At 57.6% G+C, this 57,671-nt stretch carries 48 protein-coding genes and 1 other annotated feature (1 of these 49 running past the window's edge); of the genes, 36 read left to right on the forward strand and 12 right to left on the reverse strand.

Annotation, left to right across the window (positions count from 1 at the left end):
* From B2W96_RS07170 to B2W96_RS07185, 4 genes are all read right to left on the reverse strand, one after another.
* A partial coding sequence (locus tag B2W96_RS07170; RefSeq protein WP_293009602.1) for an acetyl-CoA hydrolase/transferase family protein occupies window positions 1–1,182 on the reverse strand: 1,182 nt, incomplete at its 3' end.
* Between the two features lie 64 nt (window positions 1,183–1,246).
* Window positions 1,247–2,041: an acyl-CoA dehydratase activase gene (locus B2W96_RS07175; protein WP_293009603.1), complete on the reverse strand. Its 795-nt coding sequence runs from the start codon at window positions 2,039–2,041 to the stop codon at window positions 1,247–1,249.
* 14 nt (window positions 2,042–2,055) lie between these two features.
* Entirely contained in the window at window positions 2,056–3,180 is a 1,125-nt protein-coding gene (locus B2W96_RS07180; protein ID WP_293009604.1) for a 2-hydroxyacyl-CoA dehydratase subunit D, read from the reverse strand.
* Window positions 3,177–4,409 (reverse strand): 2-hydroxyacyl-CoA dehydratase subunit D, encoded by a 1,233-nt coding sequence (locus B2W96_RS07185; RefSeq protein WP_293009605.1) that lies wholly within the window; start codon window positions 4,407–4,409, stop codon window positions 3,177–3,179. The genes B2W96_RS07180 and B2W96_RS07185 overlap by 4 nt, the downstream gene beginning before the upstream one ends.
* A gap of 452 nt (window positions 4,410–4,861) precedes the next feature.
* On the opposite strand from B2W96_RS07185, the gene B2W96_RS07190 reads away from it, so the two are divergent.
* The 15 genes from B2W96_RS07190 to B2W96_RS07260 all read left to right on the forward strand — a co-directional run bounded on the left by B2W96_RS07190 (window position 4,862) and on the right by B2W96_RS07260 (window position 24,478).
* Entirely contained in the window at window positions 4,862–5,893 is a 1,032-nt protein-coding gene (locus tag B2W96_RS07190; protein ID WP_293009606.1) for a zinc-dependent alcohol dehydrogenase, read from the forward strand.
* A gap of 324 nt (window positions 5,894–6,217) precedes the next feature.
* Window positions 6,218–6,484: a 30S ribosomal protein S15 gene (gene rpsO / locus B2W96_RS07195; protein ID WP_293009607.1), complete on the forward strand. Its 267-nt coding sequence runs from the start codon at window positions 6,218–6,220 to the stop codon at window positions 6,482–6,484.
* A gap of 180 nt (window positions 6,485–6,664) precedes the next feature.
* Complete coding sequence (locus B2W96_RS07200; RefSeq protein WP_293009608.1) at window positions 6,665–8,815, forward strand: polyribonucleotide nucleotidyltransferase; 2,151 nt, start codon at window positions 6,665–6,667, stop codon at window positions 8,813–8,815.
* Window positions 8,816–8,895: 80 nt separating this feature from the next.
* Window positions 8,896–10,275, forward strand: coding sequence for a tRNA uridine-5-carboxymethylaminomethyl(34) synthesis GTPase MnmE (gene mnmE, locus B2W96_RS07205; RefSeq protein ID WP_293009609.1), 1,380 nt, complete (start codon window positions 8,896–8,898; stop codon window positions 10,273–10,275).
* A gap of 160 nt (window positions 10,276–10,435) precedes the next feature.
* Window positions 10,436–11,008, forward strand: coding sequence for a DUF1836 domain-containing protein (locus B2W96_RS07210; protein ID WP_293009610.1), 573 nt, complete (start codon window positions 10,436–10,438; stop codon window positions 11,006–11,008).
* Entirely contained in the window at window positions 11,008–11,886 is an 879-nt protein-coding gene (locus B2W96_RS07215) for a DegV family protein (RefSeq protein WP_293009657.1), read from the forward strand. Before B2W96_RS07210 ends, B2W96_RS07215 begins: the two co-directional genes overlap by 1 nt.
* Window positions 11,887–11,968: 82 nt before the next feature.
* On the forward strand, window positions 11,969–12,928 hold the full coding sequence (gene prmA, locus B2W96_RS07220; protein ID WP_293009611.1) for a 50S ribosomal protein L11 methyltransferase: 960 nt from the start codon (window positions 11,969–11,971) through the stop codon (window positions 12,926–12,928).
* A 9-nt stretch (window positions 12,929–12,937) separates the two neighbouring features.
* Complete coding sequence (locus B2W96_RS07225; protein WP_293009612.1) at window positions 12,938–13,933, forward strand: bile acid:sodium symporter family protein; 996 nt, start codon at window positions 12,938–12,940, stop codon at window positions 13,931–13,933.
* A 204-nt stretch (window positions 13,934–14,137) separates the two neighbouring features.
* A complete protein-coding gene (locus tag B2W96_RS07230) occupies window positions 14,138–14,386 on the forward strand; it encodes a hypothetical protein (RefSeq protein ID WP_293009613.1) in 249 nt (82 codons plus the stop codon).
* A gap of 81 nt (window positions 14,387–14,467) precedes the next feature.
* Complete coding sequence (locus B2W96_RS07235) at window positions 14,468–16,195, forward strand: S8 family peptidase (RefSeq protein WP_293009614.1); 1,728 nt, start codon at window positions 14,468–14,470, stop codon at window positions 16,193–16,195.
* The gene (locus tag B2W96_RS07240; RefSeq protein WP_293009615.1) at window positions 16,192–17,898 is read left to right on the forward strand and encodes a S8 family peptidase; all 1,707 of its coding nucleotides are present in this window, start codon (window positions 16,192–16,194) and stop codon (window positions 17,896–17,898) included. Before B2W96_RS07235 ends, B2W96_RS07240 begins: the two co-directional genes overlap by 4 nt.
* Before the next feature lie 36 nt (window positions 17,899–17,934).
* Window positions 17,935–19,641, forward strand: coding sequence for a S8 family peptidase (locus tag B2W96_RS07245; RefSeq protein WP_293009616.1), 1,707 nt, complete (start codon window positions 17,935–17,937; stop codon window positions 19,639–19,641).
* Window positions 19,642–19,762: 121 nt separating this feature from the next.
* A complete protein-coding gene (locus B2W96_RS07250; protein ID WP_293009617.1) occupies window positions 19,763–21,469 on the forward strand; it encodes a S8 family peptidase in 1,707 nt (568 codons plus the stop codon).
* A gap of 296 nt (window positions 21,470–21,765) precedes the next feature.
* A complete protein-coding gene (locus B2W96_RS07255; RefSeq protein ID WP_293009618.1) occupies window positions 21,766–22,626 on the forward strand; it encodes a ParB/RepB/Spo0J family partition protein in 861 nt (286 codons plus the stop codon).
* A 40-nt stretch (window positions 22,627–22,666) separates the two neighbouring features.
* Window positions 22,667–24,478, forward strand: a complete 1,812-nt coding sequence (locus B2W96_RS07260) for a VanW family protein (RefSeq protein ID WP_293009619.1) — start codon at window positions 22,667–22,669, stop codon at window positions 24,476–24,478.
* 254 nt (window positions 24,479–24,732) lie between these two features.
* Here B2W96_RS07260 and B2W96_RS07265 read toward each other — a convergent pair whose 3' ends face one another.
* The gene (locus tag B2W96_RS07265) at window positions 24,733–25,728 is read right to left on the reverse strand and encodes an ATP-binding protein (RefSeq protein ID WP_293009620.1); all 996 of its coding nucleotides are present in this window, start codon (window positions 25,726–25,728) and stop codon (window positions 24,733–24,735) included.
* A gap of 12 nt (window positions 25,729–25,740) precedes the next feature.
* Window positions 25,741–26,670: a DnaD domain-containing protein gene (locus tag B2W96_RS07270; protein ID WP_293009621.1), complete on the reverse strand. Its 930-nt coding sequence runs from the start codon at window positions 26,668–26,670 to the stop codon at window positions 25,741–25,743.
* A 261-nt stretch (window positions 26,671–26,931) separates the two neighbouring features.
* Here B2W96_RS07270 and B2W96_RS07275 point away from each other — a divergent pair, with 261 nt between their 5' ends.
* The 21 genes from B2W96_RS07275 (at window position 26,932) to B2W96_RS07375 (ending at window position 49,401) form a co-directional block, all read left to right on the forward strand.
* Window positions 26,932–27,279, forward strand: a complete 348-nt coding sequence (locus B2W96_RS07275; RefSeq protein ID WP_293009622.1) for a cell division protein ZapA — start codon at window positions 26,932–26,934, stop codon at window positions 27,277–27,279.
* Window positions 27,279–29,405, forward strand: a complete 2,127-nt coding sequence (locus tag B2W96_RS07280; RefSeq protein ID WP_293009623.1) for a U32 family peptidase — start codon at window positions 27,279–27,281, stop codon at window positions 29,403–29,405. Before B2W96_RS07275 ends, B2W96_RS07280 begins: the two co-directional genes overlap by 1 nt.
* 67 nt (window positions 29,406–29,472) lie before the next feature.
* On the forward strand, window positions 29,473–29,901 hold the full coding sequence (locus B2W96_RS07285; RefSeq protein WP_293009624.1) for a dUTP diphosphatase: 429 nt from the start codon (window positions 29,473–29,475) through the stop codon (window positions 29,899–29,901).
* A 63-nt stretch (window positions 29,902–29,964) separates the two neighbouring features.
* Window positions 29,965–30,543: a Maf family protein gene (locus tag B2W96_RS07290; protein WP_293009625.1), complete on the forward strand. Its 579-nt coding sequence runs from the start codon at window positions 29,965–29,967 to the stop codon at window positions 30,541–30,543.
* A 35-nt stretch (window positions 30,544–30,578) separates the two neighbouring features.
* Window positions 30,579–31,421 carry a rod shape-determining protein MreC gene (gene mreC, locus B2W96_RS07295; protein WP_293009626.1) on the forward strand — a complete coding sequence of 281 codons (843 nt, stop codon included), beginning with the start codon at window positions 30,579–30,581 and terminating at the stop codon, window positions 31,419–31,421.
* 12 nt (window positions 31,422–31,433) lie between these two features.
* Window positions 31,434–31,958, forward strand: a complete 525-nt coding sequence (locus B2W96_RS07300; RefSeq protein ID WP_293009627.1) for a hypothetical protein — start codon at window positions 31,434–31,436, stop codon at window positions 31,956–31,958.
* A 112-nt stretch (window positions 31,959–32,070) separates the two neighbouring features.
* Window positions 32,071–34,164, forward strand: a complete 2,094-nt coding sequence (locus tag B2W96_RS07305; RefSeq protein ID WP_293009628.1) for a penicillin-binding transpeptidase domain-containing protein — start codon at window positions 32,071–32,073, stop codon at window positions 34,162–34,164.
* An 87-nt stretch (window positions 34,165–34,251) separates the two neighbouring features.
* Entirely contained in the window at window positions 34,252–36,123 is a 1,872-nt protein-coding gene (locus B2W96_RS07310; protein ID WP_293009629.1) for a glycoside hydrolase family 13 protein, read from the forward strand.
* 538 nt (window positions 36,124–36,661) lie between these two features.
* On the forward strand, window positions 36,662–37,417 hold the full coding sequence (locus tag B2W96_RS07315; RefSeq protein WP_293009630.1) for a ParA family protein: 756 nt from the start codon (window positions 36,662–36,664) through the stop codon (window positions 37,415–37,417).
* Between the two features lie 18 nt (window positions 37,418–37,435).
* Window positions 37,436–38,320: a ParB/RepB/Spo0J family partition protein gene (locus B2W96_RS07320; protein WP_293009631.1), complete on the forward strand. Its 885-nt coding sequence runs from the start codon at window positions 37,436–37,438 to the stop codon at window positions 38,318–38,320.
* Between the two features lie 13 nt (window positions 38,321–38,333).
* A complete protein-coding gene (locus tag B2W96_RS07325; protein ID WP_293009632.1) occupies window positions 38,334–38,870 on the forward strand; it encodes a hypothetical protein in 537 nt (178 codons plus the stop codon).
* Window positions 38,871–38,930: 60 nt separating this feature from the next.
* Window positions 38,931–40,238 (forward strand): serine--tRNA ligase, encoded by a 1,308-nt coding sequence (serS, locus tag B2W96_RS07330; protein ID WP_293009633.1) that lies wholly within the window; start codon window positions 38,931–38,933, stop codon window positions 40,236–40,238.
* Window positions 40,239–40,440: 202 nt separating this feature from the next.
* Window positions 40,441–40,848 (forward strand): large-conductance mechanosensitive channel protein MscL, encoded by a 408-nt coding sequence (mscL, locus tag B2W96_RS07335; RefSeq protein WP_293009634.1) that lies wholly within the window; start codon window positions 40,441–40,443, stop codon window positions 40,846–40,848.
* Window positions 40,848–41,543 carry a 16S rRNA (guanine(527)-N(7))-methyltransferase RsmG gene (rsmG, locus tag B2W96_RS07340; RefSeq protein WP_293009658.1) on the forward strand — a complete coding sequence of 232 codons (696 nt, stop codon included), beginning with the start codon at window positions 40,848–40,850 and terminating at the stop codon, window positions 41,541–41,543. The genes mscL and rsmG overlap by 1 nt, the downstream gene beginning before the upstream one ends.
* 117 nt (window positions 41,544–41,660) lie before the next feature.
* The gene (gene minD, locus B2W96_RS07345; RefSeq protein WP_293009635.1) at window positions 41,661–42,404 is read left to right on the forward strand and encodes a septum site-determining protein MinD; all 744 of its coding nucleotides are present in this window, start codon (window positions 41,661–41,663) and stop codon (window positions 42,402–42,404) included.
* A gap of 16 nt (window positions 42,405–42,420) precedes the next feature.
* On the forward strand, window positions 42,421–42,834 hold the full coding sequence (locus B2W96_RS07350) for a methylglyoxal synthase (RefSeq protein ID WP_293009636.1): 414 nt from the start codon (window positions 42,421–42,423) through the stop codon (window positions 42,832–42,834).
* 183 nt (window positions 42,835–43,017) lie between these two features.
* Window positions 43,018–44,373, forward strand: coding sequence for a histidine--tRNA ligase (gene hisS, locus B2W96_RS07355; protein ID WP_293009637.1), 1,356 nt, complete (start codon window positions 43,018–43,020; stop codon window positions 44,371–44,373).
* Window positions 44,374–44,408: 35 nt separating this feature from the next.
* Window positions 44,409–44,939, forward strand: a complete 531-nt coding sequence (locus tag B2W96_RS07360; protein WP_293009638.1) for a hypothetical protein — start codon at window positions 44,409–44,411, stop codon at window positions 44,937–44,939.
* 82 nt (window positions 44,940–45,021) lie between these two features.
* Window positions 45,022–46,797, forward strand: coding sequence for an aspartate--tRNA ligase (aspS, locus tag B2W96_RS07365; protein ID WP_293009639.1), 1,776 nt, complete (start codon window positions 45,022–45,024; stop codon window positions 46,795–46,797).
* 92 nt (window positions 46,798–46,889) lie between these two features.
* Window positions 46,890–48,074 (forward strand): glycoside hydrolase family 3 N-terminal domain-containing protein, encoded by a 1,185-nt coding sequence (locus B2W96_RS07370; RefSeq protein ID WP_293009640.1) that lies wholly within the window; start codon window positions 46,890–46,892, stop codon window positions 48,072–48,074.
* 172 nt (window positions 48,075–48,246) lie between these two features.
* The gene (locus B2W96_RS07375; protein ID WP_293009641.1) at window positions 48,247–49,401 is read left to right on the forward strand and encodes an alanyl-tRNA editing protein; all 1,155 of its coding nucleotides are present in this window, start codon (window positions 48,247–48,249) and stop codon (window positions 49,399–49,401) included.
* Between the two features lie 174 nt (window positions 49,402–49,575).
* On the opposite strand, the gene B2W96_RS07380 is transcribed toward B2W96_RS07375, so the two are convergent.
* The 6 genes from B2W96_RS07380 to B2W96_RS07405 form a co-directional block, all read right to left on the reverse strand.
* On the reverse strand, window positions 49,576–51,513 hold the full coding sequence (locus B2W96_RS07380; RefSeq protein ID WP_293009642.1) for an LTA synthase family protein: 1,938 nt from the start codon (window positions 51,511–51,513) through the stop codon (window positions 49,576–49,578).
* 100 nt (window positions 51,514–51,613) lie between these two features.
* On the reverse strand, window positions 51,614–53,032 hold the full coding sequence (locus tag B2W96_RS07385; RefSeq protein ID WP_293009643.1) for a glycine--tRNA ligase: 1,419 nt from the start codon (window positions 53,030–53,032) through the stop codon (window positions 51,614–51,616).
* A gap of 60 nt (window positions 53,033–53,092) precedes the next feature.
* Window positions 53,093–53,303, reverse strand: a binding site (T-box leader).
* 191 nt (window positions 53,304–53,494) lie between these two features.
* Window positions 53,495–55,372 (reverse strand): S-layer homology domain-containing protein, encoded by a 1,878-nt coding sequence (locus B2W96_RS07390; RefSeq protein WP_293009644.1) that lies wholly within the window; start codon window positions 55,370–55,372, stop codon window positions 53,495–53,497.
* A 61-nt stretch (window positions 55,373–55,433) separates the two neighbouring features.
* Entirely contained in the window at window positions 55,434–56,633 is a 1,200-nt protein-coding gene (locus tag B2W96_RS07395; RefSeq protein ID WP_293009645.1) for an ABC transporter permease, read from the reverse strand.
* Window positions 56,630–57,367: an ABC transporter ATP-binding protein gene (locus tag B2W96_RS07400; protein ID WP_293009646.1), complete on the reverse strand. Its 738-nt coding sequence runs from the start codon at window positions 57,365–57,367 to the stop codon at window positions 56,630–56,632. Before B2W96_RS07400 ends, B2W96_RS07395 begins: the two co-directional genes overlap by 4 nt.
* Window positions 57,364–57,671, reverse strand: the end of a protein-coding gene (locus B2W96_RS07405; RefSeq protein WP_293009647.1) for an efflux RND transporter periplasmic adaptor subunit. Its footprint extends 1,411 nt past the window's final position; only the last 308 of its 1,719 coding nucleotides appear in the window; the start codon falls outside the window, past its right edge; it ends in the stop codon at window positions 57,364–57,366. The genes B2W96_RS07400 and B2W96_RS07405 overlap by 4 nt, the downstream gene beginning before the upstream one ends.

The raw sequence follows: 57,671 nt of genomic DNA on the forward strand, positions 1-57,671 counted from the left end.
GCCATACTCCGTGACGACGTAGAAAATGTCATTGCGGGGGGTTGCAATGGGGGTGCCTGCCTGCATCCGCGCCACAATGCGGGAGACAGCCCCCTTTTTGGCGGTGGCGGGCAGGGCGATGACGGGCTTTCCGTTTTTGGACAGGGCCGCGCCGCGAATAAAGTCCAACTGCCCGCCGATGCCAGAGAACAGCGTCATGCCCATGGAGTCCGCCGCCACCTGCCCGGTGAGGTCCACCTCGATGGCGGAGTTGATGGCCACCATATTGTCGTTTTGTGAAATGACGCCCACGTGGTTGGTATAGTCCACAGGATGAAGCTGAATCATGTCGTTGCCGTCGGCAAAGTCATACAGCTTCCGGGTTCCCTGAATGAAGGTGGAGATAATTTTGCCTTTGTTAATGCTCTTGCGGGCGCCGTTGATCACGCCGGCCTCAATCAGGGGGAGAAGGTTGTCGGAGAAGACCTCCGTGTGGATGCCAAGGTCCTTCTTGTCAAACAGGCACTTGAGAATCGCGTTGGGAATCTTGCCCTGCCCCATCTGGAGGGTGGAGCCGTCCTCAATCAGTCCCGCGATGTTGGCGCCGATTTTGTCCACAACGGGGTCGCTGCTGTCAATCAGGGGAAGTTCATAGAGGGGGGTATCCGCTTCCACGAAGTAGTCCAGCTCCGTCACGTGCACCTTTGTCTCCCCGCAGGTGCGGGGCATGTTGCGGTTGACCTGCACAATTTTCAGCTTGGCGGACTCCACGCAGGAGCGGGCAAAGTCCACGGACAGGCCGAAGCTGCAATAGCCCTCGTCGTCGGGGGGCGTCACCTGCCCCAGATACACGTCGCAGGGCACCACGCCGGAGCGCACCGCCCGGGGCTGGAGGGAAAACGCCATGGGGGTGAACTCTCCCCGGCCGCTCTGGACGCACTCGCGGTTTTTTGCACCCAGAAACACCGAGCAGACCTTGAAACTTTCAGCGTACTCAGGCTGGGCATATCTGGCGGCGCCGATGTTCAGCCCCTGCCAGATACGCACGTCCTTCAGCTCCCCGCTGCGCCTGAGCAGCACGTCGAACAGGTATTCCGGCTCGGAAGCCGCGTGGGAAGGAATCACAAAATCTCCCGACTTAATGTGGGAAACGGCTTCCTCCGCACTGACGACCCTTTGCTTGTAATAGTCTCTCCAATCCATGCTTGCTTGTTCCTCTCGTTTTATATTTGACGGCCAGCCGCAGGCAATTCCCGCGGGGCATTCATCACGCTGTTTCCACGGGATTCGCTTTGCAGTTAAACTCTCCGGCCAGAAGCGCCGCCCCAATGGCGCCCACCGCCTGACAGTCGGGCGCGGGCGTAACATCGCAGCCCAGCTCCTCCCCCAGGATCCGCACCATGGTGGCATTCAAAGCCACCCCGCCGCTCATGGCCACTTCCGGTTCCATGCCCACGCGGCCGCACAGTCCTGCAACCCGCTTCGCAACAGCCCGCAGCGCGCCGCAGGCCACGTCGTTGGGGTGGGCGCCCTGCGAAAGCTGGGAGATGACCTCGCTTTCTGCAAACACCGTGCACACACTGCTGATGGCAACATCCTCTGTGGCCTGCGCGGCCAGCACCGCCAGCTCCCCGATGGAACAGCCCAGCACTCGGGCCATCACCTCCAAAAAACGCCCGGTCCCGGCGGCGCATTTTTCGTTCATCACGAAGTTGCGGACGGTTCCGTCCCCGTCCAGCCGGATGACCTTGGAGTCCTGTCCGCCGATGTCTACTACTGTGCGCACCTGAGGCATAAGAAAGTGCATTCCCCGGGCGTGGCAGGTAATTTCGGTAATTTGCCGGTCCGCGTCCTTATAAAGCAGCCGTCCATAGCCGGTGACCACCGTGTAGCGCACGTCGGCTCTGGTAATTCCCGCCTCGGTATAGAGATTTTCCAAGGCTTCGTAAACCCCCTTGGTCCCTGTGCCGAGATTGACGATTTTCGTGCCGAGAATTCTCCGCTCATCGTCCAGCAGTGCCGCCTTGGAGGAGGAGGAACCAATATCAATTCCTAAGTACATCCTAATGCCTCTCCTTACAGCAGCATTTCCGCAAGACTTTGAATCCGGGTGCCGATCTGGCCGAAGCTGTCCATCTGCTGCTCCACCTCCAGATACAGCAGGGGGATTCCCGCCGCCTCCAGCTCCGCCTTGTAAATGGGATAGTCAAACTCGTCCGGGTCGCAGAACTTCATTTGCAGGGTAATCACCGCGTCCGCCTTGTTTTCCTTTACCAGGTCAATCAGCTTCTGTCCCCGTGTCTTCTCCGGCTCGTACAGGAAGGGGCAGCCCTTCTGGTCCGCGATGCGCCAGACCATTTTGGAAAGAGCGTCGCCCTCTGCCCGGGCGGGCACGCGGAACTGACGGCTCTCCTGCGCCAAATCGTCGGCCACAATGGCCACGCCGTTTTCCCGCAGGCTGTCCAGAACACCCAAAGGCTCCCCAACAAGGCCCGTGGCCACCGCCCGCACCGCGCAGGTTTCCTCCGGCAGCTCCGCCAAAAGGTGGGTCAGTTCGGTAATTTCCCGTGTGTGCTGGGCCTTATCCATGAAGTATCCGGCCTTGATGATCAGATGCCGGGCCTTGGCGTGAACGGTTTGGGGATGGGTGGAGGCAACCTTTGTAAAGGCGCGCATGGCCTCCCGCCATGTTTCATACACCGCGAAAGCCGCTTCCAGCTCCGCGTCGGAAACGCTTTGGCCCGCCAAATCCTCCATCTCCCGGCGCACTCGGGAAAATTCATCCCGCAGATATTTCTCTCCGGAGGGCAGCGTCCGGTTCTGGGGATAGACCACCGGAATGATAGGTACCTGCGGGACGGCCACCTTCCAGTTTTCACAGATGCATTTCAGGGTGTCGCACACGGTGGGCAGCATCACGGCCCGGAGCCGATTATACGTACCCCGCATCCCATATTCAATGTCCGCCCGCATAATCGAGCAGCAAAAGCCCTGCAAATACCGGTCTGCCAGCTTGATTTCAGTGCTTCCGCCCCAGATGCCCACAGGGAGAAACCCGGCGGCATAGACCAGCTCTTCCGGCGCGTACAGGTAGAAGCCCACGGCTTCCTTCCCGGCCTGCTTGCAGGCTTCCGCCACGGTGCGGTCCGGGTGCAGGGCTTTTTCACACAGAGCGTCGATGATTGACTGCGCGCTGCTCATTTCAAGTCACCTCTCTGCTTCTTAATCTTGTTTTTCTCCATCATTTCAACCAATGCCTGAATCCGCGTCTCATACTGGGCCTGAGAGAACACGCGGGGGTCGGTCTGGTCCCCGTCAAACACCACGGAAGGCACGCCGGTGGCGTCCTCAATCCGGCGCTGCACCTCGTACTGGCGGAAATCCATCAGCTTGCAGCTTCGGTTGGAATGGTATACAATGCCGTCCAGATCAAAGTCCCGCACCAGCTTAATGACGTTTCCGGTGCCGTAGTCCAGATTGCGGTTGGCGTAGTTGGCGCTGTAAGCCCGGGCCATGCCGTCCAGATCATTTTTCTCGTACACGATGGTCCAGGATTCGGGATAGGTGCTGGTCACCATGTTGATTCCGTACTTTTTCAGGGTTTTATAGGTGACGGAGAGGTGGGGCCAGCAGGCGATTCCGTCCCACATGATGCGGTACTTTTCTTCCCCTTCCTTCCACGGGCCGATGCCCAGCCGTACCTTTTCGGCCATCTCGTCGTGCCAGAGCTTAAACAAATCCCGGGTGGATTCCTTGCCCCGGGCGCACACGATCATGGCCATATAGTTGAACATGTCAAAGCCGTTGAGGGGCGAGGGATGATTTCGGCCCAAATCCGTTGCCCGCCGCCACCAGAGGGCCGCGTCGGACGACACCTTCATGACCTCGCCGAATTTGTCATAATCAAATTTCTTCCCGGTGATTTCCACAAGCTGCGCGATGGCGTGCTCAATCTGTCCGCGCATATAGCGGATGCTGTGCTCCGGAATATCAAAGGTGTGGTTAAAGGGCATATCAAACATTACCAGCGGAATGTGCAGCAGCTTGGCCAGATTTTCATACCATTTTACCGCGGTGTTGCAGATATTGCTGCAGCAGAAAATCAAGTCGGGCATGGGAATGTTTTCCGCCTCGGAAAACTGAATATCGGTATAGCCGATGTTCACTCGGGCATAGGAGCAGATGTCTGCGGAATAGCCCTTCCCCTCCGCGTTGGCAATAAACTGCGACGCATCCTTCCGCGCCCCGATGGCGGCGGCGTGGTTTTCGGGATACACAACGTCGATATCCAACGTCTCAAGCAGCTCCTGCGGACAGATCGACGTGGCCCACGCAACCAGCTTTCCTTCCTTCTTGGCCTGCATAGCCCCCGCGTAATGTTCCTCCTGCAGCTTCGCCAATAGCTGCTTTGACGTTAACGCGCTTTCCATGTTGACACTTCCTTATACAAAGATTTGCGGTTGGACTTCGCAAAAACAACCGCGTTTGCTTCCCGCACAAAAACAAGCAAACGGCGCGCCAAAAACTTCACCCGGTTTTCACGAAGTTTTTTTCGTTTTGTTGTGCAGTGTGCCAGATAATGTTGCACTTTTTTAACTTCAGATGTAAAACAGCATCACCCGATGCGCCGCCACCTCAAAATCACCCCTTCCATGCGCCGTTTTTCCATTGCTTATCCTTCAGAAGTTCTTTTCCGCCGCGTAAGGCCGCTTTTCTGGTTGATTCGTTTTAATTAAGGATAAAATTACGAACTTTTCTAAAATATTTCGACAATTGCTCGACGAAAGCCGAATCTGCCATTTAACTGGCATGAGATTTGCTGAAAAAATAGTAGTAATTGCACTTTTTATCCGACGACAATTCTGAAAAGGGGTACCTGTTGATGAAAGCGAATTTGTACGAGGGCAACCATTCCTTTGCCCTGCATGATTACGAGCCCGCTCTCCCCAAGGCCCATGAGGTACAGGTGGACGTGGCCTACTGCGGCATCTGCGGCTCGGACCTGCATGTTTACCATGGCGACTATGACTACCGATTCAAGTCCCTTCCCCGGGCCATCGGCCACGAGTGCGCCGGAATTGTGTCCGGGGTGGGCGAGGACGTTACCGACTGGAAGGTGGGCGACCGGGTGGCGGTCTGCCCGCTGGACTACTGCGAGGACTGCGTTGTATGCAAAGAGGGGGACAACAACTGCTGTGCTAACCTCAACTTTATGGGTCTGGACTCCTGGGGCGCCATGTGCAACCGCTGGACGGTCCACGAGCGCACGCTTCACCGCCTGCCCGAGGGCATCAGCCTGCTCCATGGCGCGCTTGTGGAGCCGCTGGCCGTGTGCTTCCACGCGCTGGAGCGCTCCCAGTCCAAGGGCGGGGATTATGCCGTGGTCATCGGCAGCGGCCCCATCGGACTGATGACGGCGCTGGTGGCCCGGTATCTGGGCCTTCAGGTGGTGATTTCCGAGGTAAATCCCGTCCGCATTGAAAAAGCCCGGCAGCTTGGGTTCACGGTGGTGAACCCCAAGGAAACAGACCTGCGCCAGTACGTCTTTGAAGCCACGGACGGCGTGGGCGCCGACGCGGTGTTTGAGGTTTCTGGCACGCAGGCGGGACTTGACACCATGGTTGAGCTGATTCACCCCCACTCCCGTATCGTGCTGGTGGCGGCTTATCCCAAGCCCATGCAGCTTCAGCTTCAGCGGCTGTTCATGAAGGAGGTCAACCTGATCATCACCCGCAACTACAACCACAAGGATTTTGACGCCGCCATTGAAATGATGGAGGCCGCCCCCATTAACTTTGACGATCTGATCACCAAGGTCCTCCCTTTGGATCAGGTGCAGCAGGGCATGGAGCTGTGCGGCTCCCCCACCGGCGACGTGGTGAAGGTCATGGTGGACTGTCGGAGTCATCTGTAAGCACAGGAATGGGACCACCCTTGCTTCCAGTTGTTACATTTTTTAAAAATGCCCCTAAAAGCCGCAATTGCGGCTTTTAAGGGTTTTTTCTTTTAGCCGGACGGAGATTCGTAAGAAACGGGAATAGAAGTGAAAACGTTTGAATTTCGGCATTTTTGGCGAAAAATGATGAACAGAAATATGAAAATAATCTTTACAACCGGGAATCCTTATGATATAGTAAAAAAGCACGCAAACATGCGGCGCCCCAGCGCTTCGTTTCGTGGCTTTCACCGGCCCGATGCGCAGTTTTGTGGGTAATTTTCAAAAAAGGTGGAAACAATTATGATGCGCAAGGAAGAAAAAACCGCGGTTATCGACGCGAACCGCACCCATGCCACGGACACTGGCTCTCCCGAGGTTCAGGTCGCCATTCTGACGGAGCGGATTAACACCCTCACTCAGCACATGAAGGCGAACCCTCAGGACAAGCACTCCAATCGCGGCCTCATTATGATGGTCGGCAAGCGCCGCAGCCTGCTGGACTACCTCATGAAGAAGGACATCGAGCGTTACCGCGCCCTGATTGCAAAGCTCGGCATTCGTAAGTAAGATGAAGCGTGGGCGGTGTAGTTTGTCTGCACCGCCCCCTTTTCATAGATTTTGCGCCGCCGAAAGCGCCTTTAGCAGTTGAAAATGCGCCCCCGAAAGAACCCCTGCGAGGTCGTGTTTTCAAGTGCTAAATGGCCGGTATGACGCAAAAAATTTAATTTTCCAAAAGGAGAATACAACATGTCAACGATTATCACCAAGCGTCAATACCCCGGCTACCGCAAGTACGAGATGGACTTGGCGGGCCGTCCCCTCACGATGGAGGTCGGCAAGCTGGCGGAACTGGCCAACGCCGCCGTCATGGTGGGCTACGGAGACACCCGCGTGCTGTGCTGCGTCACCGCCGCCGCCCGTCCCCGGGACGGAATTGACTTCTTCCCCCTGAGCGTGGACTTTGAGGAGAAGCTGTACTCCGTGGGCCGCATTCCTGGCTCCTTTAACCGGCGTGAGGGCCGCCCCGGCGAAAAGGGCGTTCTGACCTCCCGTGTCATTGACCGCCCTATCCGCCCCCTGTTCCCCCACGATTTCCGCAACGACGTGTCCGTGATGTGCACAGTCATGAGCGTGGACCGGGACTGCTCTCCCGAAATTGCCGCCCTCATCGGCACCTCCGCCGCCCTTGCCATCTCCGACATTCCGTGGAATGGCCCCGTGTCCGCGCTGAAGGTGGGCCTTGTGGACGGGAAACTGGTGTTCAACCCTAACGCCGAGGATCACAAGGTTTCCGATCTGGACGTGACCGTGGTTTCCACGGGCAAAAAGGTGGTCATGATCGAGGCCGGCGCCAACGAAGTGAGCAATGACACCATGTACGAGGCCATTCGCATGGCCCACGAGGAGAATCAGAAGCAGATTGCCCTGATCAACCAGATGGTGAGCGAAATCGGCAAGGCCAAGTTCGAGTATCCCCACGCCGACTTCAATCAGGAGCTGTTTGACAAAATCGTGGCCGCCACCATGGACGACGCCAAGGCCGCCATGGACACCGACGACAAAAACATCCGGGAGAGCCGCTGGAACCAGCTCATTGAGAAGTGGCACGGTTTGTTCCTTGAGGAATACCCCAATATGGACCAGTATCTGGACGAGATCACCTATAAGTTCCAGAAGAAGATCGTCAAGGCCTGGCTGCTGGAAGGCCACCGGGTCGATGGCCGCAAGAGCAACGAAATTCGCGCGCTGGACGCCGAAGTGGGCATTCTTCCCCGGGTTCACGGCTCCGGCCTGTTCACCCGCGGCCAGACGCAGGTGCTTTCCGCTTGCACGCTGGACACTCTCTCCGCCAACCAGAAGCTGGACACCATTTGGGAGGAGACGGAGAAGCGCTATATGCACCATTACAACTTCCCCGGCTACTCCGTGGGCGAGTCCAAGCCCGCCCGCAGCCCCGGCCGCCGGGAAATCGGCCACGGCGCGCTTGCCGAGCGGGCGCTGGTACCCGTGCTCCCCTCTGTGGAGGAATTCCCCTATGCCATCCGCGTGGTGAGCGAGGTGGTTTCCTCCAACGGTTCCACCTCTCAGGGCTCCATCTGCGGCTCCACTCTGGCGCTGATGGATGCGGGCGTGCCCATCAAGGCCCCCGTGGCAGGCATTTCCTGCGGCCTGATTCAGGACGACAACGGCGGCTTCACCACCTTTATCGACATTCAGGGCGTGGAGGATTTCCACGGCGAAATGGACTTTAAGGTGGCAGGCACCAAGAAGGGCATCACCGCCATTCAGATGGACCTGAAAAACGACGGCCTGACCATGGAGATTATTAAAAACGCGCTGGAAATCACCGGGGACGCACGCATTGAGATTCTGGACCAGGTGATGCTGCCCTGCATCTCCGCTCCTCGGGCCGAGGTTTCCCGTTACGCCCCCAAGATGATCACCATGCACATCGACCCGGACCGCATCCGTGAGGTCATCGGCAAGGGCGGCTCCGTGATTCAGAAAATCGTGGCCGACACCGGCGCGAAAATCGACATCAACGACGACGGCTCCATTTTCATTGCCGCCGCGGATGCCACCTCCGGCGAAGCCGCCAGAAAATGCATCAATGACATCGTGTTTGTTCCCGAGGTCGGCAAGCTGTATTACGGCCGCGTGGTGCGCCTGATGACCTTCGGCGCATTTATCGAGATTGCCCCCGGCAAGGACGGCCTGTGCCACATTTCCAAGCTGGCGGACCGCCGCATCGAGAAGGTGGAGGACGCCTGCAAGGTGGGCGACATGATGTGGGTCAAGTTCATGGAAATTGACGAGAAGGGCCGCTGGAACCTCTCCCACAGAGACGCCATGAAGGAAATCGAGGAGAAGAAGGCCAAGGGCGAGCCCATTCAGTAATTTTCTTTCCTTTTTGAAATACGGGGCGGAGCAGTCGCTCCGCCCCGTCGCTTTTGTGCGTTGCACGGAAAGGAGCCGCCATGGATACCATTGCCGCCATCGCCACGGGGAAAGCCCCCGTGGCAATCGGCGTGATTCGGATTTCCGGCCCGGAGACGGACGCGGTGGTGGGCCGGGTGTTTCACCCGGACTGCCAGAAGGATTTTTCAGTGCTGGAGCCCCGCAAGCTTTTCATGGGCCGGATGCTGGACGCGGAAGGCCGCGTGCTGGACAGCGGCATGGCCGTCCGTTTCCCCGGCCCCGCCAGCTATACCGGCGAGGACAGCGCGGAACTTCACTGTCACGGTTCCCCCGTGGCGATGGGAGAGCTTTTATTGGCTCTGTTTGCCGCCGGTGCGCGGCAGGCCCGGCCCGGAGAATTTACCCAGCGGGCCTTTTTAAACGGCAAGTTGGACTTGACGCAGGCAGAGGCCGTCATTGACCTTATTGAAGCAGAAAGCCCTGCCGCCGCCCGAAACGCCGCCATGCAGGTAAACGGGGCGCTGGGCCGCAGCCTGTCCGCCGTTTATGAAAACCTGACAGCCATTGCCTCTCAATTCTACGCCGTGGTGGACTATCCCGACGAGGACATTGAGGATTTGGACGCAGAGAGACTGACCGCCACTCTCCGGGAATCAGAGGAACTTCTGGCCCGTTTGCTTGCCACATGGAACCGGGGCCGCCTTTTGAAATCCGGCGTGCGCACTGCCATTATTGGGCGGCCCAACGCGGGAAAATCCTCTCTGCTGAACGCGCTGGCGGGCTTTGACCGGTGCCTTGTCACTGACGTGCCTGGAACCACGCGGGACACGGTGGAGGAGTCTGTCCTCTGCGGCGGCGCACTGCTGCGGCTGATCGACACTGCCGGTATCCGGGAGACGGAGGACTTGGTGGAACGGCTGGGGGTGGAGCGGTCTAAGTCTGCCGTGGAGGGAGCCGATCTGGTCCTCGCCGTGCTGGACGGAACTGCGGAATTTACGAAGGAGGACGGTGCGATTTTGGAGCTGGCAAGCCGCTGCCCCCACTGGCTTTTGATCCTTACCAAACAGGATTTGCAAAACAGCGGCGCAGAGATTTTAACCCTTCCCGTGGAGTTGTCAATTTCGCCGGAGAGAATCATCTCCCTCAGCTCCGTCACCGGACAGGGGCTGGACACGCTGGAATCCGCCGTTGCCGCGCTCTTCCCCGCCGGGACGGAGGACGCCGGATCGCTTTTGACCGATCCCCGGCAGGCGGACGCCGTAGGCCGGGCCCGGTCCGCTCTTTGCCGGGGGCTGGACGCGCTGCGCGCCGGGCTGACCCCGGACGTGGTTCTGGCAGACACAGAGGAAGCCATGGGCGCAATCGGGGAGCTGACGGGCCGCACCGCCAAAGAGGACATCGTATCTGCCATCTTCTCCCGGTTCTGCGTCGGCAAGTAGTTGGGAGGTTTTTAAAGCTTTGGCAGGACACACAGCCGGGGAGGCTCGCCTGCTTTGCCAGCCCTATCTGATATTGGTTTCCGCAAAATACGATTTACAAAACCAGATAATTGTGGTATTCTCTCTGTAAATGAAGCCCATTTTGAGAGGGGGACGCATAATGGAGGATCAGACGCACTTACAGGCGCGTTTGCGGGAGCAGCGCCCAGTGGATTGGGACCAGCTTCCCGACTTTTCCCTGTACATGGATCAGGTACTCAGCTATATGGACCGGCAGGTTCTGCGCTTTGACGGGGACGACGGACTGACCGCCGCCATGGTGAACAACTACACCAAGGCCGGGCTGCTCCCCCGCGCCGATGGGAAGAAATACAGCCGGGAGCATCTGGCATATCTTACGGTGATCTGCGTGCTCAAGCAGGTCTTTTCCGCCAAGGACATGAACCTTTTGCTGGATCAGGAGCTGAAGGACTCCGGCAGCGTGGAGGCAGGCTACCGCACTTTCTGCCGCAGCCTGGACTCCTCCATGGCGCTTACCGCCGGCCAGATGGACCAGCACCAAGACCCGGAAAAGCTGGCGGACTCGGCCATTCACTTTGCTCTTTTAAGCTATGCCGCCGGGGCGGCCAGCCGCCGGTATGTGACGCTGCTGCGCCACCGCCGGGGCGAGATGGAGGAAAAGCCGGTCCGCGAGAAGCGGAGTCGGCAGAAGAAAGAGGAGGATGCGGAATGATGCGCGATTTTGTAATTTTGACCGACAGTAGCTGCGACCTGTCCGCCGACATGGCGGCAGAGCTGGAGCTGGAGGTTCTTCCCCTGAGCTTTCATATCGGGGAGCAGGAATATCACAATTATCTGGACGGGCGCGAGCTTGGCTTTTTGGAGTTTTTTGAAAAGATACGCGCAGGAGAGACAGGCACCACCTCCGCCATCAACGTGGGCGCTTTCGAGGCAAAAATGCGGGAGATTCTCTCTCAGGGAAAGGACATTTTGTGCCTGAGCTTTTCCTCGGGCCTGTCCACCACCCATCAGTCCGCCGCCATTGCGGCGGATGACCTGCGGCCGGAGTTTCCAGAGGCCAAAATTTACGTGGTGGACTCTTTGTGCGCCTCAATGGGGCAGGGACTGTTTGTATGGCTTTGCGCCGGGCAGAAGAAGGCCGGAAAAAGCATCGACGAGGTGCTGGCCTATGCGGAGGAAGAAAAATATCATGTGTGCCACTGGTTCACGGTGGACGATTTGAACCACCTGAAGCGAGGCGGCCGCATCAGCGCCACCACCGCCTTATTTGGCACGATGCTGTCCATCAAGCCCGTGATGCACATGGACAACGAGGGACATCTTATCCCTGTCAGCAAGGCCCGGGGCCGCAGGGCTTCTTTGATGACACTGGTGGACGAAATGGAGCGCCTTTCCGTAAATCCCGCCCAGCAGACTATCTTTATCAGCCACGGAGACTGCTATGACGACGCGAAGCTGGTGGCCGACGAGATTACCCGCCGCTTCGGCACACCCAGTGAAAATATACATATCAATTACGTAGGCCCTGTCATCGGCAGCCACACGGGCTGCGGCGTGGTGGCGCTGTTTTTCCTTGGCACGGAGCGCTGAGAAACCGGGGCCCGACAGGACCCCCGCACAGGCCAATTAAAATACGGTCCGTCGAGGCGGATGAAACGGGAGGCGCAGCCTGATGAACTGGCTGGAGGTCCATATAGATACAAACCACGAGGGGTTGGAGGCAACGGAGGCATTTCTCTCGGGCCTTGGCATCGACGGCGTGGTAGTTGACGATGAAACAGAGTTTCACACATTTTTGGAGGAAAACCGGCAGAGCTGGGATTACGTGGACGAAGACCTCTTGAAAAAGGAGTCCGGCGTGTCTCGCATTACCTTTTACTTAGAGGAGAACGAGGCGGGCTTTGCCCAACTGGGAGAGGTTCGCATTGCTTTGGAAGAATTCAGGCGCACCCATTCCGGCTGCGGGACGCTTTTGATGACGATGGAATCCCTGAAGGAAGAGGACTGGGCCTACGGCTGGCAAAAGTATTATAAGCCCCTGAACATCGGAAGCCGCCTGCTGGTGATTCCCCAGTGGGAACAGGACACTGTGAATCCCGGGGACCGGGTGCCTCTTATTCTGGACCCCGGCCTTGCCTTCGGCACCGGGAGCCACGCCACCACCCGACTGTGCCTTGAGGCATTGGAGCAGGCGGTGAAACCCGGCGATACCGTGCTGGATTTGGGCTGCGGCAGCGGCATTCTCTCCATCGCGGCACTGAAGCTGGGGGCCGCCTCCGCCACAGCGGTGGACATTGACGCAAACTGCATCAACGTTGCCTATGAAAATGCGGCGCTCAACGGCGTGGGCCGGGACCGGTATACCGTCCTCTCCGGCGACGTGTTGGGTGATGAGGGCCTCGTTTCCTCCCTTGGCGGAAATTACGACATTGTGACGGCCAACATCGTGGCGGACGTGATTTTGGGCCTTGCGCCCATGGCGCGGCAATTTTTAAAGCCACGGGGCCTGTTCCTGTGCTCCGGAATCATTGACGACCGGGCTGTGGAGGTGGCGGACGGACTGCGCCGCTGCGGCTGGGCGATTCTGGAATCCCACGAAGACGGCGGCTGGTTCGCCTTTGTCTGCCGCTGAGGGGGATGCATGGAAAAACTGCAAAAGCTCGACCGGTTTCTTTCGGATAAGATTCTCTGGTTTACCATCGCCTCCCTGCTGCTAGGCATCTTTTTCTGCAAGCCCTTCAGCGTGCTGGTCCCCTTTACGCCCGTGATTTTTGCAGCCATGACGTTTATCAACACGCTGGGATGCAGTTTTCGGCAGATTGGACATGTGGCAACCCACCCCATCCCCGTGCTGGTAGTTTTGGTACTGCTGCATCTGGTGGTTCCGGTTTTATGTCTGGGACTTTGCACTCCGCTGTTTCCGGACAATCCGCTGTTTACCACCGGGCTGGTGCTGAACTTTGTGCTGCCCACCGGTGTAGTTTCCCTGATGTGGGTGACCATTGGCCGGGGCAACCTGCCCCTGTGCCTGTCGGCCCTGCTGCTGGACACGCTGCTCTCCCCTCTTATGGTTCCTTTAAGCATGAAGCTGCTGGTGGGCTCTATGGTGGTGATGGACGCATCGGGCATGATGAAGGATCTCCTGTTCATGGTGGCGCTGCCCGCCACCATCGCCCTGCTGTGCCACCGCATCCGGGGCGGACAGGCCGCGGAACAGTGGAAACCGCGCCTTTCTCCCTTTGCAAAACTTCTGATGTTTCTCATCATCGTCTCCAATGCCACAGGCGTGGCTCCGTTTTTGAAATCTGTCACCCCCACTCTGCTGGCGGTCATTGTGGTGCTGGTTGGCCTGTCCGTGTTTTCCTACTTTCTGGGCTGGTTTGTATCCCACCGCCTGATGCGGTTGGACTTCCCCTCTGTGCAGACTGTGACAATTGTCACCGGCGCTCGGAACATCAGCGCAGGCGCTGTGCTGGCAGCGCAGTATTTTCCCCCGGACGTGCTGTTTCCCGTGGCCTTTGCTCCGATTTTTACCCAGATTATGATGGCTGTTGCGGTGAAGCTTCTGCGAAGAACCAAAGCCGGACAGGCGGATCAGGCGGCTTGGGAGGCAGAATCGGCGTCTGCGCCCCAGTAAAGGCTTTCTCCGAATGCATCCGTTCCCCCAAAGCAGCTGAGCTGCTTTGGGGGCTTTTTTGTTTTCAAAGAGCGCCGCAAGCAAAATTCCCTCATATCCGCAGCACCTCTTTCATACGCTGGGAATATCATAAATCAAGCGGGCGAAGGTTGACGTGCGTTTTGCTGTCAACGCCCCCGGTGTCGGATATAAGGAGGATGCGGTATGCGAAAAATGCCGACAACAAGACCGCCCAACACGGTCCCGACCTACTGCCGGATTCTGCGGGGAACCGGCCCCGCTTCCATTCGCCAGCATGTGGGCTATCTTGTCTATATATGGACCGTCTACGGCGACGGCTTTTGGATGTACCCCACGGAGGTACACGGTGGAATTCTGTACGGCTACATATGGAAATCAGCCCATTATGAATATTCCCAGTTGCGCGTCTCACTGGTAGACTGCCTTTATTAACGCGCCCGCTGCGCCCCTCTCGCGCGCGGGCGTTGGTGCTTTGGACCAAAACATATAAGAGTTCATGCAAGGAGGGATTCTATGCCCCCACAGCCGGTGCGCCTTGAGAAGTTGACCCGGTTTGAATTCAACGAATTTACCGAAAGCGGCTTGCTGGAGGTCATTGTCAAATACAACGGAAATCTTCTAAGTATCGGCGCGCTGCTTGGCGCCGATATTGAACTGCTCAGCCCCGATTACGCCATCATCACCCTGCCGGTGGACCGGCTGGCGGAGCTTTACGGATTTCCGCAGATTGAGTTTATCGAGCTGCCCAAGGTCCTTACCTTTATGCTGCGGAACAGTTTGGAGAACGCCTGCGTCCCTCCCGTCCAGCGGCCCGACACCTTTGGACTGACGGGCGCCGGGGTCATTGTGGGCATCATTGATTCCGGCATTGATTACACGCATCCCGACTTTCGGAATCCTGACGGCAGCACTCGGATTCTTTATCTCTGGGACCAGACCGCCGCAGGGTCGCCTCCGGCAGGCTTTCGCAGCGGCACAGAATACACCAGTATTCAAATTGACGAGGCTTTGGCAAGCCCGAACCCCCGTGCCGTTGTTCCCTCCGTGGATACTGCGGGCCATGGAACGGCGGTGGCGGGCATTGCCGCCGGAAACGGGGCCTCCAGCGGCGGCGTGGAAGTGGGCGTTGCCCCGAAGGCAAGCCTGATTGTGGTAAAACTGGGCCACACAGGAAACGAATCCTTTACCCGTACCACGGAAATTATGCGGGGAGTGAAATACCTGTCTGACAAAGCGTTGGCGCTGAACATGCCCCTGAGCATCAATCTCAGCTACGGCACCAACAACGGCTCTCACACCGGCGATTCCCTGTTCGAGCAGTACTTAAACTCTATGTGTGAGCGCTGGAAAACCGTTATGTCCGTGGCCACCGGAAACGAGGGCGGTGCGTCTCACCACTACCATGGAAAGCTTTCGGCCAACGAGACTTCCACCATCGAGTTCGCCGTCACGGGTCTTCCCCGGCGGCTTTACATGACCCTGTGGAAAAATTTTGCAGACACCGTTACGTATGAGCTGCTCAGCCCCAGCGGAAGGTCCACGGGGATTATCCAGTCCCTGCAAAGCGTTACCCATACGACGCTGGACGGCACGGAAATCTCTGTTATTTACGCCCAGCCCAACCACTACACCGTTCAGCAGGAGGTCTACTTTCTCTTTTCCACGCTGGGAACAGGCGTCTCTTCGGGGGTGTGGCGATTGATTGCCCGGGCGGGTGAAATTGTGGACGGAGAGTTTAACATCTGGCTTCCCACCGTGGAGGATGTGACCCGAAACACGGCCTTTCTCCGGGCCGACGTGAATCTCACGCTGACCCTGCCCTCCACCGTCCAGAATGTAATTTCCGTGGGGGGGTACAACGCGATGCTGCGCATCGCCACCGTGTTTTCCGGGCGGGGCGCCTTGGGTGAAAACGGCCTGCGCATCAAGCCCGATCTGGTGGCGCCCAGCGTCAGCGTCCTTACCACCCGGGCCGGCGGCGGGTATGACGCCTATACCGGCACCAGTATGGCCGCCCCCTTTGTAACGGGGGCGGCGGCCCTGATGATGGAGTGGGGCATTGTCATGGGAAACGACCCGTTTTTATATGGCCAGCGAGTGAAGGCCTTTTTACGCAAAAGTGCCAACCGGCAGTTTTCAGCCGTGTTCCCCAGCAACCAGTGGGGCTACGGTGCGCTGAGCGTTTGCGAAGCCATGGGAGATTTGGTGGAATATACAAGGACGGGGGGCGCGTTTTCATGAATGGGACGGAGTCCGCCCAGCAGCCCCCCAACTCTTCCGATGCGGTGACGTTTGTCCTGCGAAAAAATGCATTTATCGACCAGCTTCTTCAAAACACCCCCGCTATTCACACCACGCAGCTTCTGGCCGGAAGATATCTGGTCTGCTACACGGACACGGTGACCTTTAACAACCTGATCAGCCAGTTCGGCTCCAGCTTCATCAGCTACATCTCCTTGGTGCTGGGCCTTCTCGACAGCGCAAACCTGTCGGCCGCGGGCATCATTCAGGTCCAGCAGCAGCCTTATCTTGATCTGCGGGGGCAGGGCGTGCTGATGGGCTTTGTGGACACCGGCATCGATTATACGCAAAGCGCGTTTCGCTATCCCGACGGCACCAGCAAAATTCAGTATCTCTATGACCAGACGGTGGACGGACCATTTCCCGAAGGATTTTTTATTGGTACCGAATATACCAATACGCAGATTAACGAGGCCCTGCGCAACCCAGATCCCTATGAGCTGGTCCCTCAAAAGGACGAGAGCGGCCACGGCACTTTTTTAGCGTCCGTGGCGGCGGGGACCGCGTCCGGGGACTTTATTGGGGCCGCGCCGGAATCGGAGCTGATTGTGGTAAAGCTGCGCAAGGCAAGTCCCTTTTACCTTAATTGGTTTGCCGTTCCGTCGTGGCAGCAATACGCCTATGAGTCTACCGACATTATGATCGGCGTGGAGTACATTGTAAAAAAAGCCCGAGAGCTGGACCGTCCAGTGGTTATCTGCATCGGCCTTGGCACCACCTTCGGCGCGCACGACGGCTTTTCTATTTTTGAGGAATACCTCAGCAACATCGCAAACCTTCGTGGCGTTTGCGTGTGCACCGCCGCCGGAAATGAAAGTCAGGCCCGCCACCATATGCAGGGTACAATTGTCGAAAAGGGCTCCACCCGAAACATTGATTTAAAAGTGGGCGAAGACGCGGGCAACGTCATCCTCGGTATCTGGAACACCATTGCGGACAAAATTTCTCTATCTGTCCGCTCCCCCACGGGGGAGTTGGTGGGACGAATTCCCTCCCGGCCCGGGGCCTTCAGCCGCTCCAATCTGATTTTGGAGAAATCCGCAGTTCAGGTGGAGTATTACTTTCCCTACGAGAGTACAGGAAGCCAGCTCTCCTCCGTAAACATTTATAACGCCACGCCGGGTATCTGGACAATCACGCTTTACGGAGACATTATTCTTGACGGTACGTTTCACGCCTGGCTGCCCCTTACCGGTTTCGTCTCTCCTACGGTGGAGCTTTTGTCCGCCACGCCTTATTATACCGTCACCTGCCCGTCCACCATGTTTGGCTCCATTAGCTGCGGCGCGTACAACAGCACCACCGGCAGCCTTTATCCCGACTCCTCCTGGGGGCCCACCCGGCTGGATCGGATGGCGCCGGACCTCGTGGCCCCGGGGGTAAACGTGGGGGGGATTTTTCCCACGGGCCCCGGCACCATGAGCGGAACCAGCGTGGCCTCGGCCATTACGGCGGGGGCCTGTGCGCTGATGATGCAATGGGGCATTGTGGAGCGAAACGACCTTTCTTTTAGCACCTATCAGATTCGGGCCTATTTAATCCGCGGCTGCAACCGCAGCCCCACCATGACCTATCCCAACACCCAGTGGGGATATGGTTCCCTGAACCTGATTCAGACCTTTAACCTTATGCGGGAGCTGTGAAACTCCTGTTATCACGCTTTGAAAGGAGGCCGTGCAATGGCGGTCAATCCGTCTATGCAGCAATTTCTTGATTCGCCGGACACGGTGGGCTTTGTAGTGCGGGGTACCGACGATCTGGACCGCCTGATTGAGGAAAATCCGGATATTATTGCCACCCAAACTTTGGCGGGGCGTTATGTGGTGTGCTATACCACCGTGGAAGCATATCCCCGGCTGCTGACCACGCTGGGCACCGGCTATATCAGCTCTATCGCGGTAATTCTGGGTCCCTTATGCGGACCGGGCCTGAAGGAGGCAGGAATTTGTTCCATTCGGCAGCAGCCCTACATGAGCCTGCACGGAGAGGGTGTGCTGATGGGCTTTGTAGACACCGGTATCGACTATACCCAAAGCGTTTTTCGCCGGGAAGACGGAAGCAGCAAAATTCATTTTCTTTACGATCAGTCTATTACCAGCATACCGCCCAAGGGTTTTTTTATCGGTACGGAATACACAAACGAGCAGATTAACCAGGCGCTTCAGTCGGAAAACCCCTATGAAATTGTTCCCTCCCGGGACACGGCGGGACACGGCACGTTTTTGGCCTCCGTGGCGGCCGGACGGCATCAAGAGGACTTTGCCGGCGTGGCCCCGGAGTCGGAGCTGATCGTGGTAAAGCTGAAAAAGGCCCGGCCATTCGGACTGGAGCTATTTGCCGTGCCGGAGGAACAGGAAAACGCGTTTTCCTCCATTGCCGTGATGATCGGGGTCGAGTACATCGTGCAAAAGGCCCACGAGCTGAAGCGTCCTGTGGTAATTTGCCTTGGCATTGGCACCAATTTTGCAAGCCACGACGGCTTCTCCATTTTTGAGGAATATTTGAGCGGAATCGCGGCTTTGGCGGGAGTATGCGTGTGCTCCGCCGCCGGAAACGAAAGTCAAGCCCGCGGCCACACAAAAGGTATTGTCACGTCCAAGGGCGACTTCCGAAATATTGACGTAAAAGTGGTGCAGCCGGATTCAAATTTTTTTATTTCCGTCTGGAGCGGTTTTACTGATAAGCTGTCCGTTTCCGTTACCTCCCCCACCGGAGAATACGTGCCAAGAAAGCCACCCAAAGACGGCTTTGTTCTCACTTCAAACGCGGTGATGGAGCGCTCTCAGGTACGGGTAGCCAGCTATTACCCTTTGGAGGGAAGCGGTGGCCAACTTACCTCTGTCCGGGTTTTGAACGCCACGCCGGGAGTCTGGACCATTGCCATGCACGGAGACATTATTCTGGACGGGACCTTCAACGCGTGGCTCCCCATCACAGGTTTTGTCACTCCCGGCGTTGAGTTTTTAGACGCGGACCCTTACTATACGGTGACCGTCCCCTCTACCGCCACGGGCGTCATCGGCTGCGGAGCCTATAACAGCATGAACGGAACCTTGTATCCCAACTCCTCGTGGGGGCCCACCCGACACGAGCAGGTTACTCCGGACCTCACCGCTCCGGGCGTAAATATTGAGGGCTTTTATCCCACGGGGCGGGGCGTGATGAGCGGAACCAGCGCAGCTGCCGCCATTACCGCCGGGGCCTGCGCGCTACTGATGCAGTGGGGCGTGGTAGAAGGCAACGAACCCGCCATGAGCACCTGTCCTATCCGCGCCTATCTCATCCGGGGCTGCGACCGCACCCAGACCCAGTCCTACCCCAACCCCCAGTGGGGCTACGGAACGCTGAACCTGCTGCAATCCTTTCAGCTTATGCGGGAAATGTAAGACAGCATCAAACATCGCCGCTGTCACCTTGAATTCACATCACCTTGCAAAATTTCTGATGTACCCTGCTATTTAAAATAGCGCGGTATTTTCCCGGCACTCACGATTGGAGGCGTTTTCCTTGAACGAGGAAGAACTGAGGGAATTTATCAACTCCCCCGACACCGTTGACTTTATTGTCCGGGGAAACGACATCCTGGATAGCTTTCTGCGGGAGAATCCCAACGTTGTGGCTACCCAGACTCTGGCCGAGCGGTATGTGGTCTGTTATGCCAAGTCCAGCGAATTTTTAGATACTCTGAGCCGGATGGGAAGCAACTATGCCAGCTCCATTCCGGTGGTATTGGGCCTTCTGGGCCGTCCGGAGGTAGAGGCCGCCGGCATTGGGGGCATCCATCGCCAGCCGTATCTGGGTCTGCGGGGGCGGGGCGTTCTGGTGGGCATTGTGGACACCGGCATCGACTATACTCAGCAGGTGTTCCGCTATGAGGACGGCACCAGCAAGATTCAGGCAATTTTTGACCAGTCTACGGTGGGCACGCCCCCCGAGGGGTTTTTCATCGGCACGGAATATACCCACGCCCAGATTAACGAGGCTTTGGCCTCGGAAAATCCCTATGAGATTGTTCCCCAGCGGGACACTGACGGACACGGCACTTTCCTGGCCTCCGTGGCGGCGGGGCGGGAGGTGGGCGACTTTCTCGGCGCCGCGCCGGATGCGGAGCTGGTGGTGGTGAAGTTGAAACGGGCGCGCCCCTTTTACACGGACCTGTTTGCCGTACCCTCGGATCAGCCAAACGCTTTTGGCTCAACCGCCGTGATGATCGGGGTGGAATACATTCTCAAGAAAGCGCAGGAGCTGAACCGCCCCGTGGTCATCTGCCTTGGAATCGGAACAAATTCCGGCAGCCACGACGGCTTTTCCATCTTTGAGGAATACCTCAGCGAAATCTCCAATCTGGTGGGCGTGTGCCTGTGCATTGCGGCGGGAAACGAAAGTCAGGCCCGCCACCACACACAGGGGAAAATTTCTGCCGTGGGCGAATTTCAAAACATCGATATCTCCGTGACCAACGAGTCCTCCGTTATTTACACCACCATCTGGAGTGGAGTGGCTGACAGGCTTTCCGTCGCCGTCCGCTCCCCCACCGGAGAACTGGCCGCCAGAATCCCACCGAAATTAGCAGCCATTACCACCACCAATCTGGTTTTCGAGCAGTCCTCCGTTCAGGTTGGTTATTTTTTTCCCATCGAAGGAAGCGGCGGACAGCTCACCGTCGTGCGGGTAAACAACGCCATTCCGGGTATCTGGACCATCACCGTATACGGCGATCTGGTGCTGGACGGCGGGTTTAACGCATGGCTTCCCCTCACGGGTCTGTCCTCTCCGGGGATCGAATTTCTGGCAGCCAACCCCAACTACACCATCACCGTGCCCGCCACCACCGTGGGAGCCCTGTGCATCGGCGCCTATAACATAGCAGACGACAGTCTGTATCCAAGCTCTTCCTGGGGGCCTACCCGCATCAATATGATGGCCCCGGACCTATGCGCCCCCGGCGTCAACGTGGAAGGCATCTACCCCACAGGGCCGGGTACCATGACGGGCACCAGCGTGGCCGCCGCTATCACGGCGGGAGCCTGTGCCCTGATGCTGCAATGGGGCGTTGTAAACAAAAACGACGTGTCAATGAGTACCTACCAAATTCGGGCTTACTTAATTCGCGGCTGCCGACGCAGTCCCATCGTTTTTTATCCCAATACTCAGTGGGGCTATGGCGCGCTGGATTTGGTGCAGACCTTCAACCTCATGCGGGAAACCCGGTAGCCGCCAAAACCGGATTCCAGTGCGCAGCCTTGCCCCGGCCCGAAGGCCGGGGCATTTTCCCCCTTGCTTTTTAGGGGCTTTGGGGCCAATCTGACAACCACAGTCGTTTTCGCAGCGCTTTTTTGGAGCTTTTCTTTCGCGGCCCCTCTTTTTTGGGCTGTCTCTGATTTGACCAATTTTGCACATTTCCCCTCCCTTCCACCCTGTCTTGCAACTTTTGTTGGGTTCGACCAAAAAAGTGTCCTTTTTCAAAGGCCCGTCTGTAAAATATAGGAAATTAAGAGGGGGGTGCTTTTATGGAACTGGAGCAGAGGGTTTTGATGCTGCCCATCGGGTGTGTGTTTCCCAATCCGGCCCAGCCCCGGCAGGTCTTTGACCCGGCGGGACTGGAATCGCTGGCCTCCTCTATCCGGGAAAATGGAATTTTGCAGCCCTTGACCGTCCGCCGCCAGGGACCGGATCGGTGGGAACTGGTGGCAGGAGAACGGCGGCTCCGGGCAGCGGGGCTTGCGGGGCTTACGGCAGTGCCCTGTCTTGAGTGGACCGCCAACGACGCCGGAGCGGCGCTGCTGGCACTGGTGGAAAATCTTCAGCGAGAGGATCTGCACTATTTTGAGGAAGCAGAAGCGCTCTCTGCTTTTGTGCGCAAAACCGGCATTACGCAGGATTTGGCTGCAAAAAAGCTGGGGCTGTCCCCCTCCGCCTTTGCCAACAAGCTGCGGCTGCTGCGCTTGTCTCCGGAGTGCCGCCGGGTGCTGACGGAAGGCGGCCTGACCGAACGCCATGCCCGGGCCCTTCTGCGGCTGGAGGGCGAGGATATGCGGCTGGAGGCAGCGAAATACGCGGCTTCCGCGGGGCTGAACGTGGCCCAGACGGAGCGATATGTCACCCGGCGGATTGAGGCAGCGCAGCGCACGCCTTTTCGCGGGCGCAAGACCTATGTGCTTAAAGACGTGCGCCTGTTTCTCAACAGCGTGGACCACGGGCTTCAGCTGATTCAAAGCGCCGGAATCGACGCCCAAAGCCAGCGGGAGGAAACGGAGGAGGCCATTATCCTGACCATTCGCATCCCCCGGGAGACGAGGGCCAAAGCACACGGATTGTTACAGGATTGTAATGTCATTTCTCCTAAAACGTGCTATACTGAGAACCACTAGGCCTTTTTTGTTTCAATTTAGAAAGTACGGGGAGGAGTCCATGGATACTGTAATGGTGCAGGAAGCGCAGAAAAAACAATTGAAGCTGCCTTTCGCCATTGCCTTTGTGCTGCTGAGCGCTCTGGCGGCGGGATATGTCGGTCTTTGCGCCTATGCCGCCAACAACGACCAGCTTTGGAAAAACACCCGGATTCTGGGGCAGGATCTTGGCGGACTGACGGTGGCACAGGCCGCGCAAAAACTGGAGCGGACCTTCCCTGCTATGAAAATTGGCATTTATCTCTATGACGACGCGGCGTCTCAGGTTCCGGAGCGCGCTCCGGTGCCGGACGCCTATGTGGCTTTGTCGGATTTGGGAGCGGAGATTTCCGCTTCCACTGTGGCTCGCAGCGCCCATCAGGGAAATCTGCGGGGCAATTTTCTAACGCTGGGCTGGCGGTATCTTACCAACGCGGGTACATTTTCCGACACAGCGGACCTGATCTCTCTGGACAAAGAAAAGACACAGGCAGCCGCCGAGGCAGCCGCGCAGCTTCTTTCCTTCCCCAGCCAAGACACCACTTACGAACTGGGTGACGCCTCTATTTTGGTGCACATGGCCGAGGACGGCCGCACTGTGACCCCCCAGACACTTACCCAGAGCATTGAGGCCGGCGCGTGGGATTTGAACCTTGCACTGGACGTTCCCTATCTTGCCGAGCCTGCCGGGACAGTTTCCGCGCAGGAGATTTACGACCAGACCTCCGGCGACGTGAAAAACGCAGGATATGACGCCGCCACCGGCACAATTACGCCCGAGCAAGTGGGCGCTGACTTTGACGTGGCGCTGGCCCAGTCCGCGATGAACGCCGCTAAGCCCGGCAGCACTGTGGAAATTCCCGCCGATATTCAGCTTCCCGCCGTCACGGCGGAGGAGCTTGCCCCTGTTTTATTCCGGGATATGCTTGGCTCCTACACCACCCACGTGGGCGGCACCGCCGCCCGCATTGGCAATGTAAAGCTGGCCTCCGACGCCGTCAACGGAACGGTTTTGAACAGCGGCGATATTTTTGACTATAACGAGGTGGTGGGCCAGCGGACCGCTGCACGGGGCTATCTGCCCGCCCCCGCCTATGTGCAGGGGGAGACGGTGGACGAAATTGGCGGCGGCGTGTGCCAGCCGTCCTCCACGCTGTATCTGGCGACGCTGAAGTCGAACCTTGAAATTGTGGAGCGGTATGCCCACCGCTATGTGCCCGCATACATTCCCAAGGGGATGGACGCCACCGTTAGCTGGGGCGGACCAAACTACCGCTTCCGCAACGACACCAATTATCCCGTTAAGGTCGAGTCGATTTATTCCAAGGGTTATCTCACCATGTCGCTATACGGCACCAAGGTGGACGACACCACGGTGAAGATGACTAACAAAACTCTTTCCACCACGCCGTTTACCGTGGTCTACGAGGACGACGCCACCCTTCCCGCCGGGACGGAATCGGTGAAGGTCACCCCCTACACTGGATATAAAGTGGAAACGTACCGCAATCTTTACGACGGCGAAGGGAATCTGATTTCCAGCACCTTTGAAGCCAACAGCGACTATAAGGTGCGCAACAAGATTATCTTAAAAGGCCCGGCTCCCGTGGTCAGTCCGCTTCCGGGCGAGCTGCCCGGTCAGGTCATCCCCCCGGAAACACCGACCTCCGGAGAAACCGGAACGGGAAACGACGGCACGGTGACCCCCACGGATGGAACGCCCGGCACCGTCACGCCCCCCGTCGAAGAAATGCCCATTCCCGGAGAAACCGGAACGGGGAACGACACGGGCTCTGGCCCGAATGCAATTATCTCCCCCTTGCCCTCGCTGTAATCGGCGGCAAATCTTGCTGCCAGCACTTTTTAATGAAAGACTCTGCTCTGCTATACAATAACAGACAGGAAAAAGCCCCTGCTTCAATACAGATTGTATTGAAGCAGGGGCCGTTTTTTATTCACCTGAATCGACAGCGGCGACCCTTACAAAACGCCGTTGGGGCCGACGGGAATGAGCCACCCAACAGCTTCAGCACGCAGTACGACAGGTCGCGCGTTCCCTGTCTTCGGTTTAAGGCCCTTGTTTGGGCCTCAGCCCCGCTCCTTTTTCAGACGCCGAATATCCCGTCCAAAAAACGGAAGAATCTGATACTCGCCCTCAAGTCTCGAGCCAATCTGTGCCCCATACCGTCTGGCAAGCTCCTCCGGGGACAAGTTTGTATTCAGAATCACCGATCGACGTTCCAGCAGCCGGGTGTTGACAATTTCATACAGAGCACTCTGGACAAATGAGGTGGTCATCTCCGTCCCCAAATCGTCCAGAATCAAGAGGTCGCAGTGCATAATGCGCTCCACATCCTCTTCTACGCCCTCCCCCTCGTCCCGGCCAAATTTCCGGTCTTCAAACCGGGAAAATACGTGGGACGCAGTGTCGTACACCACAGAAAAGCCCGCGGCGCTGACTTCCCCCGCGATGGCGGAGGAGAGAAAGGTCTTTCCAAGTCCCGGCTTGCCGTACAGCAGCAGGTTCCCACCGTGCTTTTTAAACGCGTGGGCATAGTTTGCGCAAACCTCGTATACCGTTTCCATGTTTTCCCGGGGGGAGATGCCGTAGACCGGGTCCGGGGTCTGGTCATACCAATCCATGGAAAAGGTATCAAAGCTCTGCCCTGCCAAATCCAGAGAGCGGGACAGCTCCGCCTGCTGCTCCTGGGCATAGTATCGCTTCAGGCAGACGCACGCCGCCTCGCCCTTTGTCCCCGCGTCGCCGCACAAAGGGCAGGCGGGCTTGTACTCAAGATAGTCCGGCGAAAGACCCAACTCCGCCAGAAGCTGCACCCGCTCCTGCTGAAGGCTTAAGTTGCCGTCCCGCAGCACCGCCACTGCCGGACGGGGATCTGACCCCTTGCGCAGGGCGGAGACAATAATGCGGCTCATGGTAGAGGTCAGCTCCGCGTCGATTTCCCGCAGACGGGGCGCGCGGGCATAGGTCTGCTCCTGCCGCCTGCGGAAGGCCTCCTCCCGGCGGCGGCGGTCCGCGTCAAACCGGGCGGATGCCCGGCGCATGATTTTTCCGTCGTAGGACATTCCGCTTCCCCCTTACTCCTTGCCCCGGTGCAGCGCCTGCACATACCGGAACATCTCCTCCTCCGGCGGACGCTGATCCCGCCGGGGCTGCTGGGCCTGCGTCCGGGGTCGGTCTCCCGCCGCTACCTGCTCCGGGGTGTGCAGTCCCGCCTCGTGCCAGCGCTTCAGGATGCCGTTTATGTAAGGCCACTTCAACTCGTGGCACTTTAAAATCGTCTTTTCATAGGCCAGGGCCACCGTCTCCGGCAAAAAGCCCCACTCCTGCCACGCGGCCAAGTATTTTTCCTCCGCCCCCACCGGCGTTCTGTCGCCCAATTGAAGGACCCGCATAAAGGCGGGCAGAGCCTCCTGCCGCCGGGCGTATTTTTTCAGATACTCCGCCGCCGCGCTTTGGGTATCAAGCCCCATCCGCGCCCACGCGTATCCCTCTTTTTCAATCTGACGCAGTGTGGGACGGCGTCCCTCTCCATAGCGCAGGCGAATGCGCTCCGCACAGTGGCACACCAGAAGGTAAATCACGTCGGAAGGCAGGCCCAGATAGTCGTAAAGCCCCAAAAGTGTCCCCATGTCCGGGGTGGAAAGTTTTTTCCCCAGTTTCCGTTCCACCTCAGCGGCAAGGCCGCGAAACACCCCGTCATCCTCCAGCGCCCCCGTCACGTCCTCCTGCCGGTAGTCCGGCCGCTCATCCGCCGGCTCCGGCAGCTCCGCCGCCGGAAGAGACACCAGCTCCAACTGGCGAAGCACCAGCTCCGCCGCTTCGATGCGGGTCCGCTCCCAGCGCAGCTCTCCCGCAAGGGACCGGGGCTGGGTAAGCCCCTGATGGCGCAGCAGCGCCAGATATAAAAGGGACGCGTCCCCGTCCCCCCGCTCTAAAAGGCGGCGCAGCGCGGCCCCGGAAACGGTGACGCTCTCGTCTCCCAAATGCTTTAAAATTCCTGCCATCCGGCGCGCCTCCCCTCTGTCTTACGGCAGCGCCGCCCACCAAGGTGCGCGAAATTGCCCGTTCTTCCGGAAGCTGAACCGCCCCGGCTTTTTGACATTCCCCATTGTATACGACTTGAGCGCTTCTGACAAGCCCAAAACTTTGTCCCAGCGTGGAAAAAAGCTGGAATCCTGCGGGCATATATGATATAATGCTGACTTATAAAAATGGGTTACTATGCCGCGCCCGGGCGGCAGCTTTAAAAGAGGAGGAATCACAGGATGAATAACCGTGTCACCGTGACGATCTGCGGAGAGGATTACAATTTTGTGGCGGACGAGTCCCCGGAATACATGGAAAAAGTGGGCGCCTTTGTGTGCAAAAAAATGGACGAGCTGCTCACCGGCGCCAAGGTGGGCCGGACGGACGCCGCCGTCCTTACCGCCGTCAACATCGCGGACGAGCTGTTTAAATCCTATGAGGCGGCAGAAAAGCTGCGCTCCGAGATTAAAAACTACGCGGATGAGGCAGGCCGCGCCCAAGGTGAGGTTTCCGACTTGAAGCGGGAGGTTTTTCGTCTTCAGCAGAAGTTGGACGCTAAGACCGGCGGAAACGGGAACCGGCGCTGATGCGGCCAGAGCTTCTCTCCCCCGCCGGGTCCCCGGAGTCCCTTCGCGCCGCAGTGGAGTGCGGAGCGGACGCGGTGTATCTGGGCTGGGGCAGCTTTAACGCCCGTCAAAGCGCGAAAAACTTCTCTGATGAGGAGTTTTCCGAGGCTCTGCAATACTGCCACGAGCGGGGCATAAAGGTCTATCTGACGCTGAACACGCTGGTGTCCGACCGGGAGCTGGACGCCGCGCTTGTCTGTGCGAAAACCGCCTCCAATCTGGGGGTGGACGCGGTGCTCGTGCAGGATCTGGGCCTGTTTGACCTGCTGCACCGCGCCCTGCCGGACCTTCCGCTCCATGCCAGCACACAGATGAGCCTGTTTACCTCCGGCGGGGCCTGCGAAGCGGCAGCGGACGGATGTGAGCGGGTGGTAATCGCCCGGGAATGCTCACGGGCGGACACCGCAAACATCTGCAAAAACTGCCCCGCAGAGATTGAGGTCTTTGTCCACGGGGCGCTGTGCATGTGCTATTCGGGTCAGTGCGCCATGAGCGCGCTGATTGGAGGTCGGTCGGGAAACCGGGGCCGGTGCGCCCAGCCCTGCCGCCTGCCCTATACCCTGACGGAGTTATCCGGCCCGGACGTGTCCGGACTGGAATCTCCGCCGTCTCTGCTGGGAAATCCGAAAAAAAACACCTACCCCCTCAGCCTGAAGGACAACTGTCTGGCAGGCTTTTTAGAAGACATGGCCCAAATGGGCGTGGCCTGCCTGAAGCTGGAAGGGCGCATGAAGCGTCCGGAGTATGTGGCGGTGGTAACGGGTATCTATGCCCGCCTTCTGCGGGAGCACCGTGGCCCCACGGCGGAGGAAGCCGCCGCGCTGGAAGCCGCTTTTTCCCGCTCCGGCTTTACCGACGGATACTGGCGGGGCCTGTCCGGTCCTGGGCAGTTCGGCGTGCGTCCCGCGGACGCGGAGGAGCCGAAGGAGCTTTTCGCGCAGGCAAAAGCCGCTGTTGAAAAGGGCGGGATGCGGACGGTCCCTGTGACTATGGAGGCTGTTTTTCGCAAAAACCAGCCCTGCACCCTGACCGTTCGAGACGACGCGAACCGGGCAGGCACGGCCACCGGCCCCGCCCCTGAGGAAGCCCGAAATCGGGCGGTAACCGAGGAGGAACTGGAAACCCGGCTGAAAAAAACCGGCGGCACCGCCTATCGGTGCGAAGCCGTGTCGGTGACGCTTGAAGACGGGCTGTCTGTTTCGGCGGCAACGGTAAACGCCCTGCGGCGGGACGCTTTGGCAAATCTCACCGCCCTGCGAATTGCGCCGCCGGAGCGGCGCGTTTTGTCCGTTCCCCCTCTTGAAAAGGCCGCTGGCTATGACGGAGAACCGGCCCTGACCTGCTCTCTGGTCCGCGAGGAGCAGCTTACACCCTCGCTTTTGGCGCTGCGCCCGGAGCGGGTATATCTTCCCTTGGAGTTCTTTGAAACGATAGACGCTTTACCGCCATTTGACGGGGAATACTGCGTCGTTCTCCCTCGTGTCTGGCGGGACGGGGACGAGCCGTATTTTATTAAGCTGCTGAAGAAGGCGGAAGGTCTGGGCGTTTCCTCCGCCATGGTGGGAAATCTGGGGCATCTGCCTCTGCTCCGTAATCAGGGCTTTTTTCCCTATGGGGATTTTGGTTTAAACGTTTTTAACGGACGGGCACTTTCCTATCTGGCAAACAAGGGTCTGCAATCCGCCGCGGTTTCCTTTGAGCTGCGGGGCGCGCAGATTCGGGACATGCCGAAACTTCTGCCCACAGAGGCCATTGTCTACGGTCGTCTTCCCCTGATGCTTACGGAAAACTGCCTTGTTCGCAACGAAACCGGCTGCTCCTGCCGCCGCCCCTATGCCCTGACCGACCGCACGGGGGCCGCCTTTCCCCTTCTTCCCGCTTGGGGCCACCGGACGGAGGTTCAAAACTGCAAGCCTTTGTATCTGGGGGACCGGGACGACTGGAAGCGTCTTGGTCTGCGGTATGCCCGGCTGCGGTTCACCACAGAGTCCCCGGAAGAGTGCGTTCAGGTTTTTCGGGATTATCTTTCCGGCGGGGACGCTCCGGCGGAATTTACCCGCGGCCTGTTTGACCGGGGCGTGGAATGAGTAAACATTAGTCCTATCTGTAATTTTTTCGAGCTATTTTACAATCTGTATTGATTTTGGAGTGTTTATGAATATCAAGGTCCGTTATTTTTGCGAGGATTTAGAGCCACTGCGCTATGTGGATGGAAAGTCCGACTGGATTGATTTGCAGGCGGCGGAGACGGTGACGCTGAAGGCAGGCGAATTTCGCCTGATTTCTCTGGGTGTGGCCATCGCCCTGCCGGAGGGATACGAAGCCCACATCGTTCCCCGCAGCTCGACTTTTAAGAACTATGGCATTTTGCAGACCAACTCCATGGGCGTGGTGGACAACAGCTATTGCGGGGACAACGATCTTTGGCGCTTTCCCGCCTACGCCACACGGGACGTGACGGTGGAAAAGGGCACGCGCATCTGCCAGTTTCGGGTAATGAATCACCAGCCCCGATTGGAATTTACCGCCGTAGAACATCTGGGCGGGCCTGACCGGGGCGGTTTTGGGTCCACGGGGAAGTGATTTTTATTAAAATTAAAAATATTCCAGCGGCTTTGCCCGCTTTTGGAATAAGGAGAACGCAGGATGTCTAAGATGATATTGGCCTCCGGGTCCCCCCGGCGGCAAGAACTGCTTCGGCTGATGGGGCTGAGTGAGTTTGAAATCAGGCCCCCGGAGGTGGAGGAAGACTTTCCCGCCGGTCTGACTCCGCAGGAGACGGTGGAATACATCTCCCGGAAAAAGTGCGATGCGGCTGCGGCTGTCGCCGCTCCGGACGAGATGATCATTGCGGCGGACACCATGGTATTTGTGGACGGCGCACCTTTGGGCAAGCCCGCAGACGAGGCGGATGCCCTGCGGATGCTGACGCTGCTTCAGGGCCGGGGCCATGTGGTCTGCACGGGGGTAAGCGTCTGCGGCAATGGAAAAACCGTGACGGAGTCGGAATCCACGGAGGTCTTTTTCCGTTCCGCCAGTCAAGAGGAGCTGGCGGCCTATATCCGCAGCGGCGAGCCGATGGACAAAGCCGGAGCCTATGGAGTTCAGGGTCTGGGCGCACTTTTGGTGGAGGGCATCCGGGGCGACTTTTACAACGTGATGGGCCTTCCCGTTCTGCGGCTGAGCCGCATGCTGGGCGGATTTGGTATCCGTTTTTTTAACTGATTTGGAATTGCTGAGAATTTGTCGGGGGCATTGACTTGAAAGAATTTCTGAAACGGCACGGACTTTGGGTCCTGTTCGCCACGGCGGTGATCGCCGTGGTGCTTGCGGTGCTCTCCGTGTTCAGCACCACCTCCTCCCCGCTGGTGAATCTGGCGCAGACCATTACCTCTCCCTTTCGGGCGGCGTACACCGCCGCTGCGGGCTGGCTGATGGATAAGCAAAATTACTATGAGGATATCACGGCCCTGAAAACGGAAAACCAGGAGCTGAAAAAGAGGATTGCCGAAATGGAGGCGGAGGTGCGTCAGGCCCAGAATGACAGCGAGGAAAACGAGCGGCTGCGCAGCTTGATGAATCTGCGTGAGCAGCGCCGGGACCTCAGCGATTTGGAGGCCGCCACCATCACGGAGCACTCCACCTCCAACTGGACCAGCTATCTGACGCTGAACCGGGGCACGGACCACGGCGTGGAAAAGAACGACTGCGTGATTACGGAGGCCGGATATCTGGTGGGCGTGGTCAGCGAGGTGGGGAGCAACTGGTGCACCGTGTTGAACATTGTCGACACGGACACCTCCATGGGCGCGCAGGTCTTTCGCACGGACGACATCGGCGTGGCCGAGGGAGATTTTGCGCTGATGAGCCAAAGTCGGCTGCGGCTGGACTTTCTTCCCGCCGGGGCGCAGCTTTTAAACGGCGATCTGGTGGTGACCTCCGGTCTTGGCGGCTATTACCCCTCCGGCCTTGTCATCGGCATGGTAGAGGAGGTCCAAACCGACGATTCCGGGGCCACGTCCTATGCCATTTTGCGACCCAGCGCGGAATTTAACGACCTGACGCAGGTCTTTATTATCAAATCCTTCGACATTGTGGATTGAAAGGCGGCGTTTATGACTCCCCGACAGGAAACCATTCATAAATGGGGGCTGTACGCCCTGCTTACGCTGTTTTGCTGCGCGTGGCAAGGAGCGGTTCTGCAATATATGCGGCTTGGGGGCGTGTTTCCCTTTGTCTATCCCATTCTTGCCGCAATTCTCTCCACACTGGAGGGGCCTGTTTCCGGAATGATTTATTCTTTGGTTCTGGGCGTGGTCTGCGACTTGACTATCTCCGCACCCATCCCTTGCTTCTACACGCTGGTATTCCCTCTCGCCGGCCTGCTGGCGGGGATTTTGGCCAGAAGCGTGCTGTCCTCCGGCTTTCTCAGCGCGCTGGTAACCTCTATGGCCGCGTTTGTTCTCACTGGCGCATTCCACGGGCTGATCTTTATGTTTTCCTCTCGCCCCGCCTGGGGGCAGACGGCCATTGTCTGCGCCAAAGAGCTGGGCGTGTCTCTTCCCTGGGCGCTGCCGGTATATTTTCTGTTTCGCCGGGTGTGGCGCAGGTGCCTTGGAAACGAGCCTACCCGTTTATAAGCTGTAGTTCCTGCTTTGTGCGGCGGGCTTTTCCCCTCATTTTTACAAATGCTTGCTTTGCGGACCCGCGCGCTTTGGGCGCGGACCCGCCCGATTGTCTGGAGGTAGACCCTTGCTTGAGACAAAATTCAATTCCACGCGCCGCTTGTATATTTTGAGTGGCTTTCTGCTTTGCGTGCTTCTGACCTACGTGGGCGTGATGTACAATACGCAGATCAGCAACGGGAGCTATTACCGGGAGCAGTCTGTCCGCACCATTGCCAGCACGGAGACGGTGGAGGCCTCCCGGGGCATTCTCACCGACCGCAACGGACAGGTGATGGTTTCCAATCGGCAGACCTATGCTCTTACCTTTGACATGTCCCTGCTCAATGAAGAGGACGACAAAAACGCAGCCATTCTGCGCCTGATTCAACTATGCAGGCAGCGTGGCGTTCTGTGGAAAGACAATCTTCCCATGAGCCAAACCGCGCCCTACGCCTACACGGTGGACACCGCTGGAACGGTGCAGAGGGACCGCTTTTCCAAATTCCTGCAATCCAGCCTAAAGGCTCTGTCCACCAATGTGAACCGGGAAAACGTCACCAATGAGCTGCTTTCCTCCATCCTCTCGCCGCGCGAGCTGATGAATCAAATGCGGACTTTTTTCGAGATTCCGGAGGATTGGTCGGATGCGGACGCAAGGGCCGTTGCCGGAGTGCGTTATGAGCTGGAAATCCGCAAGCTGGTCAATACCACGGCATATGTCTTTGCGGAGGATGTGGACACGGAGCTGATTTCTCTGGTGAAGGACGGAAACTACCGGGGTGCGAAGGTTTTCACCTCCTCCGTCCGGGAATATGACACCGACGCCGCGGCCCATGTGCTGGGTACCGTGGGCCGCGTGGAAGCAGAGGATTTGGCCGCCAACCCCGATGTTTACAGCGGCGAGGACTGGATTGGAAAATCCGGTGTGGAGCTGGCCTTTGAGGGATATCTTCGAGGCGAGGACGGGACGCGCCTGATTTCCTCCAACGATCAGGGGAAGATTACCAGCGAATTTTACACCGCCCAGCCTAAGCCGGGAAACACCGTCGCCCTGACACTGGACCTGAATCTTCAGGAAGCCACGGAGCAGGCGCTGGCAAACACCATCACCGAGATGAATAAACAAGACGGCAACACCACCCGGGGCGCTGGCGCCGCTGTGATTGAGGTGGGCACCGGCGAGGTTTTGGCGCTGGCCTCTTATCCCACCTTCAGCCTTGCCAGCTACAATCAGGATTACGCGCTGTTCAGCAGCGATCCGGGAGAGCCGTTTTATAACCGGGCCACCCATGGCCGCTATCCCCCCGGCTCCACCTTCAAGCCCTGCACGGCCATTGCCGCGCTGGAATCCGGCGTGGTAACTTTGACGGAAAAAATTCGGGACACCGGCCGCTGGTACTACCCCGACATGATTGCGGGGACAGACCCCTTTTCCGCCTGGTGCTGGAAACGGAGCGGTCACGGCCTGCAAAACATTACACAGGCCATTACCAACTCCTGCAATTACTTTTTCTACACTATGGGTTATCGCCTGGGAATTGAGCGGCTGGACGAATACGCCGCCGCCTTCGGACTTGGCAGCAAAACCGGCATTGAAATCGGAGAAGACCCCGGCATTTTGGCGGGACCGGAGTATTCCGAGTCAGTGGGCCAGACGTGGTATGGCGGCAACACCGTCATGGCGGCCATTGGACAGTCCGACAACCTCTTTACCCCCCTTCAGCTTGCCAACTACATTGCCACCTTGGTGGGCGGGGGCGAGCACTATCCGGCTCACCTTCTCAAGTCGGTAAAGGCCTATGACAACTCCTCCGTGATTTTCACCGGCGTACCGGACCCGGTGAACACCATTGAAATCAAGCCGGAGAATTTGGCCGCCGTGAAAAACGGAATGCACGACCTGACCACCAAGGGAAGCCTCGCCAGCTACTTCCGCAACTGCGTGGTGGATACGGGCGCAAAAACCGGCACGGCACAGATTACCAAAAGTACCAAAAACAACGGCGTATTCGTTTGCTTTGCCCCTTTTGACGACCCGAAAATCGCCGTGGCTTTGGTGATTGAGCAGGGCGGCTCCGGCGCGGCGCTGGCCTCCACCGCTGTGGATATTCTCAATGCCTACTTTACCAAAGAGGAAATCGGCACCGTGATTCTGGGAGAGAATCAGCTTCTTCCATAATCTTTGCTGCGGTCCGGCAGGAGCAATCCGGCCGGACCGTTTTTTACATTGTTTTACTTCGGCTTTCTGGAAAGGATTGTACCCGTTATGAGCGAACCCTTTGTCTTTGACCCGAGACACAGCCTGTGTAAGGAACCCTTTGGAGCGGCGGTCTGCCGAAGCCGAGTCTTATTCTGCGTACGCCCTCTTGCGCGTGAGGGCTTCACCCACTGTGCTCTGGTTCTGCATCTTGAGTTTTCTGGGATACGGGAGGAGCGAGAGCTGCTGCCCGGCGGTCCGGCGGGAGATCGTGTTCTTTTTTCTCTCACCTATGAAGCGCCGGAGCAGCCGGAGCTAGTCTGGTATCATTTCCGCTTCTGGCGGGATGACAGCTCCGGCTGTGATTTGGACGCCACGGGCTATCGCAGCGACGGACGCGCCACTGATTGGCAGCTAACGGTATACGGCGCTTCCCGTCCTACACCCCAGTGGTTTGGCAACGGCGTAACCTATCAAATTTTTCCCGACCGGTTTTGCCGTCTGTCCGTTCCCGACCCCGCTGGCCTTGTGGGAAACCGGTCGGTTCACGAAAACTGGGATGACGCGCCCCATTGGCGGCCCGACCAGCAGGGCGAGGTGCGAAACAATGATTTTTTTGGCGGCTCCCTGCAAGGTATTTTCTCCCGACTGGAATATCTTGAACAGTTGGGCGTGACCACCCTTTATCTCTGCCCCGTGTTTGAATCCGCCTCCAACCATCGGTACGACACGGCAGACTACACAATGATTGACCCCATGCTGGGGACGGAGGCGGATTTTCGGGAGCTGTGCGCCCGGGCTTCAGAGCACGGTATCCGCGTGCTTTTGGACGGCGTGTTTAACCACACTGGGTCTAACAGCGTTTATTTCAATGCCGAGGGGTTTTATTCCGGTCCCGGCGCGGCCCAGAGTCAAACTTCTCCCTACTCCGACTGGTATAGCTTTCACCCCTGGCCAAACGATTACGACGCTTGGTGGGGCATCCGCACCCTTCCCGCCGTAAACGAGAGCAGTCCATCCTACGGCAGGTTTATCATTGACGGAGAAAACTCCGTGGTCCGCCGCTGGCTGCGTGCGGGGGCCTCCGGCTGGCGGCTGGATGTTGCCGACGAGCTGCCGGACGAATTTATTGCCCGTCTTCGCACGGCAATGGAGGAAACAAAGCCTGACAGCGTTTTGATTGCCGAGGTTTGGGAGGACGGCTCCAATAAAATCGCGTATTCTCAGCGCCGAAAATATCTGCTTGGGTCTGAAGCCCACGGCCTGATGAACTACCCCTTCAGGACGGCGGCGCTGGCCTTTTTGCAGGGTGGGGATGGGGCAGACTTCCGCGACGCCATGGAAAACATTCGGGAAAACTATCCCCCTCCTGCTTATTACAGTGCCATGAATTTTTTAGGGACCCACGACACGCCCCGGATTTTAACAGTGCTGGGAACGTCAAAGCCCCCTGCCTCCAAGGAAGCCCGGGCCGTCTCCTCCCTCTCCCCCGACGAACGGGCCACAGGGCTCGCCCTTCTCCGAGCGGCGGCAGTGCTGCTGTACGCTTTTCCCGGCTCCCCCATGCTGTACTATGGCGATGAGGCCGGTATGGAAGGCTGGGAGGACCCCTTTAACCGCCGCACTTATCCTTGGGGCCGCGAGGATACAAACCTGCACGACTTTTATGCTTGCCTTGGGCAGCTCCGTAAGGTACGAACCTCCCTCCGGCAAGGTAACATCCGCTATCTTCTGGCTGCCGGACACGGTCTGGTGTTTTCCCGGATCTGGAAGAATGAGACAACCATTGCCGCGCTGAACGTTGGAGCCGAAGCAATGGCACTGGAAATTCCATGGAAAACCCCTCAGGCGCAAGACGCACTTACCCGTCAGACTTTTACCGCTGTCGACGGAGTTTTAAAGCTAAAACTGCCTTCCCGCACTGCCATGCTTCTAATTTAAATTATTTGCCCCGGATTGTTTCACGTGAAACAATCCGGGGCAATTTTGTAGATGTGAGACCTTAAAGCGGAGCGCGGGCTAAAAAAGCGCAAAGAAGTATCAACTCTGGTATTTGCATTTAAATGTTTCACGTGAAACATTTAGGGTAAACTAAATTTGCTTTATTTCACAAACCCAGAGAGCCACACACCTCTTCTTCGTTATTTTTGCAAAAGCTTTCCTGTTTTTGTGTTTTTCTGTGGCAACTGCCTTGAATCTCAAGAAAAACCTTGCTATAATGTCACAAGGAAAACATTTCGGGCTGTTTGCGCCCACAAAAGCGTTTGTGCGGCAAGACGTACACAGGAGCGTTTTTAACCGGGTGATTTATCTTGCTTCATAAGGCGGCGCAAATTCTTGGAGCCTTGCTTGTGCATTTGCACGATGCGTACACCGCAAACATACGCAACGCCGCTTTTTTGCGGCTTTGAAGTTTATTCGATCAGAATTGTGAGAAAGCGGCGCGTCTGACTGCCGTTACGGGAAAGCGGGTGCTGTATTGGCAAAAATTATTGCGATTGTGAATCAAAAGGGCGGCGTGGGGAAAACCACTTCTTGTGTAAACCTCTGTGCCGCCATGAAGGACGCGGGGCAGCGAGTGCTGCTGTGCGACTTTGATCCCCAGGCCAACGCCACCTCCGGTATGGGCGTGGACAAAACCTTGTCCAAGGGTGTGTATGAGGTAGTCATCGGCGAATCCCCGGCGGCGGACGCCATTGTAACAACAAAATACGGCGACGTGCTTCCTTCCAACAAGGCATTGGCGGGAGCGGGCATCGAGCTGATTGCCATGGACCGACGAGAATACCTGCTGAAGGACGCGCTGGCACAGGTCGCGGACAACTACGACTTTATTTTCATTGACTGTCCCCCCTCTTTGGAATTGTTGACCTTAAACGCCCTTTGCGCCGCCGACTCCGTTTTGGTGCCGGTGCAGGGGGAATATTTTGCGCTGGAGGGGCTGAGCGACCTGATGAACACCGTCCGGATTGTCCGCCGCTCTCTGAATCCCCGGCTGGAGTTGGAGGGCGTTCTCCTTACCATGTTCGATGGGCGGACCAATCTGGCGCTTCAGGTGGCGGAGGAGGTTAAGCACTATTTCCCCGGGAAGGTTTATGCCACCGTGATTCCCCGGAACGTGCGCTTGTCCGAGGCGCCCAGCCATGGAAAGCCTATCTTCTCCTACGACCGCACCTCTCGCGGCGCGGAGGCCTACGGCGCGTTGGCCGCCGAATTTTTACAGAAGAATCGCTGATTCTGGAAAGGAGTCGCTATGGCGTCTCAAAAATCCGGGTTGGGACGGGGCCTTGGCGCCCTGTTGGGAGACGATGTGCTGAAAACGGAAACCACCGGCACCTTCTCTCTGCCGATTTCCCAGGTGGAGAGCTGCTCCACCCAGCCCCGTAAGAGCTTTGACGGGGACGCATTGAACGATTTGGCGGACTCGATCCGCCGCCACGGAATTATTCAGCCGCTTACGGTTCGGAAGCTCGCTTCCGGGTACTATCAGATTGTGGCGGGAGAGCGCCGCTGGCGCGCCGCCCGTATGGCGGGCCTTTCAGAGGTACCGGTTGTAGTGGTGGAGGCCGACGATCGGAAGGCTGCGGAGCTGGCCATGATTGAAAATCTCCAGCGGGAAGACCTGAACGCCATGGAAGAAGCCGCCGGCTTTCAATCCCTGATTCAGTCCTATCGCATGACGCAGGAGGAAGCAGCCGAAGCTGTTGGCAAGTCCCGCAGCGCCGTGGCGAACGCACTGCGCCTGCTGACCCTCTCCCCCGCCGTAAAGGCGCTGGTAGAGGACGGAACCTTGTCCGCAGGACACGCCAGAGCCCTTTTGCCCCTCTCCCCCGCTTTACAGGAGAGCGCGGCCCGGTCTGTGATCTCCGGGGGGCTTTCCGTCCGCCAGACAGAGGCGCTGGTGAAAAAGCTGAGCGCGGAGAAGCAGGAAGACCCGTCCGAATCCTCCGACAAGGTGGATTATGCGGCGGAGGCGCAGCGGGAGTTAGCTTCCCGGCTGGGCCGAGGTGTTAAAATCGTATCAGGCCGAAAAAAAGGCCGCGTGGAGTTGGAATATTACGGAGTGGACGATCTGAATGACTTGTTGGAGGCCTTGACGCTTCTTCAAATCAAGCGCGCCCAGTCCGAACAAATGTGAGGAATACCTGAAAATGAAACTGGAAAAGCGCAGCACAGGAGCCGAGGACGAGGCTCCCGCGTCGGAGGTCAGTACCCCGGACGGAAAGAAAAACAAGCCCGTCGTCGTCTATATTATGGTCCTGTTTATTGTGGCCTTTTTACTCATGGCGCTTTCTTTTCTGACCCATCAGCGCAGCAACGAGGAGGTTATCGGCACTCTGCAAAGCTCCGTTACCACCTTGCAGGAGCTGCAAAAGAGTCAGGATGAAAACCTGAGGCTTCACTCCCGGCTGGAGGATGCGGAAAAGCAGGTTCGGGATTTGGAAGCACAGGTAAAGGAACTGGAGGACGCTGGGATGGCGTCCGATGATAAAACAGATGCGCTGCTGTCTTTGTACCTTTTGCAGCAGCAATACGCCGCCAGAGACTTTGACGGTTGCCGTCAGACGCTTCAATCCATGGAGGACGCGGGGCAGCCCGCCCTCCTCTCTAACGACGACTTGGACAAGATTGTCTCCCCGGCCCAGCGATACCAGCAATTGAAGGAAGCCGTGATGTCAGTGTGGTAAATCCCGGCTTTATTGACCCTATAAAAATTTTACACGGTATGTGGTAAGGAGAAAACGAATATGCTGGATATCAAATTTGTCCGGGAGAATCCCGACGCAGTCAAGGAAAACATCCGCAAAAAGTTTCAGGATGCAAAGCTTCCTCTGGTAGACGAGGTCATCGAACTGGACGCCAAACGCCGCGCTGCCATCGCGGAAGCAGATCAACTTCGCGCCGACCGGAACCGCCTGAGCAAGCAGGTTGGCATGCTGATGGGACAAGCCAAGAAGGACCCCTCCAAAATGGAGGAGGCCGAGGGCGTGAAAAAGCAGGTCACAGACAACGCCCATCGGCTGGAAGCGCTGGAAAAACAGGAAGCACAGTTGGACGAAGAAATTCGCAGCCGGATGATTGTCATTCCGCAGATTATCGACCCCTCCGTCCCTCTTGGCGCGGACGACAGCGCCAACGTAGAGGTGCAGCGCTTTGGTGAGGCAGCGGTTCCTTCTTTTGAAATTCCCTATCACGTAGATCTGATGGAGCGGTTTGACGGCATTGATCTGGAGGCTGCGGGCCGTGTCTCCGGTAACGGATTTTATTATCTTCTGGGGGACATTGCCCGGCTTCACGAAGCTGTACTGGCCTACGGCCGGGACTTTATGATTGACAAGGGATTTACCTATTGCATTCCTCCCTTCATGATTCACGGCAACGTGGTGGAGGGCGTCATGAGCCAGACGGATATGGACGGCATGATGTATAAAATTGAGGGCGAAGACCTGTACCTCATCGGCACCTCCGAGCATTCCATGATTGGCCGGTATATCGACCAGATTCTGCCCGAGACTTCCCTTCCCCAGACGCTAACCTCTTACTCCCCCTGCTTCCGCAAGGAGAAAGGGGCGCATGGCATCGAGGAGCGGGGCGTTTATCGCATTCACCAGTTTGAAAAGCAGGAGATGATTGTTGTCTGCAAGCCCGAGGAATCCAAGGAGTGGTACGAAAAGCTCTGGGCGATGTCCGTGGAGCTGTTCCGGTCGATGGACATTCCCGTGCGGCAGCTTGAATGCTGCTCCGGCGATCTGGCGGATTTGAAGGTCAAATCCTGCGACATCGAAGCCTGGTCCCCCCGCCAGCAGAAGTATTTCGAGGTCTGCTCCTGCTCTAATCTGGGCGACGCACAGGCCCGGCGTCTGCGCATCCGCTACAAGGACGAGGACGGGAAAATGCAGCTTTGCCACACGCTGAACAACACCTGCGTGGCCCCGCCCCGGATGCTGATTGCGTTTTTGGAGAATAATTTGCAGGAGGACGGCTCCGTTTTGATTCCCGCCGTGCTGCGTCCCTATATGGGCGGCAAGGAGAAATTGATTCCCAAGAACGCCTAAGATTTTGCATTTGATTGCGATTTGTAATAATTTTTTGAATTATTACAAATTGTTAAACCCGTTTAGAGCCTTTCCCGCACCAGCGGCACAGGTTTCCCTCTGTTTTCGGCGGGAAATCGGCTCTATTGGGGTCATGCGCTTGAAATCATTGGGCCGCAGCGGCTTGAACGCTGCTGCACTTTAAAAAGGAGACTTAACTTTCATGACAAAAAAAGCCGGCGGACTCATTGCCGAATTTAAAGAGTTTATTTCCCGCGGCAACGTAGTGGACATGGCCGTGGGCGTGATTATCGGCGGCGCGTTCAAAGCCATCGCGGATTCTCTTGTTGGCGACATTCTTATGCCCCTCATCAGCCTGCTCACAAAGAAGGTTTCCTTTGAGGATATGGTCTGGGTGGTGGGCGGTGGCCAGACAGTCATCCCCTACGGCAATTTCCTTTCTGCCATTCTGAACTTCCTGATTACGGCGCTGGCAATCTTCCTTTTGGTGAAGGCCATCAACCGCTTCCGGAAAAAGGAAGAGGTTGCACCTCCCAAGCCACCCGCAGCCAGCCCAGAGGCCGCCCTGCTGACAGAGATTCGTGACCTTTTGAAAGAGCAGAAGAAATGATGGAAACCATCCTGCGGGAGGGACTGACGGCGCTGGGGCTGGATCAGTCCTCCGTCCCCTCCCTGCTGCGCTACGCGGCACTGCTGGAAGAGAAAAACAAGGTCATGAACCTCACCGCCATCAAAGAAGCGGACGAGGTGGCCCGGCTTCACTTTCTGGACAGCGCGGCGCTTTTAAACCTGCTGGATTTTCGGAACAAAACCGTGGTGGACGTGGGCACCGGGGCCGGATTTCCCGGCCTTCCCATCCGGCTTTTGGAGCCATCATCCCATGTGACCTTGCTTGACTCCCTCGGAAAGCGCATTGCTTTTTTGCAAGAGGTCTGCACAGCTTTGGGCCTTTCAGACGTGAAATGTGTCCACGCCCGGGCGGAGGAGTTTGCCGCCGCACAGCGGGAATCCTTTGACACGGCGGTATCCCGGGCCGTGGCCTCCCTATCCGTGCTTTCGGAGCTGTGCCTTCCTCTGGTAAAAAAGGGAGGTACATTCCTTGCCATGAAATCCGTGGACAGCGACGAGGAGCTTTCCGCCGCCGAACATGCCATCTCCGTTTTAGGCGGTCGGGTCGCCGGAGTCCGGGACTATTCAATTCCCGGCACGGACATTGTACACCGGGCGGTACTGGTGGAAAAGATAAAACCCACGCCGAAAGCCTATCCCCGGTCTTTCGCAAAAATCAAAAAAGACCCCCTTTGACAGCCAAAAGCCACTACTGGGGCAGCAAATTGAAAATTTTTTCTGATAACACATTAAATTGTTTTGATTTTGGCGCATTCTTCCTGTAAAATCAGGATATACAAGAGGTGAGTTCCGATGGGTGAATGTATCGCCGTCGTCTCCGGCAAAGGCGGGACCGGCAAAACCTCCTTTGTGGCGGGGGTCGGCTCCGCCATGGCGAAGGCCGGGAAACGCGTGCTGTGCATCGACTGCGACGTGGGCCTTCGGAATCTTGATCTGGCACTGGGACTGACGGACAAGGCCCTAATGGACTTTTCCGACGTGGCACACGGTCGATGTACCCTGTCGGAAGCCGTGGTAAGCCACTCTCGGCTCCCCTCGCTCCACCTGCTCACCGCGCCGGTGCGCAGCCGGGGCCGCCCCGTGGGCGAAGAACAGTTTCGCGCTTTGGCGGAGCAGGCTCGTGAACGGTATGACTTCTGCCTGATGGATGCCCCGGCGGGGCTGGAGGGCGGCTTTCGTCTGGCTGTGTGCGGGGCTGACCGCTGCGTGGTGGTCACCACGTCCGACGCCGCGTCCCTGCGGGACGCGCAGCACACGGTGATGGAACTGTCAGCCTTTCCCCGGGGAAAACTCCATCTGGTGGTCAACCGGGTGCGCAAAAAGCTTCTCAAAAACATGCACGCCACCATCGACGACGCGATTGACGCCGCCGGACTTCCTTTAATCGGCGTGGTGCCGGAGGACGACCGGCTCCCCCTCGCACTGAACCGGGGCGTTCCTCTGACTTTGACTTACGACAGCTCCGCAGCCACCGCCTATCAAAACATTGCCCGGCGTCTCATGGGACAGCGTGTGCCCCTGATGCGCATGAAATAGAAAGGAGCCTATTCCGATGAACATTGCAATCATGTCCCATGACAACCGGAAGGACCTCATGGTTCAATTCTGCACGGCCTATGCCGGCATTCTCTCCCGGCATACGATTTTTGCCACCAACACCACGGGCCATATGGTGGCCGACGCCACAGGGCTGGACGTGCACTGCTTCCTCTCCTTCGCCCACGGCGGCTGCCAGCAGATTGGCGCCCGTATCGCCTATAACGAGATTGATCTGGTTTTGTTTTTTGACGATCCCAACAGCCCCAGCATGGCGGAGGACGTGACCTACATCTCCCGTCTGTGCGACCAGAACAACATTCCCTACGCCAGCAACATCGCCACGGCGGAGCTGCTGATTCTGGGTCTGGCCCGGGGCGATCTGGACTGGCGGGACATTGTCAATCCCAAAACCCATCCCCAGGTCTGAGAGCGTTCCGGGCAGGCTTTCCTGCCCCACGGACGGAAGCCAACGGGAACGAGGAGAATCTCCCCCTCCCGCATTTGGGTGCGCCGCGAAGCGTTTTCCGCTCTCGTCCCAAACCCACGGGGCGGGAGCGCCTTTTTATCCCTGACGGTTCAATTAAATTACAGGATAAAGGAGTCTTTTGTCATGGCTGTTTTAAAACCGCGTACACTCTCCGGCTTTATGGAGCTGCTCCCCGCGCCCCAGCAGCAGATGGAGCGCATTATGGAGGTCATCCGCCAATCCTTTTCCCTCTACGGGTTTACCCCGCTGGATACCCCCATTATCGAGGCCAGCGAAGTCTTGCTTGCCAAGGGCGGCGGCGAAACGGAAAAGCAGATTTACCGTTTTACCAAGGGCGACGCGGATTTAAGCCTCCGCTTTGACCTGACGGTCCCCCTTGCCAAGTACGTGGCCATGCATTACAGCGAGCTGAGCTTCCCCTTCCGCCGGTTCCAGATCGGCAAGGTCTACCGGGGCGAGCGGGCCCAGCGGGGCCGCTTTAGGGAGTTTTATCAGGCGGATATCGACGTGATTGGCGACGGGAAGCTGTCCCCCATCAACGACGCGGAAATTCCCGCTATTATTTACCGGGTCTTTTCCACCTTGGGGCTGAACCGGTTTCAGATTCGCGTGAACAACCGCAAGATTCTGGGCGGGTTTTACGCCATGCTGGGCCTTTCCGAGCTTTCCGGCGAGGTGATGCGGACTGTGGACAAGCTGGAAAAAATCGGCCAGACCACAGTGCGGGGAATTTTGGTGGACGATCTGGGAATCCCTGCGGAAAAAGCAGATGAGATTTTGAAGTTTATCGCCATCTCCGGCGGCAGCAAGGCCATTCTGGCCGCGCTGGAAGGCTATCGTGGCCGGAATCCGCTGTTTGACGAGGGACTGGACGAGCTTTCCCTTGTCGTAAACTATCTCGATTCTTTCGGCGTCCCCAGTGACAATTTTGTGGTGGATCTGACCATCGCCCGGGGACTGGACTACTACACCGGCACGGTGTATGAAACCGCGCTGCTGGATCACCCGGAGGTAGGCTCCGTCTGCTCCGGCGGTCGATATGACAATCTGGCGGAATATTACACGGAAAAGGAGCTTCCGGGCGTGGGCATCTCCATCGGCCTGACCCGCCTGTTCTACGTGCTGGGAGAGCAGGGAATGCTGAACCCCGACCTGCTCACCGCTCCCACCGACGTGCTGATCCTCCCCATGACGGAGGATTTGGGTCCCGCCATCTCCTTTGCGACGCTTCTGCGTCAGGACGGTATCCGGGCCCAGCTCCACTGCGAGGATAAAAAGTTTAAGGCGAAAATGTCCTATGCCGACAAGCTGCGCATTCCCTACGTGGTCTTTTTGGGCGAGGATGAGGTGAACTCCGGCGTGGTCGCCTGCAAGGACATGTTCACCGGCGAGCAGACCAAGCTGGATGCGGCTGCCACCGCCGCCCTCATTAAGTCTGGCCTTGCGGAGAAGAACAAGGGCTCCGTCATTTTGGGATGATCGCCGGAGAAAAAGCGGGTGCGAAAAAACGCCGCTTGTGGAAAACCCTCCTGATTTTCTGTTTTCTGCTTTTGATCGGGAGCGGGCTGTGGTATGCCCGTCCCGTGGGGCTTGAAACCCTTTACCCCGGCATGGAGCCGGATATCTTTGACATTTCTATAAGCCGCTCTTACGAGGTCCGGGACTACCAGCCCCGAAACTTACGTATTGCCACCGGGGAGCCCGGCTTTGACGAACTGCTATCCAAGTGGAAGGCGCTTCGCTTTCGTAGGCCTCTCACCAATCTCGTGCTTCAGGCCATTCCCCCACTGGCAAACGGCCCCTCCGGGCCCAAGCCGCTGGAGGAGGGCATGGTGCATACCATGGATATCCTCGGTATTGTTCACGCTGACTCAGGGGAATGGAATGCGGCGGGACTGTTTTTCTGGATTGACGAGTGGTCCTACGCAGGCGAAACCCTGTGGGGCGGAGCTGTCAACCTTCCTCTTAAGCTGTCCCACGGTGGAGAGATCGGACAAATGCTAGGCGAGAGACTATGGGACGCTTCCATGCCCGTCGATTCCTGATTGCAATTAATCCGCAAAAAAATACAGTTTGTATTTGGTTTTACCCGTTTTCCATTTCACATATAGAAAGGAAATCACCATCATGACACAATCGAGAACCCATGCCTGCGGAGAGCTGCGGCTTGCCGACGCGGGCAAGTCCGTCACCATCGTGGGATGGCTGGAAAATGTCCGGGAGGTGGGCGCGGAGCTGGCCTTTGCCGTCATCCGGGATTTTTACGGCACCACGCAGGTGGTGGCCGAGACTTCCGAAGACGTGAAAACCCTCAAGGGCATCAATAAAGAGTCCACCGTCTCCGTCTCCGGCGTTGTCCGGGAGCGAGCATCTAAAAATGCCAATCTGCCCACCGGCGAGGTGGAGATTGTCCCCTCCTCCATCGAAGTTTTAGGTCGCTGCCGCCACAACGAGCTGCCCTTCCCCATCAACCGCAGCCGCGAAGCCGACGAAGCCACCCGCCTGAAATACCGGTATCTTGACCTGCGCAATCCCGACGTGAAAAAAAACATTCTTCTGCGGTGCAATGTGGTGTCGGCCCTGCGCCAGTCCATGACGGAGCACGGCTTTTTGGAAATCACCACCCCCATTCTCACCGCCTCCTCCCCCGAAGGGGCCAGAGACTATCTGGTGCCCGCCCGAAACCACCCCGGCAAGTTTTACGCCCTGCCTCAAGCCCCCCAGCAGTTTAAGCAGCTTTTGATGACCTCCGGCTTTGACCGTTATTTCCAGATCGCCCCCTGCTTCCGGGACGAGGACGCCCGGGCGGACCGCTCTCCCGGCGAGTTTTATCAGCTTGACATGGAGATGGCGTTCGCGTCTCAGGAGGATGTGTTTGCCGTTCTGGAGGACGTGCTGCCCCCCATCTTTGCTAAGTTTGGCGCGTATGACCGGGCCAGCAGCGCACCCTTTACCCGGATTCCCTATGCAAAGGCCATGGAGCAATACGGCTCCGACAAGCCCGACCTGCGGATTGATCTGACGGTGCAGGACGCGACAGACGTTCTCTCCGGCTGCGGATTTGAGCCGTTTGCGGGGAACACCGTGAAGGCCGTGGTGGTTTCCGAGTTTAACGAGACACGAAAGTTTATCGACAAAACTCTTGCCGACGTGGAAATCCAGTCCGGGAACAAGGCCTATTGGTTCCGGCTGGACGAAAACGGCGAGGCAGTGGGCGGCATTGCCAAGTTCGTGTCCCCGGTAAAGGACGCGGTAGTAAGCGCCTTGGGTCTGAAGGCGGGAGATTTCGTGGCCCTGTCCGCAGGCGCGCTTTCCGCCGCCCAGAAAACGGCCGGTGTGCTGGTGAAGACGCTGGGTGCGGCGGTTCCCGGTCACATGGACAAGGAACAGTATTCCTTCTGCTGGATTGTGGATTTCCCCATGTACGAAACAGGCGAAGAATCAGGCGAGCTGGAATTCTGCCACAACCCGTTCTCCATGCCCTCCGGAGGGCTTTCCACCCTGCTCAAGGCAGAGGCCGGAGAAATTGATCCCCTGAGCATCACCGCCGACCAGTATGATCTGGTGTGCAACGGCGTGGAGCTTTCCTCCGGCGCGGTGAGAAACCACGACCCGGAGATTATGGTAAAGGCCTTTGAGCTGGTGCGGCTGGGCGAAGAGGACGTGAAGGCCAAATTCCCCGCCATGTACAACGCCTTTACCTATGGCGCACCCCCTCACGCGGGCATTGCCCCCGGCGTGGACCGGATGGTCATGCTGTTGGCGGGAGAGGACTCCATCCGGGAGATTATCCCCTTCCCCATGAACAAAAACGCGCAGGACGTGATGATGGACGCCCCCGGCGTTGTCACCCAAAAGCAGTTGGACGAGCTGCACATTGCTTTAGTGAAGCCGGAGGAATAAATTTTCGGCGCGATTTCCGCGCCCGCGGGTGAGATGGGTGCATCTCCCTTCGGGAAGGGGCGCGCTTGCGGGATTACCGCAAAGGAGGATTTATGAAACGCTTGCTGTGCTCTTTGCTGGCCGCATCCAGCCTGTTTACCATGACCGCCTGCGGTGGTCCGTCTCCCAGCACATCTCTCCCGGACCCGGCCCACTCCGCCGGGTCCGGGTCCGGCTCCGCATCCGAGGAACCAACGCCCCCGCTTGTGGACGAAAAAAAGACGCAGATAGACGCCCTGCTGACCCAGATGACCATTGAGGAAAAGGTGGGCCAGTTGTTTTTTGCCCGGGTCCCGGAGACAGACGCAGCGGCGGACGTGGCCAATTACCATCTGGGCGGCTATATCCTCTTTGGGCGGGATACGAAAGACAAGACCGCCAACGACCTGATTCAGACCATCAACAGCTATCAGGAGGCGGCAAGCATTCCCCTGCTCATTGGCGTGGACGAGGAGGGCGGAAGCGTGGTGCGGGTTTCCTCGAATCCCCATCTTCGGGCAAGAAAATTCTCCTCGCCCCAGCAGCTATACGCCGCCGGGGGCATGGATGCGATTATTCAGGATACTCATGAAAAAGACGTGCTTCTAAAAGCGTTGGGCTTTAACGTGAATCTGGCCCCGGTGGCAGACGTATCCACCAATTCCGGCGACTTTATCTATGACCGCTCCTTCGGACAGGACGCGGTATCCACGGCGGAGTATGTCCGCGCCGTGGTGGGCCAGATGCGGAAAGACGGCATGGGCAGCGTTTTGAAGCATTTTCCCGGCTACGGAAACAATGTGGATACCCACACCGGCATTGCCATAGACAAACGACCCTTGGAAACCTTTGAAAACTCGGACTTTCTTCCCTTTACCGCAGGCTTGCAGGGCGGCGCAACGCTGAGCGCGGTGCTCGTCTCTCACAACATCGTCAACTGCATGGACCCGAACCTGCCCGCTTCCCTTTCCCCCGCCGTCCATGAAACGCTTCGGAATCTGATGGCCGAGACGGGGTTTGAAAACACCGTAGTTATGACCGACGATCTGGTGATGGACGCTGTGAAAGCCTATGCGGAGAACGGCAGCGCGGCTGTCATGGCGCTTCAGGCGGGAAACGATTTGCTCATCGCCACGGATTATCGCGCGCAGATTCCTCAGGTCCTTGCCGCCGCTGCGGACGGGACGCTGGATGAACCCACCATCAACCTGCTTTGTACGCAGGTGCTCCAGTGGAAACAGGCGCTGGGGCTGATCTAAGAAATTATTTTTGGATTGTGTCTGTCTTGAAAGCAGGGCCGCCCGGTTTTGAAAGGCCGGGCGGCCCTTCCGGTAAAAGAATGGACTTTGATAAACGCATCGCAAAAGCGCCGCGACCGGTTCGGTCCGGAGATCAGCGGCGTTGTTTTCGCGCAGAAAGGAAGTTTTCCACATGGAAACTGAAAAGCTTTATTACGCCGACCCTTTTTTAAAAGAGTTTACCGCCAAGGTTCTCACCTGTGAAGCGGCGGAAACCGGCTGGGAAGTGGTTTTGGACCAGACTGCCTTCTATCCAGAGGGGGGCGGTCAGCCTGCCGACCATGGGACGCTGGGCGGCGTGAATGTTCTGGATGTTTACGAAAAAGACGGCGTTGTTTTCCACATTTGTGAAAACCCCGTGGAAATTGGGGAAACCGTAACAGGTCAACTGGATTGGGCCCGCCGGTTCGACCATATGCAGCAGCACTCCGGCGAGCACATTTTAAGCGGTATTCTCTGTAAAACTCACCACTGTGACAACGTGGGCTTTCACATGGGGGCCGACACCGTCACCATCGACTATAACGCCGACATTTCGTGGGAACAGGCGCTGGAAGCGGAGCGCCGCGCCAATGAATACATCTGGGCGGATGTCCCCATTGATATTTCCTTCCCCACCCCGGAGGAATTGAAGTCCATTGACTACCGCTCCAAAAAGGAGCTAACAGGACAGGTGCGCATTGTGGCCTTTCCCGGCGCGGACTGCTGCGCCTGCTGCGGCACGCATGTGCTTCGGTCCGGGCAGGTGGGACTTGTAAAAATTCTTTCCTGCCAGAAATTTCGGGAGGGTGTCCGGCTGGAAATCCTCTGCGGAGGCAGGGCCTTTGCCCTGCTTTCTGCCACATGGGAACAGAGCCGGGCAGTGGGCCGCCGTCTCAGCGTGAAGCCGCAGGACGCCGCCGAGGCGGTGGAGCGGCTGGAGACGGAGCTGAACGCTGCCAAGGCAGGGCTTACCCGGCTGGAGGATGCGCTTTTCGAGCGCATTGCCGCACAGGAGACAGGCCGGGGCAACACGCTTCTTTTTCAGCCGCCCCTGCGCCCGGACGGGGCGCGGAAGCTGGCGGACGCGGTGAGCCGCACCTGCGGCGGGCTTGCCGCCGTGTTTGCGGGAGAGGGCGAGCAGTATCAATATGCCCTCCTCCGGGCTGATGGCAAAGATATCGGCCCTCTGGTAAAGACGATGAACGCCGCGCTCCACGGACGGGGCGGCGGGCGCAACGGTTTTGCTCAAGGCTCTGTTCAGGCCAAGCAAGCGGAAATTGAAGCATTCTTTAAAACCGCTTTCTGATGCGGAAGGTTTTCCACAACACAGTTTTGGGACTTCCAAGAAACCAATTTTTAGACTTGCAGTGCTTTAGGCCGCCAAAAATCTGACAGCCCACTGCGTATGCCGTTATCGCACTTCATTAAAAAAATACCGTCACGCGCCATAGGCGTGTGACGGTATTTCCTTTAACTCGCTTTAACTTCCAATGTTCCGGTTCATAGCAACGGTGGCATAGCGCTGTCCGTAATACGTATCATAAACAATGGCGCTGCGCAGATTCATCAGCTCTCTATCCTCGTCGCTCAACGCCGCGTCGGACTCGTTCCAATAGGGTACGCCCTTGCCCGTGACGCAGTACAAATCCGTATTCACCAGCAGGGCCTTGGACAACCGCTCCTGCATGGCCCAGTACCGATTTCGGGGCATATTTGCCGCATCCAGCACCGCCGGGCCAAGGGCCGTGAGTCCCGTGTCCTGCTTTGTCCCGGCAGGCTGCTTCAAAAGCGCCGCATCGTTGGCCCAGATGAGATAGTCGGTGGAGTACAGGTCCGCCACCTGCTCAATGCTCCAGCGGGAGCAATCGTTGCTCTCGCAAAGGCCCAGATGGCTGTAAACCGTGCCTCCGTCTGTCATAAATAGGTTGGGCCGGTGGTCGCCGAAAAAGACCACCACCGTAGGCTCCTCCCGCTCCCGCAAAGCGTCGGTCAACTCGCCCAGCGCCTGATCTGCCCGCGTCAGCCCTTCCAGCATCACCCGTGTAATCGCCAGATTTTCCTCGCTCAATTGGTCGCCGGAAACCTCCAGTTGACACTCGTAGCCAAACTTTTCTGGATCAAAGGGCTGGTGGTTCTCCATGGAAATGCCAAAGAGAAACGCCTTTTTTCCTTCTTCATTGGCAGCGTCCAGCCGGTTCAGCAGGGCTTGGGTAAACACATGGTCGCTGAGATAGTAGCCCCCGGCATAGGGACTTCCCTGAATGTTCAGGTCCAGTTCCTGCATCTGCTGGGAAAACAGCAGGCGGTTAAATCCCAGCTTGGGATACGTCACCGTGCGGTTATAAAGACTGTTGTTGTAGGCGTGAAGCATCTCCGTCTCATAGCCCGCCGACTGAAAGGACGTTGCCACGGAATCCAGAAGACTGTAATCCCCCTCATCCCGGAAGGAAATGTTGGTGCCTGGCTTCAAATCCTTTCCCGTCAGGCCGGTAAAAATGGACTGCTCGATATAGCCGGTGCCATAGCCCAGATAGCTGGAATAAAACCGCCCGGAAATCCCCTCCCCGCTCAGCCGGTGAAAGTTTTCCGCAGGGTCGCCGGAGAGGGTCAGCCCCGGCAGACGGGTCATATCGTAAAACGACTCGGAGAGAATAAAAATCACGTTGGGCTGCTCCCCAGTGGGCTTGTCCGTCCCGGAAGCGCCCAAAAGCTCGTCCAGCCGCTCCACCACCTGCTGCATATATTCCGGGCCATAGCCCTCCGGTTCCTGTCCCGCAAGTAAGCACATATCCCGCCAAAGGCCCACGGTCAATCCGTAGTCCCGATAGGAGATTGCGGACATGATTCGATCTTGCGTATTCACGGAAAAAGTCCGTCCCAGCGCAGGCCCACCGGGGCCGATGATCAGACCAAGCCCCAGAGACGCCACCACCGTGGCCAGCACAAACCGGGTGCGCCCGCTGCCAAGCGTCAGTCTTTTACCAACAAGAAACAAAAAGACAACCACCAGCACCAACATCCCCACCGCGGCCCATCCCCGTCCGGGAACCTTCAGGTCGCCCGCCACGCCCATCACCTGATCCAACTGACCGATCATGCCGAAATCCTCGGCCTCCAGCGGCGTGCCGTTGATGGCGAGCTTGAAATAGCTTACCAGCGCCAGCGTCACTCCCACTGCGGAAGAGGCCAGCGCCCCAACCCACAGCCGACCGGCTAAAAGGCCCAAAAGCAGCGCGCCGCCGCCGTAAAACACCGCCGTCAGGCAAAAGGGCGGCAGCGCCCCAAGGCACCAGTCCAGCGCCGCCTGCGCATCTCCCAGCGTAATCCACTGGATAGCAAAGGCCACCGCGCCGCCAAGCCCCAGCGCTTCCAGCAGCACCAGCGCGGACTTTCCGATTTTTAAAAGCGTCTGCTTCAATGTACTTCCTCGCTTTCAGGGGAAAACGGGACACGGCAATCTCCGTGTCCCGCTTTTCGCTTTTTCAGGGCACTCCGCGCAGAAGAGAGCGCAAAGACGATCAGTAGGCCAGCTTCTCCGCAAGATATGCCTTCAGTCCGTCAATAGGCAGGCGGACCTGCTCCATGGTGTCCCGATCCCGGACGGTAACACTGTTATCCCCGGCCTTCTCGTCGTCGCCCACAGTGTCAAAGTCCACGGTGACGCAGTAGGGCGTGCCGATTTCGTCCTCCCGGCGATAGCGCTTTCCGATGGAGCCGGTTTCGTCAAAGTCCACCATCCACTCGGAGGAAAGCATCTGCTGAACCTCCCGGGCCTTGTCGCCCAGCTTCTTGCTCAAAGGCAGCACCGCCACCTTAAACGGCGCGATGGCGGGATGGAAGCGCATCACCACGCGGGTGTCGTTCTTCTCCGCGTCCACCACTTCCTCGTCATAGGCCTCCACCAGCAGAGCGAGGGTCATCCGGTCTGCGCCCAGAGACGGCTCGATGACATAGGGGATATAATGCTCTCCCGCCTCCTGATCGAAATAGGCCAGGTCCTGACCGGAGTGCTCCTGATGCTGGGAGAGGTCGTAGTTCGTCCGGTCAGCCACGCCCCACAGCTCGCCCCAGCCAAAGGGGAATTTATACTCAAAGTCGGTGGTGGCCTTGGAATAGAAGCTCAGCTCCTCTTTCTCGTGGTCACGCAGACGCAGGTTGTCGTCCTTCACGTTCAGGCCCTTGAGCCACTCGTGGCAATAGTTCCGCCAATACGCGAACCACTCCAAATCGGTGTCCGGCTTGCAGAAAAATTCCAGCTCCATCTGCTCGAACTCCCGGATGCGGAAGATGAAGTTGCCCGGGGTAATCTCGTTACGGAAGGACTTACCCACCTGACACACGCCGAAGGGCAGCTTGCGGCGGGTAGTTCTCTGGATATTGGAGAAGTTCACAAAAATACCCTGCGCCGTTTCGGGCCGGAGATACACCTCGTTGGCACTTCCCTCCGTCACGCCCTGATGGGTTTTGAACATCAGGTTGAACTTGCGGATGTCGGTGAAGTCGGATTTTCCACAGCCGGGACAGGGAACCTGCTTTTCCCGGATATAGGAAACCAGCGCCTCGCCGTCCATGGACTCCACGTTCACGTCGGTGATGTTGTTTTCCTGGTTGTATTCCTCCACCAACTTGTCGGCCCGGTGGCGCATTTTGCAGGAGCGGCAGTCAATCAGCGGGTCGTTAAAGGTGGCAACATGGCCGGAGGCCACCCACACCTGGGGATTCATCAGAATCGCAGCGTCCAGTCCCACATTGTAGGGATTTTCCTGAACAAACTTTTTCCACCATGCGCGCTTGACGTTGTTTTTCATCTCCACGCCCAAGGGGCCGTAGTCCCAGCTATTGGCCAAACCTCCGTAAATCTCGCTGCCGGGGAACACAAAGCCCCGGCTCTTGCACAGAGCCACAATTTTTTCCATGGTTTTTTCGGTGTTATTCATAATCTCCCTCTCCCTTTCATCCAATAAACAGGCCGCAAAATAAAAAACGCCCCGAGCAAAGCTCAGGGCGAACAATTGTCCGCGGTGCCACCTGAATTCGCGCCAAGAAGCGCGCACTCTGACCCGGTAACGGCGGGGACCGGCGCATTCTGCTTTCGCTCAAACGCGCGGCTCGGGGGCGCCTTCTCTCCCTTCCGGCAAGGACTTACACCAAACCGTCCTCTCTCTTCGCCCGGAAACAGGGGATACTACTCCCTTTCACAGCCTCTTGAAATATTGTGGCTACTCTATCACCTTTTTTCCGAAATGTCAAGATAATCTCAAAAAGCCAAGAAAGCCGAGAAAACGCCTCATCTCCAAACGGTGCTGGAGACGAGGCGTTTTCCTTATTTGATATTTCTTATAGCCAATAGTCTGTTGCCGTCGGTTTTCCCTGCGGAAGCGGAAACGTTCTTTAAGAAATCACTTTTTCTCCGCGATAATGACCCGCACCTGTTTACCGGCGGTGGAGCCGAAGTTATCAACCCAGCCGGTCAGCTTGTAGTCCGCCGCATTGACGGAGCCCAGGTCCACCTGATAGTAATTCAAGACATAGCCCGCATCCCGCTTGCGCAGATAGACCTGCACGCCAGAATCCAGCGCATAAGTTGTATTGCCGCCCATGGCGCTGACGGAGCTGAGACTGTCCAGCGTGACAGACTGAAGCGCACGCATACTCTTGATTTCACCGTCGCTGTTAAACTGAACACCTACGCCTCCGGCTTCTATGCCAAACGTTTTCCCGTTGTTGTCAAGCGAGACGGTGGCTCCATCCTTTAGTCCGGAATAGCTGCCGCTGAGCGTACCGTTCTCCTTTTCTGGAACGGATGTCAGATAATAGTAAGACCAGGTATCCCCCGTGGCGTCATCCAAAAGCAGGTGGGTAATTTCACCGCTTGTATTGGTGACATAGTAGCGGATATCGCTCGCAGAAAGCGTGTAGCCTGCCAGACGGCTTGGGTAGATTTTGGCCCATGCGCCGTTGGAGGCGGTATCCAAAATCTGCACATCCCCGGCAAAAATTTTGTCTCCCAGCTTGGTTCCGGCCTGATTCACCGCACCGGTGAGTGTCTTGGCGGTAAGCTGGCTGATCGATGCGCCGCTGTCAGTCATACTGGCGGAAACCAGACTTCCCACCGTATAGGCACCCTGCTGGCTGACGGAGAAGGTGTGAACCACACCGTCGGTACAAGCCACGCTTACACGGACCTCGGTTCCCGCGGTGGAGCCGGAGGAGGATGCATTGGCCACGGCGGTGACCACGCCGTAATAAACTGTATCCGCCGCGCTGCCATTGACCACATCCACCACTTCGCCGTTCATGCCCAGCAGAAGCAGGGCGGTGTCTCCCACCTTGAATCCGCCCATGGACGACAGCTTATAAGCCGCCGTGGCGGTTCCGACGGTATAGGTCTTCGCACCAACGGTAACCGAGGTGGGTGCAGCGGCGCTGGGCAGCAAGGCGGTAATGGTGCCGCCTGCCCGGTCGGTATAAATCCACACCGTCTGCATCCCCGCGTTATAATAATAAACATCGTACTGCTGCAAAGCGGAGATGGAGGACGAAGCGCCGTTGCGGTATACAGCGGCTGCCGAGGCAGCAAAAGGAATCTCCAGCGACTGTGCGCCGCCCGTCGCCACATAAGGCCCGCTCAAATTGGCGGAAACCACCGCAGCATAGTCCACGTTGCCATTGGTGACGGTATAGCCCAGCGTGACGGCGTAGGTCTTTGCATCGCTGGTCTGCGCCGTCAGAGTATTATAGAACAGGTACACACAGTCGGACCGCGTCATGTACTCGCCCTTTCCCAGGGAGATCTGATCCCGCAGTCCCAGCGAGCTGGCCTTGCTCAACTGCGCGGAGGGAAAGGACCCCGCAAGCGCCGAGGAGTCGTATCCCAAAAGACGCAGCACTGTGGCGCATGCCTGTTCCAGCGTGATGCTCTGGCTGGGACGGAAGGTTCCGTCGGTATATCCCGTCATCCACCCCTCGTTCACAGCGATTTTAATATACTGGGAGGCCCAGTGGGTGCTGTTCACATCCTTAAAGAGGGAAACGCCCTCTCCATCCCCCACGCTGTCTTTATACGAGGAGGCGTTTACCAGCATTTTCGCAAATTGTGCCCGGGTGACATTGCCGCCAAGATTCAGGTTTCCGGCGGAATCCCCTGTCATAATCCCCAGCGCCCGGATGGTCTGGACCTCGCCGCTGTTCTCCGAAACGGCTGCTCCGGCAGGGACGGCGATCAGACCAGGCAGCAAAAACACCGCCATTAGAAGGCATAGAATTCGTTTTTTCATAAGTTTTTTTCCTTTCTGCGCGCAGCAGGCACAAGCGGCCTCTCGGCGCACCGCGCCCCTGTCAGTCATAATGTAGTGCATCAATAGGATTCAATCGCGCCGCCTTTTTTGCCGGCAAATATCCAAACACGATGCCGATAAAGGTGGAAATGCCGAACGCGCCCAGCACCGCGCCAAGAGAGGGGCTGACGGTCAGGTTTTCCTGCATCAGCGCCGTGACGATGATGGTGGCAATGGAAGAAAGTCCGTACCCCACGGTAATACCCAGCACACCGCCCAGCGCGGAGGTGGTTGCGGCCTCCATGACAAACTGCTGCATAATGTACCGCTCCTTCGCGCCCAGCGCCTTGCGGATACCGATTTCCCGTGTTCGCTCCGTGACGGATACCAGCATAATATTCATAATTCCAATGCCGCCCACCACCAGAGAGATTGCGGCAATGCCCGCCAGAATCCCAATCATCACGTTAATCATGGCGTTCATGGTGTCAAGCATCTCTGCCATGCTGACAACCCGATATGCGTCGTCATCGGAAAAAATGTTGTAGAGGTAATCCTCCACAATGGTCACGCTGGCTGCGGCCTGCGTTTCGTCCACCACGGTAAGGGTATAGCTGCTGATCGTGCCGGTATAGGACATGCGCGCCGCAGTGGAATAGGGAAGGAACACGCAGTCGTCCGTTCCGCCCTCCTCCATCTCGCCGTCGGTTTCCTGCGTCATAACGCCCACAATCAAAAAGCTTTTTCCACTTAGGCGGATTGTCTGGCCAACGGCGTTTCCGCCGTAATAGGTGCTGTTGAGGTAATTTCCCACCACACAGACATTTCGCCGTTTTGTCATATCCACATACTGAAGGCCCCGTCCCGAAGAAATCGTATAGCCCTTCATGTCGAAGTATGCCTCGCTGACGCCCGTAACCGTCGTGGTGGAAATGCTTTCTGTTCCGATTTTAACGGTGCCGGACGGACTGACCGTGGGGGAAATCTGGTCAAAATAGTCGGGATTTTCCGCCACCAGCTCATACATCTGCGTTTCTGACACGCTGCGGGAGCTGCCCCGACCCATAATGTTCACCGCCACCGTATTTGTCCCCATGTCGGCAAATTGGTCGCGCATATACTTTTCCATGCCATTTCCAAGGCCCACAATCACAATGACAGCCGCAATACCGATGATAATGCCCAGCATTGTCAAAAAGGTGCGCATCCTGTTGCCCTTAATGTTTTTAACAGCAAGCTGGAAGGCTTCCGTCAGTTTCATTGTCCGCCCCCCATTCCTGAAAGACTTGACGATACCACCGCTTCCGTCGCGTGGGAATCTCCGTCGTAAATCACCCGTCCGTCCTCGAGACGGATGATGCGCTGGGCCTGCACGGCGATGGAGTTATCGTGGGTGATCAACACCACGGTGTTTCCCGCCGCGTGAAGCTGCTGCAAAAGAGACAGGACATCCCTTCCGGTGTGGGAATCCAGTGCGCCGGTTGGCTCGTCGGCCAAAATTACCGCAGGCTCCCCCACCAGCGCCCGGGCAATGGAAACGCGCTGCTGCTGGCCTCCGGAGAGCTGCGCGGGCCGGTGGTTGATCTTGCTTCCAAGTCCCACCATTTCCAAGGCCACCTTTGCCCGTTCCCTCCGGTCGTTTTTAGAAACACCGGCGTACATCATGGGAACTTCCACATTTTCCAGCAGCGTGAGCCTTGGAAGCAGATTGTACTGCTGAAAAATAAATCCCAGCATCTTATTGCGGATTTCTGCCAGTTGGTCCTTATCCAACGAGCCTACATCCCGACCGTCCAGCAAATATTTACCGTCGGTTGGAACGTCCAGACAGCCGATGATATTCATGCAGGTGGATTTTCCTGAGCCGGATTGGCCCACGATGGCCACAAACTCGCCTTTTTGAATCTGCATGGAAATGTGATCTGCCGCCCGGACAATAGTATCGCCCATCTCATAAACCTTGGATACATCCTGAAATTCAATCAGAGCGCTCATTCCATCGGTCCTCCGCCGCCTCCGCCGGGGCCGCCTCCGCTGGGACCTCCGCCTCCGCCGCCGTTGGGACCTTCGCCGTCCATTTCGCCGCCGCCCATCATCATATCCATTCCAGAGGAGCTGCTGGAAGCAGGCAAATAAGCCACGGTATCTCCTTCCTGAAGTCCAGATGTAATCTCAATGTAATTGTCGTTGCTGACGCCGGTTTCCACGGACACATAGACATAGTTGTCCGGCGCTTTGTCTTCCAGTGCATTGGCCGCACTGGGGGAATCGGCGGTAATCAGCACCTTATTCCCCCGCT

The organism is Oscillibacter sp. UBA6647 (genome assembly GCA_002455655.1).
In the GTDB taxonomy this organism is placed as follows: domain Bacteria; phylum Bacillota; class Clostridia; order Oscillospirales; family Oscillospiraceae; genus Oscillibacter.

Excerpts from the sequence above, each read along its gene's own strand:
- B2W96_RS07175 (WP_293009603.1), bottom strand. The coding sequence starts at position 2,041 with ATGTACTTAGGAATTGATATTGGTTCCTCCTCCTCCAAGGCGGCACTG.
- B2W96_RS07180 (WP_293009604.1), bottom strand. The coding sequence starts at position 3,180 with ATGAGCAGCGCGCAGTCAATCATCGACGCTCTGTGTGAAAAAGCCCTG.
- B2W96_RS07185 (WP_293009605.1), bottom strand. The coding sequence starts at position 4,409 with ATGGAAAGCGCGTTAACGTCAAAGCAGCTATTGGCGAAGCTGCAGGAG.
- B2W96_RS07190 (WP_293009606.1), top strand. The coding sequence starts at position 4,862 with ATGAAAGCGAATTTGTACGAGGGCAACCATTCCTTTGCCCTGCATGAT.
- rpsO (WP_293009607.1), top strand. The coding sequence starts at position 6,218 with ATGATGCGCAAGGAAGAAAAAACCGCGGTTATCGACGCGAACCGCACC.
- B2W96_RS07200 (WP_293009608.1), top strand. The coding sequence starts at position 6,665 with ATGTCAACGATTATCACCAAGCGTCAATACCCCGGCTACCGCAAGTAC.
- mnmE (WP_293009609.1), top strand. The coding sequence starts at position 8,896 with ATGGATACCATTGCCGCCATCGCCACGGGGAAAGCCCCCGTGGCAATC.
- B2W96_RS07210 (WP_293009610.1), top strand. The coding sequence starts at position 10,436 with ATGGAGGATCAGACGCACTTACAGGCGCGTTTGCGGGAGCAGCGCCCA.
- B2W96_RS07215 (WP_293009657.1), top strand. The coding sequence starts at position 11,008 with ATGCGCGATTTTGTAATTTTGACCGACAGTAGCTGCGACCTGTCCGCC.
- prmA (WP_293009611.1), top strand. The coding sequence starts at position 11,969 with ATGAACTGGCTGGAGGTCCATATAGATACAAACCACGAGGGGTTGGAG.
- B2W96_RS07225 (WP_293009612.1), top strand. The coding sequence starts at position 12,938 with ATGGAAAAACTGCAAAAGCTCGACCGGTTTCTTTCGGATAAGATTCTC.
- B2W96_RS07230 (WP_293009613.1), top strand. The coding sequence starts at position 14,138 with ATGCGAAAAATGCCGACAACAAGACCGCCCAACACGGTCCCGACCTAC.
- B2W96_RS07235 (WP_293009614.1), top strand. The coding sequence starts at position 14,468 with ATGCCCCCACAGCCGGTGCGCCTTGAGAAGTTGACCCGGTTTGAATTC.
- B2W96_RS07240 (WP_293009615.1), top strand. The coding sequence starts at position 16,192 with ATGAATGGGACGGAGTCCGCCCAGCAGCCCCCCAACTCTTCCGATGCG.
- B2W96_RS07245 (WP_293009616.1), top strand. The coding sequence starts at position 17,935 with ATGGCGGTCAATCCGTCTATGCAGCAATTTCTTGATTCGCCGGACACG.
- B2W96_RS07255 (WP_293009618.1), top strand. The coding sequence starts at position 21,766 with ATGGAACTGGAGCAGAGGGTTTTGATGCTGCCCATCGGGTGTGTGTTT.
- B2W96_RS07260 (WP_293009619.1), top strand. The coding sequence starts at position 22,667 with ATGGATACTGTAATGGTGCAGGAAGCGCAGAAAAAACAATTGAAGCTG.
- B2W96_RS07265 (WP_293009620.1), bottom strand. The coding sequence starts at position 25,728 with ATGTCCTACGACGGAAAAATCATGCGCCGGGCATCCGCCCGGTTTGAC.
- B2W96_RS07270 (WP_293009621.1), bottom strand. The coding sequence starts at position 26,670 with ATGGCAGGAATTTTAAAGCATTTGGGAGACGAGAGCGTCACCGTTTCC.
- B2W96_RS07275 (WP_293009622.1), top strand. The coding sequence starts at position 26,932 with ATGAATAACCGTGTCACCGTGACGATCTGCGGAGAGGATTACAATTTT.
- B2W96_RS07280 (WP_293009623.1), top strand. The coding sequence starts at position 27,279 with ATGCGGCCAGAGCTTCTCTCCCCCGCCGGGTCCCCGGAGTCCCTTCGC.
- B2W96_RS07285 (WP_293009624.1), top strand. The coding sequence starts at position 29,473 with ATGAATATCAAGGTCCGTTATTTTTGCGAGGATTTAGAGCCACTGCGC.
- B2W96_RS07290 (WP_293009625.1), top strand. The coding sequence starts at position 29,965 with ATGTCTAAGATGATATTGGCCTCCGGGTCCCCCCGGCGGCAAGAACTG.
- B2W96_RS07300 (WP_293009627.1), top strand. The coding sequence starts at position 31,434 with ATGACTCCCCGACAGGAAACCATTCATAAATGGGGGCTGTACGCCCTG.
- B2W96_RS07310 (WP_293009629.1), top strand. The coding sequence starts at position 34,252 with ATGAGCGAACCCTTTGTCTTTGACCCGAGACACAGCCTGTGTAAGGAA.
- B2W96_RS07320 (WP_293009631.1), top strand. The coding sequence starts at position 37,436 with ATGGCGTCTCAAAAATCCGGGTTGGGACGGGGCCTTGGCGCCCTGTTG.
- B2W96_RS07325 (WP_293009632.1), top strand. The coding sequence starts at position 38,334 with ATGAAACTGGAAAAGCGCAGCACAGGAGCCGAGGACGAGGCTCCCGCG.
- serS (WP_293009633.1), top strand. The coding sequence starts at position 38,931 with ATGCTGGATATCAAATTTGTCCGGGAGAATCCCGACGCAGTCAAGGAA.
- mscL (WP_293009634.1), top strand. The coding sequence starts at position 40,441 with ATGACAAAAAAAGCCGGCGGACTCATTGCCGAATTTAAAGAGTTTATT.
- rsmG (WP_293009658.1), top strand. The coding sequence starts at position 40,848 with ATGGAAACCATCCTGCGGGAGGGACTGACGGCGCTGGGGCTGGATCAG.
- minD (WP_293009635.1), top strand. The coding sequence starts at position 41,661 with ATGGGTGAATGTATCGCCGTCGTCTCCGGCAAAGGCGGGACCGGCAAA.
- B2W96_RS07350 (WP_293009636.1), top strand. The coding sequence starts at position 42,421 with ATGAACATTGCAATCATGTCCCATGACAACCGGAAGGACCTCATGGTT.
- hisS (WP_293009637.1), top strand. The coding sequence starts at position 43,018 with ATGGCTGTTTTAAAACCGCGTACACTCTCCGGCTTTATGGAGCTGCTC.
- aspS (WP_293009639.1), top strand. The coding sequence starts at position 45,022 with ATGACACAATCGAGAACCCATGCCTGCGGAGAGCTGCGGCTTGCCGAC.
- B2W96_RS07370 (WP_293009640.1), top strand. The coding sequence starts at position 46,890 with ATGAAACGCTTGCTGTGCTCTTTGCTGGCCGCATCCAGCCTGTTTACC.
- B2W96_RS07375 (WP_293009641.1), top strand. The coding sequence starts at position 48,247 with ATGGAAACTGAAAAGCTTTATTACGCCGACCCTTTTTTAAAAGAGTTT.
- B2W96_RS07385 (WP_293009643.1), bottom strand. The coding sequence starts at position 53,032 with ATGAATAACACCGAAAAAACCATGGAAAAAATTGTGGCTCTGTGCAAG.
- B2W96_RS07390 (WP_293009644.1), bottom strand. The coding sequence starts at position 55,372 with ATGAAAAAACGAATTCTATGCCTTCTAATGGCGGTGTTTTTGCTGCCT.
- B2W96_RS07395 (WP_293009645.1), bottom strand. The coding sequence starts at position 56,633 with ATGAAACTGACGGAAGCCTTCCAGCTTGCTGTTAAAAACATTAAGGGC.
- B2W96_RS07400 (WP_293009646.1), bottom strand. The coding sequence starts at position 57,367 with ATGAGCGCTCTGATTGAATTTCAGGATGTATCCAAGGTTTATGAGATG.